The sequence below is a fragment of the Streptomyces sp. NPDC096012 genome (genome assembly GCF_040426375.1).
In the GTDB taxonomy this organism is placed as follows: Bacteria; Actinomycetota; Actinomycetes; order Streptomycetales; family Streptomycetaceae; genus Streptomyces.
In genome coordinates, this window is the sequence record NZ_JBEOTD010000053.1 from 1 (window position 1) to 45289 (window position 45289).

Annotated in this window: 42 protein-coding genes; 15 read left to right on the top strand and 27 right to left on the bottom strand. The window is 72.3% G+C overall.

The window, feature by feature from the left end; all coding sequences use genetic code 11:
* Positions 1 to 104 precede the first annotated feature (104 nt).
* Complete coding sequence (locus ABVB68_RS33340) at positions 105 to 623, top strand: DUF6314 family protein (protein WP_353604930.1); 519 nt, start codon at positions 105 to 107, stop codon at positions 621 to 623.
* Positions 624 to 872: 249 nt separating this feature from the next.
* Here the strand turns inward: ABVB68_RS33340 and ABVB68_RS33345 are convergent, their stop codons facing one another.
* Positions 873 to 1466 carry a histidine phosphatase family protein gene (locus ABVB68_RS33345; protein ID WP_353604931.1) on the bottom strand — a complete coding sequence of 198 codons (594 nt, stop codon included), beginning with the start codon at positions 1464 to 1466 and terminating at the stop codon, positions 873 to 875.
* 176 nt (positions 1467 to 1642) lie between these two features.
* Positions 1643 to 3076 (bottom strand): aminotransferase-like domain-containing protein, encoded by a 1434-nt coding sequence (locus ABVB68_RS33350; protein ID WP_353604932.1) that lies wholly within the window; start codon positions 3074 to 3076, stop codon positions 1643 to 1645.
* Here ABVB68_RS33350 and ABVB68_RS33355 point away from each other — a divergent pair.
* Positions 3075 to 3998 (top strand): DMT family transporter, encoded by a 924-nt coding sequence (locus tag ABVB68_RS33355; protein WP_353604933.1) that lies wholly within the window; start codon positions 3075 to 3077, stop codon positions 3996 to 3998. The two genes, ABVB68_RS33350 and ABVB68_RS33355, sit on opposite strands and share 2 nt — an antisense overlap.
* Before the next feature lie 19 nt (positions 3999 to 4017).
* A complete protein-coding gene (locus ABVB68_RS33360) occupies positions 4018 to 4218 on the top strand; it encodes a DUF1918 domain-containing protein (protein WP_353604934.1) in 201 nt (66 codons plus the stop codon).
* A gap of 4 nt (positions 4219 to 4222) precedes the next feature.
* On the opposite strand, the gene ABVB68_RS33365 is transcribed toward ABVB68_RS33360, so the two are convergent.
* Positions 4223 to 5473, bottom strand: a complete 1251-nt coding sequence (locus tag ABVB68_RS33365; RefSeq protein ID WP_353604935.1) for a glycoside hydrolase family 10-like protein — start codon at positions 5471 to 5473, stop codon at positions 4223 to 4225.
* A 189-nt stretch (positions 5474 to 5662) separates the two neighbouring features.
* Here ABVB68_RS33365 and ABVB68_RS33370 point away from each other — a divergent pair, with 189 nt between their 5' ends.
* The 6 genes from ABVB68_RS33370 (at position 5663) to ABVB68_RS33395 (ending at position 13474) form a co-directional block, all read left to right on the top strand.
* Complete coding sequence (locus ABVB68_RS33370) at positions 5663 to 6520, top strand: 3-hydroxybutyryl-CoA dehydrogenase (RefSeq protein WP_353604936.1); 858 nt, start codon at positions 5663 to 5665, stop codon at positions 6518 to 6520.
* A gap of 1453 nt (positions 6521 to 7973) precedes the next feature.
* Positions 7974 to 8906, top strand: coding sequence for a S8 family serine peptidase (locus tag ABVB68_RS33375; protein ID WP_353604937.1), 933 nt, complete (start codon positions 7974 to 7976; stop codon positions 8904 to 8906).
* A gap of 93 nt (positions 8907 to 8999) precedes the next feature.
* Positions 9000 to 9422: a hypothetical protein gene (locus ABVB68_RS33380; RefSeq protein ID WP_353604938.1), complete on the top strand. Its 423-nt coding sequence runs from the start codon at positions 9000 to 9002 to the stop codon at positions 9420 to 9422.
* A gap of 55 nt (positions 9423 to 9477) precedes the next feature.
* Entirely contained in the window at positions 9478 to 11802 is a 2325-nt protein-coding gene (locus ABVB68_RS33385; RefSeq protein ID WP_353604939.1) for a hypothetical protein, read from the top strand.
* A gap of 37 nt (positions 11803 to 11839) precedes the next feature.
* A complete protein-coding gene (locus ABVB68_RS33390) occupies positions 11840 to 12931 on the top strand; it encodes a hypothetical protein (RefSeq protein ID WP_353604940.1) in 1092 nt (363 codons plus the stop codon).
* A 33-nt stretch (positions 12932 to 12964) separates the two neighbouring features.
* Positions 12965 to 13474 (top strand): hypothetical protein, encoded by a 510-nt coding sequence (locus ABVB68_RS33395; protein ID WP_353604968.1) that lies wholly within the window; start codon positions 12965 to 12967, stop codon positions 13472 to 13474.
* Here ABVB68_RS33395 and ABVB68_RS33400 read toward each other — a convergent pair.
* The 4 genes from ABVB68_RS33400 to ABVB68_RS33415 form a co-directional block, all read right to left on the bottom strand.
* Entirely contained in the window at positions 13464 to 13604 is a 141-nt protein-coding gene (locus ABVB68_RS33400; protein ID WP_353604941.1) for a hypothetical protein, read from the bottom strand. The genes ABVB68_RS33395 and ABVB68_RS33400 overlap by 11 nt on opposite strands.
* 36 nt (positions 13605 to 13640) lie before the next feature.
* Complete coding sequence (locus tag ABVB68_RS33405; protein ID WP_353604942.1) at positions 13641 to 13850, bottom strand: hypothetical protein; 210 nt, start codon at positions 13848 to 13850, stop codon at positions 13641 to 13643.
* 249 nt (positions 13851 to 14099) lie between these two features.
* On the bottom strand, positions 14100 to 14654 hold the full coding sequence (locus tag ABVB68_RS33410) for a DUF2563 family protein (RefSeq protein WP_353604943.1): 555 nt from the start codon (positions 14652 to 14654) through the stop codon (positions 14100 to 14102).
* A gap of 46 nt (positions 14655 to 14700) precedes the next feature.
* Positions 14701 to 15518 (bottom strand): IS5 family transposase gene (locus ABVB68_RS33415; protein WP_503006453.1). Its coding sequence is split into 2 segments (ribosomal slippage): positions 14701 to 15173 and positions 15173 to 15518, totalling 819 coding nucleotides; the frame shifts between segments, so codons are not numbered across the junction.
* 543 nt (positions 15519 to 16061) lie between these two features.
* Here ABVB68_RS33415 and ABVB68_RS33420 point away from each other — a divergent pair.
* Positions 16062 to 16322 carry a hypothetical protein gene (locus tag ABVB68_RS33420; RefSeq protein ID WP_353604946.1) on the top strand — a complete coding sequence of 87 codons (261 nt, stop codon included), beginning with the start codon at positions 16062 to 16064 and terminating at the stop codon, positions 16320 to 16322.
* On the opposite strand, the gene ABVB68_RS33425 is transcribed toward ABVB68_RS33420, so the two are convergent.
* The 10 genes from ABVB68_RS33425 to infC all read right to left on the bottom strand — a co-directional run bounded on the left by ABVB68_RS33425 (position 16319) and on the right by infC (position 27514).
* Positions 16319 to 16855: an NUDIX hydrolase gene (locus tag ABVB68_RS33425; RefSeq protein WP_353604947.1), complete on the bottom strand. Its 537-nt coding sequence runs from the start codon at positions 16853 to 16855 to the stop codon at positions 16319 to 16321. The genes ABVB68_RS33420 and ABVB68_RS33425 overlap by 4 nt on opposite strands.
* A gap of 66 nt (positions 16856 to 16921) precedes the next feature.
* The gene (locus tag ABVB68_RS33430; protein ID WP_353604948.1) at positions 16922 to 18262 is read right to left on the bottom strand and encodes an NsdA family TPR-like regulatory protein; all 1341 of its coding nucleotides are present in this window, start codon (positions 18260 to 18262) and stop codon (positions 16922 to 16924) included.
* A 404-nt stretch (positions 18263 to 18666) separates the two neighbouring features.
* A complete protein-coding gene (locus ABVB68_RS33435; RefSeq protein ID WP_353604949.1) occupies positions 18667 to 19764 on the bottom strand; it encodes a PP2C family protein-serine/threonine phosphatase in 1098 nt (365 codons plus the stop codon).
* 170 nt (positions 19765 to 19934) lie between these two features.
* Positions 19935 to 22448, bottom strand: coding sequence for a phenylalanine--tRNA ligase subunit beta (gene pheT / locus ABVB68_RS33440; protein WP_353604950.1), 2514 nt, complete (start codon positions 22446 to 22448; stop codon positions 19935 to 19937).
* Positions 22448 to 23569 (bottom strand): phenylalanine--tRNA ligase subunit alpha, encoded by a 1122-nt coding sequence (pheS, locus tag ABVB68_RS33445; protein WP_353604951.1) that lies wholly within the window; start codon positions 23567 to 23569, stop codon positions 22448 to 22450. Before pheS ends, pheT begins: the two co-directional genes overlap by 1 nt.
* Positions 23570 to 23698: 129 nt before the next feature.
* Entirely contained in the window at positions 23699 to 24844 is a 1146-nt protein-coding gene (locus tag ABVB68_RS33450) for a sensor histidine kinase (protein ID WP_353604952.1), read from the bottom strand.
* Positions 24845 to 24894: 50 nt separating this feature from the next.
* Positions 24895 to 25761: a TrmH family RNA methyltransferase gene (locus tag ABVB68_RS33455; protein ID WP_503006457.1), complete on the bottom strand. Its 867-nt coding sequence runs from the start codon at positions 25759 to 25761 to the stop codon at positions 24895 to 24897.
* Positions 25762 to 26058: 297 nt separating this feature from the next.
* Entirely contained in the window at positions 26059 to 26442 is a 384-nt protein-coding gene (gene rplT / locus ABVB68_RS33460; protein WP_006141703.1) for a 50S ribosomal protein L20, read from the bottom strand.
* 103 nt (positions 26443 to 26545) lie between these two features.
* Positions 26546 to 26740 carry a 50S ribosomal protein L35 gene (rpmI, locus tag ABVB68_RS33465; protein WP_353604953.1) on the bottom strand — a complete coding sequence of 65 codons (195 nt, stop codon included), beginning with the start codon at positions 26738 to 26740 and terminating at the stop codon, positions 26546 to 26548.
* A 111-nt stretch (positions 26741 to 26851) separates the two neighbouring features.
* On the bottom strand, positions 26852 to 27514 hold the full coding sequence (gene infC / locus ABVB68_RS33470; RefSeq protein WP_353604970.1) for a translation initiation factor IF-3: 663 nt from the start codon (positions 27512 to 27514) through the stop codon (positions 26852 to 26854).
* Between the two features lie 383 nt (positions 27515 to 27897).
* Between infC and ABVB68_RS33475 the strand changes: the two genes are divergently transcribed.
* The gene (locus tag ABVB68_RS33475; RefSeq protein ID WP_353604954.1) at positions 27898 to 28254 is read left to right on the top strand and encodes a DUF1844 domain-containing protein; all 357 of its coding nucleotides are present in this window, start codon (positions 27898 to 27900) and stop codon (positions 28252 to 28254) included.
* A 10-nt stretch (positions 28255 to 28264) separates the two neighbouring features.
* On the opposite strand, the gene ABVB68_RS33480 is transcribed toward ABVB68_RS33475, so the two are convergent.
* The 3 genes from ABVB68_RS33480 to ABVB68_RS33490 form a co-directional block, all read right to left on the bottom strand.
* Positions 28265 to 28996, bottom strand: coding sequence for an SseB family protein (locus ABVB68_RS33480; protein ID WP_353604971.1), 732 nt, complete (start codon positions 28994 to 28996; stop codon positions 28265 to 28267).
* 151 nt (positions 28997 to 29147) lie between these two features.
* Entirely contained in the window at positions 29148 to 30551 is a 1404-nt protein-coding gene (mycP, locus tag ABVB68_RS33485; RefSeq protein WP_353604955.1) for a type VII secretion-associated serine protease mycosin, read from the bottom strand.
* Positions 30548 to 31345, bottom strand: a complete 798-nt coding sequence (locus ABVB68_RS33490; protein WP_503006460.1) for a hypothetical protein — start codon at positions 31343 to 31345, stop codon at positions 30548 to 30550. The genes mycP and ABVB68_RS33490 overlap by 4 nt, the downstream gene beginning before the upstream one ends.
* 1732 nt (positions 31346 to 33077) lie before the next feature.
* Between ABVB68_RS33490 and ABVB68_RS33495 the strand changes: the two genes are divergently transcribed.
* The gene (locus ABVB68_RS33495) at positions 33078 to 34280 is read left to right on the top strand and encodes an amino acid deaminase/aldolase (protein ID WP_353604957.1); all 1203 of its coding nucleotides are present in this window, start codon (positions 33078 to 33080) and stop codon (positions 34278 to 34280) included.
* Between the two features lie 31 nt (positions 34281 to 34311).
* Here ABVB68_RS33495 and ABVB68_RS33500 read toward each other — a convergent pair whose 3' ends face one another.
* The 4 genes from ABVB68_RS33500 to ABVB68_RS33515 all read right to left on the bottom strand — a co-directional run bounded on the left by ABVB68_RS33500 (position 34312) and on the right by ABVB68_RS33515 (position 39384).
* Entirely contained in the window at positions 34312 to 35553 is a 1242-nt protein-coding gene (locus tag ABVB68_RS33500) for a haloacid dehalogenase-like hydrolase (RefSeq protein WP_353604958.1), read from the bottom strand.
* 25 nt (positions 35554 to 35578) lie between these two features.
* On the bottom strand, positions 35579 to 36361 hold the full coding sequence (locus tag ABVB68_RS33505; RefSeq protein ID WP_353604959.1) for a 3-oxoacyl-ACP reductase: 783 nt from the start codon (positions 36359 to 36361) through the stop codon (positions 35579 to 35581).
* Positions 36358 to 37731 carry an aldehyde dehydrogenase family protein gene (locus ABVB68_RS33510; protein WP_353604960.1) on the bottom strand — a complete coding sequence of 458 codons (1374 nt, stop codon included), beginning with the start codon at positions 37729 to 37731 and terminating at the stop codon, positions 36358 to 36360. Before ABVB68_RS33510 ends, ABVB68_RS33505 begins: the two co-directional genes overlap by 4 nt.
* Before the next feature lie 294 nt (positions 37732 to 38025).
* Entirely contained in the window at positions 38026 to 39384 is a 1359-nt protein-coding gene (locus tag ABVB68_RS33515) for a glutamine synthetase family protein (RefSeq protein WP_353604961.1), read from the bottom strand.
* A gap of 95 nt (positions 39385 to 39479) precedes the next feature.
* Here ABVB68_RS33515 and ABVB68_RS33520 point away from each other — a divergent pair, with 95 nt between their 5' ends.
* Both ABVB68_RS33520 and ABVB68_RS33525 read left to right on the top strand, forming a co-directional pair.
* A complete protein-coding gene (locus ABVB68_RS33520; protein WP_353604962.1) occupies positions 39480 to 40232 on the top strand; it encodes a FadR/GntR family transcriptional regulator in 753 nt (250 codons plus the stop codon).
* A 53-nt stretch (positions 40233 to 40285) separates the two neighbouring features.
* Entirely contained in the window at positions 40286 to 40972 is a 687-nt protein-coding gene (locus ABVB68_RS33525) for a gamma-glutamyl-gamma-aminobutyrate hydrolase family protein (protein WP_353604963.1), read from the top strand.
* 393 nt (positions 40973 to 41365) lie between these two features.
* On the opposite strand, the gene ABVB68_RS33530 is transcribed toward ABVB68_RS33525, so the two are convergent.
* A complete protein-coding gene (locus ABVB68_RS33530) occupies positions 41366 to 42289 on the bottom strand; it encodes a LysR family transcriptional regulator (protein ID WP_353604964.1) in 924 nt (307 codons plus the stop codon).
* Positions 42290 to 42359: 70 nt separating this feature from the next.
* Between ABVB68_RS33530 and ABVB68_RS33535 the strand changes: the two genes are divergently transcribed.
* The gene (locus tag ABVB68_RS33535; protein WP_353604965.1) at positions 42360 to 43526 is read left to right on the top strand and encodes a TDT family transporter; all 1167 of its coding nucleotides are present in this window, start codon (positions 42360 to 42362) and stop codon (positions 43524 to 43526) included.
* On the opposite strand, the gene ABVB68_RS33540 is transcribed toward ABVB68_RS33535, so the two are convergent.
* Complete coding sequence (locus tag ABVB68_RS33540; protein WP_353604966.1) at positions 43438 to 44157, bottom strand: helical backbone metal receptor; 720 nt, start codon at positions 44155 to 44157, stop codon at positions 43438 to 43440. The two genes, ABVB68_RS33535 and ABVB68_RS33540, sit on opposite strands and share 89 nt — an antisense overlap.
* A complete protein-coding gene (locus tag ABVB68_RS33545) occupies positions 44157 to 44729 on the bottom strand; it encodes a helix-turn-helix domain-containing protein (RefSeq protein ID WP_353604967.1) in 573 nt (190 codons plus the stop codon). The genes ABVB68_RS33540 and ABVB68_RS33545 overlap by 1 nt, the downstream gene beginning before the upstream one ends.
* Positions 44730 to 45289: the final 560 nt, after the last annotated feature.

Genomic DNA, 45289 nt, shown 5'->3' on the forward strand with positions numbered 1-45289 from the left:
CTACGAACGCAAAGCCGAACACTTCCTGGCCTTCACCGCCATCGCCTGCAGCCTCATCTGCTACCGCAGACTCACCAAATGAGACGACGTCTAAGCTCGGCGTCATGGATGCACTGCCGCCCTGCCCCGACCACGACCGGTTCGCCGGCCGTCGCGTGGAGGGCGGGTGGTGGCCCGTGGCCGACGTGCTGGCCCATCTGGCGGGGCGCTGGCGGGTGCGCCGCAGCGTGCGCGACCTGCCGAGCGGGGACGAGGGGCACTTCGAGGGGGTCACCGTCTTCGGCCCGCTGGAGGGCGGCGGGCTGCTGCACGAGGAGTCCGGCGTCTTCACGTGGCAGGGCGTGGCGCGGCCCGCGACGCGGACGCTGCGCTTCCTGCCGGGCCCGGTGCCGGGAACGGCTGACGTGCGGTTCGCGGACGGGCGGCACTTCCACGCGCTGGACCTGTCGACGGGGCACCATGTCGCCGACCATCCCTGCGCGGCCGACCTCTACCGGGGCGAGTTCACCGTCCGGGACGCCGGCCACTGGCGCTCGGTGTGGCGGGTCCGGGGCCCGGCGAAGGATCTGCTCCTCACCACCGACTACACGCGCGACGAGTCCGGCCGGGCGCACGAGGACTGAGAGCCGGGGGGACCGGGCGCGCGGGGACTGAGAGCGGGGGGACCGGGCGCGCGAGGACTGAGAGCGGGGGGACCGGGCGCGCGAGGACTGAGAGCGAGGGGACCGGGCGCGCGAGGACGGGACCTGCAAGGACCGGGCGCGCCAGGTCCGGGCCCGCAGGGACCGGGCCCGAGAGGACCGGGCCCGAGAGGACCGGTCCCGAGGGGCCCGGGCGCGCTGCTGGGCCGGCCGGGCCCACGGGGAGACCGGCTAGGCGCGTGAGGGCTGGGCGCAGACACCGTCGAGACGGAGGTTCCAGCGGCCCGAGCGGCCGGTCACGGTGGTCGTCGACAACGGGCGCACGTCGATGTTCCAGTAGCTGGCGGGCGGAGCCTTCAGGGCGTAGACGAGAGCGGCGCGGATCACGGACGGCTCCGCGACCGCCACGATCCGGCCGGCGTCGTCCACCGGCCGGGTGTCGAGCCAGCCGCCCACCCGGGAGATGAAGGCCAGCAGGGACTCACCGCCGTGCGGGGTGGCACGCGGGTCGGTGAGCCAGGCGTCCACCGCCTCCGGCTCGCGGGCCATCGCCTCGCCCAGCGTCAGCCCGCGCCAGCGGCCCATGTCGCAGTCCCGCAGGGCGAGCTGGACCAGCGGGGCGTACCCCAGCGCGTCACCGGTGCCCCGGCTGCGCGGGGTCGGCGAGCAGTAGCGCAGTTCGGCCGCCGCCAGCGGGATCAGTTCCCCGGCGGCGCGCTGCACCTCGTCCCAGTCGGCCTGGTCCAGCGGCCGGTCGTCCTCGAACCGCTCGGCGAGCAGCGAGGAGCTGCGCGCGGCGGCGACGAACGTCACCCTCAGTGGCATGCGGTGATGGTGAGCCGCGACGGTACGCAGGTCAAGAGCCGCCGCCGGTGCGTCACCAACGGTGACCGGACGCTCACCCAGGGGGTCGATCATCACTGGTCAACCCGCCTCCCCCTGGGCACCCCGGCCGGTCGTGTACACCACCGCGGCCGGCGGGGACACCCGGGGCGCCCCGGCTACAGCACCTCGTCACAGGCGGCCCGCAGCCGCCGTACCCCCTCCGCGATCTCGCCCGTGCCGGCGACCGCCGCGAAGCTGAGCCGGAGGTGGGCGGCCGGGGGTTCGGCGCTGAAGTAGGGGCGGCCGGGGGTGAGGGCGACGCCCGCGCGCAGGGCGGCGGCGGCCAGTGCGGACTCGTCCGTGCCGTCAGGGAGGCGCAGCCAGAGGTGGTAGCCGCCGGAGGGGATGTGCGGGAGGGCGAGTTCCGGCAGCGATCCGGCGAGCGCGCCCGTCATGGCGTCGCGGCGCTCCTTCAGCCCGGCGGAGACCGCGCGCAGATGCCGGGGCCAGGCCGGTGAGCCGACGAGTTCCAGAGCGGCCTCCTGAAGCGGCCGGGGGACGAAGAAGCTGTCCACGACCTGGATGGCGCGCAGCCGTTCCAGCACCGGGCCGCGCGCTGCGAGGGCGCTCACCCGGAAGCTCGGCGAGGTCGCCTTGGTCAGCGAACCGACGTGGACGACCACGCCGTCCGGGTCGTCGGCGGCCAGCGGCCGGGGCAGCGGGCCGGCGTCGGCGTGCACCAGGCGCCGCACGAAGTCGTCCTCGACGACGAACGCGCCGGCCTCGCGCGCGATGCGCAGCACCTCGGCCCGCCGCCCGGGGGCGAGCACGGCGCCGGTCGGGTTCTGGAACAGGGGCTGGCAGACGAAGACCCGGGCGCCGCTGGCCCGGAAGGCGTCGGCGAGCAGGTCGGGGCGCACTCCGTCGGGGTCGACGGGCACCGGGACCGGGCGCACGCCGGCCGCGCGGGCGAGGGCCAGCATGCCCGGGTAGGTCGGCGACTCGACGAGGACCGGGGCGCCGGGCGGGGCGAGCGCGCGCAGGGCGGTGGCCAGCGCGGCCTGCCCGCCCGCCGCGATCAGCACCTCGGCCGCCGTGACGGCGCCGCCGATCCCGCGCGCGAACCACTCCCGCAGTTCCGCCAGCCCTTCCAGCGGAGGTCTCCCCCAGGCGCCCGGCCGCCGCCCGGCCCGGGCCAGGGCCGCCGCCATGGCCCGCTCCGGTTGCAGGGAGGGGTGCAGATAGCCGCCGTTGAACTCCAGCACTCCGGGCGGCGGCGCGGCGAGCGAGACCGTGACACCGGCGGCGTCCACGGTGCGGGGTACGAGTTCGGCGGCGGCGTCGGCGCTCAGTGCGACCTCCTGCCAGGAGGTGTCCCCGACGGGGACCTGAGCCGCGTACGGCCGGGCCCGGAACGCGCCCGCGCCGGGCCGGGTGACCACCAGCCCCTCGGCGGACAGCTGGGCGAGGGCCCGCGAGACGGTCACCGGGCTCACCCGGTACCGCTCGACCAGCGCCCGACTGGACGGCAGCTTTCCACCAGGTGAGTAGCGGTCCAGTTCCCGTCGGAGCTGTTCTGCCAATTCGCCCACGCTGCTACTCTGGTTCATGAGGACTGAGAGTAGCGCTACTGCCACAACCGCGATAGCGGTGACCGCTCCGGGGGAGCCTCCCCGGGAGCACCGGGCCCTCGGCACCGGGCTGGCCGCCCTCGGGGTCGCCTCCTTCTCGCTGACCTTCCCGGCCACGGCCTGGGGGCTGGAGAGCTTCGGGCCCTGGTCCCTGGTGGCCGTGCGCAGTGTCCTGGCCGCGCTGGTCGCCGGGGGCTGTCTGCTGGTGCTGCGCGTGCGGCCGCCGGAGCGGCGCCATCTGCCGGGGCTGGCGGTCGTCGCACTCGGCGTGGTGCTGGGCTTCCCGCTGCTGACCACGCTCGCCCTGCAGACCTCCACCACCGCGCACGCCGCCGTGGTGGTGGGTCTGCTGCCGCTGACCACGGCAGCCTGCTCCGCCCTGCGCACCGGCAGCCGGCCCTCCCGCCGGTTCTGGCTGGCGGCCGTGACCGGCGCGGTGGCCGTGCTCGGCTTCACGATCGCCCAGAGCGGCGGCGCCCTCACCGCCGCCGACGGCTTTCTCTTCGCGGCCCTGCTGGTGTGCGCGGCCGGGTACACCGAGGGCGGCCGGCTGGCCCGGGTCATGCCGGGCTGGCAGGTCATCGGCTGGGCGCTGGTGCTGTGCCTGCCGCTCAGCGTGCCGGCCGCCGCGGTGGCGCTGGCGTACGAGCCCGTGCATCCGACCGGACACGGCATCGCGGGTGTGCTGTGGGTGGCGCTGGGCTCGCAGTTCCTCGGCCTGGTCGTCTGGTACCGGGGAATGGCCGCCATCGGCGTCCCCCGGGCCAGCCAGTTGCAGTTGGCGCAGCCGCTGCTCACACTGGTGTGGTCGGCGCTGCTGCTGGGCGAGCACTTCACGGCCGCCGCTCCCCTGACGGCCGTGGCCGTACTCGTGTGTATCGCCGTCACCCAGCGGTCGTGATCGTGAGGAGGGCCCGCAGATGCGCGCAATCAAGGGCGACCGGCTAGTCCAGCACGGCAGAGTGGTCGGTCAGCACGACCAGGTCTCGGAAGTGGTCGAAGTACTGGGGCAGGAGGGCAACCCGCCCTACCGCGTGCGGTTCCAGGACGGACACGAGAGGATCATGTGCCCCGGGCCCGACTGCCAGGTGAAGCACCACCAGGAGGAGCGAGGGCGGTAGGGGGTCAGCGCGGCGGTTTCGCCGGTCGTCCGTAGTGATCGGCGACCACGCGCCCCATCGCCCCGATCGGGTCGGCCGCCACGTCCTTGGCGGCGAAGAAGACATGCCCCCGCACCTGCGGGTGGCGGGCGGCCAGGGTGAGGTGCCGGGACAGCTCGACCGGGTCCTGCCATGCGGAGGGCTGCCCGGCGGCACCCGCCTTGTACAGGGCCTCGCCGAGGTACAGGTGTGTCCTGGTGCCCTCGGCGACCCCTGCCCACCAGGCGGCCAGTTCCGCGTAGTCGGCGGCGGCATTGCCGATGTGCCAGTACAGCTGCGGGGCCACGTAGTCGATCCAGTGGTTCCTGACCCACTTGCGGGTGTCCGCGTACAGGTCGTCGTACGTCTGGATGCCCGCCCGCGTGTCCGAGCCGCGGGAGTCCGTCGAGGCGTTGCGCCACACCCCGAAGGGGCTGATGCCGAACCGGGTGCCGGGCCGGACCCGCTGGACGCCGGTGGCCGTCTCCCGCACCAGCCTGTCGATGTTGTCCCGCCGCCAGGCGGCCCGGCCCGTGAAGGCGCCACCGTAGCGGTCGTAGGCGTCGTCGTCGTCGAAGGTCTGTCCGGCGACCGGGTAGGGGTAGAAGTAGTCGTCGAAGTGGACGGCGTCGACCGGGTAGCGGGCGACCGCGTCGAGCATCGCCCGCTGGACGAAGGAGCGGACCTCGGGCAGACCGGGGTTGTAGAAGAGCCGCCCGCCGTAGCGCACCACCCAGCCGGGGTGTCTGCGCGCGGGGTGCCAGGCGGCCAGCCGGTCCGGATCGGTGTGGTTGGCGATCCGGTACGGATTGAACCAGGCGTGCAGCTCAAGCCCGCGGGCGTGCGCCTCTTCCACGGCGGTGCCGAGCGGGTCCCAGCCGGGATCCCGGCCCTGGGTTCCGGTGAGATACTCGGACCACGGCTCGTACGGCGACGGCCACAGGGCGTCCGCGGTGGGCCGGACCTGGAAGATCACCGTGTTCAGCCGGTCGCGCACCGCCTTGTCGAGATGGGCGATCAGCTCCTTGCGCTGGGCGGCCGCCGTGAGGCCGGGCCGGGAGGGCCAGTCCCGGTTGACGACGGTCGCCAGCCACATGCCCCGCATCTCGGTGCCCGCACGGGGTGCGGCCCCGGCCGCCGCCACGTCGGCACGGGAAGCGGTGCCGGCCGCCGCCGCGCCCCCGACCGCCGTGACCGGCACCGACAGGGCAGCCAGCGTGAAGGCCCGCCGAGACATCCGTACCGTACGCGCCACCGCAGGCCCCCATACGCTCCGGATCCGCTCCATCACGGATCGTTTCGCGCCCAAGGATGCCCCGACCCGGGCGATCGATCATCGATACTTGGCGGTAACGTGCACGATCGGAGCAGGCGCCCCAACCCGGAGGTCTGCCAGCGAGCCGGAGAACCCAGCGAAGGGAACGATGTGACCGACATCGAACGCGTCGGAGTCGTGGGCTGCGGCCAGATGGGCGCGGGCATCGCCGAGGTGTGCGCCCGCGCGGGACTGGACGTGAAGGTCGCCGAGACCACCGGCGAGGCCCTGGAGATCGGCCGTACCCGGCTGTTCAGCTCCCTGGCCAAGGCCGCGGAGCGCGGCAAGATCACGGAGGAGGAGCGGGAGGCCACCCAGGCGCGCCTGAGCTTCACCACCGACCTGGGCGAGTTCGCCGACCGTGACCTCGTGATCGAGGCCGTCGTGGAGAACGAGCAGGTCAAGACGGAGATCTTCCAGGTGCTGGACCAGGTGGTGACCCGCCCGGACGCGATCCTCGCCTCCAACACCTCCTCCATCCCGCTGGTGAAGCTGGCCGTCACCACCTCCCGCCCGGACCACGTGGTCGGCATCCACTTCTTCAACCCCGCTCCGGTGCAGCAGCTGGTCGAGCTGATCCCGGCGCTCACCACCTCCGAGGGCACCCTCAGCCGCGCCCAGGTCTTCGCCGAGAAGGTGCTCGGCAAGCACGCCATCCGCGCCCAGGACCGCTCCGGATTCGTCGTCAACGCGCTGCTGGTGCCCTACCTGCTGTCCGCGATCCGGATGTTCGAGTCGGGCATCGCGAGCCGCGAGGACATCGACAACGGCATGGAGATGGGCTGCGCCCACCCGATGGGCCCGCTCAAGCTCTCCGACCTGATCGGTCTGGACACCATCGTCTCCATCGCCAACTCGATGTACGCCGAGTACAAGGAGCCGCTGTACGCCGCTCCCCCGCTGCTGCAGCGCATGGTGGAGGCGGGCCGGCTGGGGCGGAAGACCTCTTCCGGCTTCTACACGTACTAGCGAGTGCGGCGACGCCGCCGAGTGGCGCTGTTCCAGGACGAGTTCACCCGGGCCGGCGCCCATGGCGGCGTTGCCGTGGACTGCCTCTCGCGGCACCCGCCCCGCCCTCGTCCGCGCCTCCTCGCCCCGCCCGTGTGGACGGCACGGGGATACGGCCTGGTGAGCGGCATCGACCGACAGCGAACCAGCCCTGACCTGAGGATTTGCGCCTTTCGAAGCTGCCAGAGCCTTTCCCGCTCACTCAGCGGAAAATCCCCTGGAAAGTCCCTGGTTCGGAGCGGCCCACCCAACGCTACAGAGGTCCTCCTCGCCATCTGGCCGGACCTCCACCCAGATGAATCCTGGAGGTCAACCCGTCGCGGGACCGCCGCTCCCCGGCACACGTGACACCCACAGCGCGCGGGCGAACCTGGACGCGGCGACGGCGGCGCACAACGACCCGGAGGCCGCCACCGTCAGCGCCAAGTCCAAGGCCGAGTTGGAGGCACTGGCCGTAAGCAAGGAGAGGGCGCGTCTGGAAGCCGCGGCGCAGATGCGGAAGCTGGGCCAGTCGTACTCGCATTCGGCCACGCAGATGGATGCGCTGGAGAGGCCCAAGTTTCCACCGCCGCCGAAGGCGCTTCAACCGAAGGCACGGACAGTCGATGAAAACGAAATCGTCGCGAGCGGGGGAAGCGGGGCTGGGACGTCCTCATCTGGAGGTCCAGCACCCACGCTGACGGGAGTGGGAGGAAGGCACCAGACGGTTCCCGGAGTCCATGAGGTCGGAGCTGTCGCAGCCAGTGCTTCCGATACGCGGGACGGTACCGGCCGTGAGACGGTCCACCAGCCCTTGCCTGAGGTCCCAGACCACGTAGGCACGAAAATCGACGATACGGTGGTTTCGCCACCGCACCCGACCACACCGACGGCTCCGGGCCCGGTCGACGGGCCGTCAGGGGGCCGGGCTGGAGGCGGAACGCCGCCGCCTGTAGGGCCTCCTCCGCTGCCGTCAGGCCGCGCTTTCGACCCGTCAGTGAGCCCTGGAGGCACGGGGCGTGCGGTGACGGGCGGCCGTCCGATGCCCATGCCACGACAGGAGATCTCGAAACCAACGCCGACACGTGCACCAGCCACTGGCGGCACGACCAGAGGCCCCGTGGGCCCGGCGCAGCCGGTGACGGGAGGCCGTACAACTGCGATGCCCGGGCGAGCGTTCCCTGGTGAGGCGCCCGGACGTGCGCCCGTCAGCAAGGGCATCGTCGGTGGTCGCCCGACTGCACCCACCACGGGGCAGCCGGCCGGCAGGTTGCCGCGGGGTGCCGTCGTGGGCGGCGAGACACCCGTATCCGGCACGACCGGGCGTGGGTCCGCCGGTCGGACTATGGGCGCAGCTCCCAGAGGGGCGAACCCCGCCCAGGGGCCAGTCTCGGCCGAGCGGCGAGGTGGGTTCCCGCCTGCCGAGAAGGGCATCGTGGGAGGTCGCCCGCAACAGCAGGCGCCTTCGACCGGCCGGCCGGGCACCGGCAAGGCGAACGGCGGTAACGGCACCTTCGGTCTCGCACCTGGCGCCAAGATCCTTCCGATCCGCGTGCCGGACCGAGGCTTGGACTCCGACAGGTACACCGATGAGTTCAGCAACGTAGTGAGCCGGGGGATCCGGTACGCCGTCGACTCCGGCGCCCAGGTCATCAACATCTCCATGAGGGCGTACAAAGGCTCTGCCGAACTCACTGCTGCCGTGAAGTACGCCCTGAACAAGGGAGCACTGATCTTCGCCGGATCCGGTAATGACGGCACCTCGGAAGTCGAATTCCCCGCAGGGACTCCCGGGATGGTGGCGGTGGGCGCCGTAGGCCGTGACCTCCGCAGGACGAAGGAATCCCAGTACGGTCCACAGACCGACATCGCCGCCCCCGGTGACGAGATGTACCACGCGTGCCCGAACGGCAAGGGCCTCTGCCGCTCCCGTGGCACCAGCGACGCCACCGCCCTCGCGTCTGCCAGCGCCGCCCTCATCTGGTCCAAGCACCCGACCTGGACCAACAACCAGGTCCTCCGCGTCATGCTCAACACAGCTGGCGCCCCCACAGACGGCGCCAAGCGCAACGACTCCATCGGCTACGGCATCGTGCGGCCGCGCATCGCCCTGGAGAACCCCGGTGATCCCGGACCGGCCGATACCTACCCGCTGCCGGACATCTCAGCCGCATCCTCCGCGTCGCCCTCTCCCGGCACTGCCGGTCCCAAGGACTCCGCCTCGCAGGGGAAGGATGGCAAAGCGGCGGCCGAAGCTTCCTCCGACAAGGGCGGGAGCCACACGCTGTGGATCGCACTGGGCATCGGAACTGCGGTACTCATCGGCGGATTTGTCGCGGCTGTTGTCACAAGGAAGCGTCGCCCCTGAGAAGCACGAGTGCGGCGGTTAGCCTGGCAGGCGCACGCCAACCGAGGTGTAACGGGGAGAGAGTTTATGTCCGAGTCGGCAGGAGATCGGCACATGGCGCACGGTCATGCCACGCACCCAGTGGGTATGCGGCTCAATCACCTGCAGGACATCCCGGGTGGCGGTGGGCCCGACCTCGCGCACTCTCCGGACGAGAAGAAGGCCGCAGCGGACACTCTCCGCAAGGACATCGAACCGGATGCCAGAAAGGCCGGGCAGCAGGCGGACGACGAGACGGGTGCCGTGGTGAAGGCGTTCGACGCCAAGGACGGACACGGCTGGCTCACGTCCACTGCCGTGCGCAAGGCGCACAAGACCTGGGGCGAACAGGTCCAGAACTTCCTGAACCGGCTGGCAGGGGATGAATCAGCCCTCCGGAACAACAACACCGTGTTGACCGGAACGGACACAGGAGTGGCCGGTACCGCGCGCAAGGTATCCGTGCTCGACACGTACTCACCGCCGCCGAAGCACTGACAGACAGCCGAGCTGTCTCGCACGCCACCGAATTCACTGCTTCCAACGGGGACCCATGCCGACCTACCACGAGATCCTGACGACCGACCTGTCCACGCTCGCCACGGCCGCCGAACGCTGGGACGGCATGGCAAATGACTTCAACAAGCAGGAGACCGCGTACCGGCGGGACGTCCACGGCATCACCCTGCTCCCGACGTTCGCGGGCGAGAGCCGGCAGGCCGCCAACGCGCGCTTCGGCGTCAGGCTCACGGAGTTCCAGAGCGCCCAGACCGAGGCCAAGGCGATCGCCTCGCTCCTCCGTGAAGCGCACACCCAGTTCGTGGACCTGCGCAAGAAGCTGGAGTCGGCCCGCGACGATGCGATCGCCAAGGGCATGAAGGTGTCGGACCAGGGCGTGGTCTCGTACGACACCGGGAAGCTCAGCGCGGGGGAACGGCAGGAGATGGCGCACGACCCCGACTCTCAGGAAAGCGTCCGCAAGTCCGTCGCCTCCTGGCAAGCCCGCATCGAGCAGTGCGTGAAGGCCGTGGACGACGCCGACAAGGGAGTCGAGGTCGCTTTCACCGCCGTCGTGAAAGGCCCCGACATGGGCGACGGCACGGTCCCCGGCTTCAACGGCAAGGCCCAGGGCGACATCGACACGTACGAGGCCCAGGAGGCAGACGACATCGCCCGACGGGTCGCCAAGGGCGAGAAGGTTTCCGCCGCCGACCTCGCCGAACTGCGCCGCACTTTCCGGGACAACAAAGGCGACAAGACATTCAGCCAGACCTTCCTGGACGGGCTGGGGCCGGACGGAACGCTCAAGTTCACGAACAATCTAGAAGACCTTGCGTACTTTGACGACACCAGGAACAGGAACACCTACCTCGAAATCAATGGCGGCCTTGCGGACTCCCTGGCGGTCGCCACACGGGTGCCGGACTTCAAGGACGCCGAGGGCAGACACCTCCGCTTCGGGACCGCCGCGTACAACGAGGCGGTCCAGGCCTGGACGAAGACCGATAACGCTCGGTTCTACAACAAGTGGCGTGCGGCGCTACGTGAACACGGCGACGACAAATACGCCCTCGAAGTAGCGGGAGAGAAGATCCCCGTCGGGTACGGGCAGGGCCAGAAGATACGCGGCTACCAAAGCCTCGCCACGCTCATGCAGCAGGGGCACGGCTACTCGTCCCAGTTTGTCGCGGACGTCGCTGACGACATGATCGCCACGGAGAAGAAGGACCCCAATATTTGGGATCTCTACGGCAAGTTCAGCACCAAGGACGGCGACGGCTGGTTCGCGAACGACCCCGTCGACGGCGCCCTTGAGGTCATGTCGCGCAATCCGGAAGGGGCGACCGGCTATCTCGACCCCGGCACCGCCGCCGGCAAGGAACGCTTGGACTACCTCCTCGGCCACCGGAACTGGAACATCATCCACACCACGCACGAGGGCGCCAAGACCGACTATGTGGGGCCCGACGTGGAGGACAGTGACGCCCGCAAGGGCTTCGGCGATGCCTTGGAGGCCGCGACGACCGGCCAGGCGCCGGGCGGCTGTCATCCGGTCGGTCGGCACACCGAGCCGCAGGCCCGCATCCTGCAACACACCATCGACACACTGAACTCGGCGAACCAGGCGAAGAAACTCCCGACGAACCTTACGCTTCCGCTGGCGCACATCCTGACGGCATACACGCCGGACACCCATGAGATCAACGCGCAGTCGGATTCCCGTTTTGAGCTTCCTCCGGGCAACACAGGCTCGGCCTGGAGCGACAAGAACGGAGCACACATCACTGTTGCGCGGGACTCCCTTACCAAGCTCATGCGCGGAATAGCCAATGATCCCACGGCGTTCGGACATGTCTACGCCGCGGAGCAGCACCACGCTCACGATCTATTGGCCGTTCTTCCACAGGATGCCAGCAAGACGGTGATCAGTAATCGCATCACCGACTGTTCGCGGGCCATGGGCACGTATGACGGCGTCCGCGCCGACATCATCTTCGGTGAACGCTTCAACAAGACGCAGTGGGCTGCCGACTTCAACCACGGCCTCAGCAGCTCGCTCAGTACCGCACTGATGTTCAAGCCGAAGAACGCCGAATTCCTCGGGCCGGCCGGGGATGTGGCTTCAAGGGCTCTCGATCTGTACACGTACGAATCGAACAAGGAACACGTGGCCGAAGCGAACCTCAAGGCCACGGAAGACAACGTCAAACTCTACGCAGCTGGACAGCACGACGTGGAGAACATGGTCAGGATGTGGGCCCAGAGCCGCGGCAACGACATCAACAGCGACTGGACGAAGCAATACGTCCACGTTGGCCAGCAGGACTACAACTACGGCCGTGACCGGGCGCTCGACGTTCTCCGAGCCGACCGGTGACGCCGAAGGGTGACACCGCCCGAACGGGAAGAGCACGATGAAGATCTTTACAAACCGCAGGCAGCGCCGGGTCGGCTGGTCCGTGGGCGGCATCCTGCTGACGCTGTACATCGTGGCGCAGACGCTCTACAGCACTGGCGTCTACGCGTCCTGGCGGGATCAACAGTCCCTGGACTCGGCATGCGACGGCACCCTGGCTCAGGGCGGCCTCGGCGACGCGCTGAATTCCTCGCATGTGCGTGCCAGAGCCTCCGACGACTCGGAGTACCTAGCGGCCTGCCTGCTCAACAGGCCCGACACGGGTCGGCATGGCGGCGCTCTCCAGCTCATGCTCCGCTGGAGCGACCAGTCGGCCACATCCGAGGCCCTCGCACCGTTCAGCAAGCACGCCAACGGACTCCAGGGGCAGGCGGCGCCACTCGGCAACGGCTGGCCGGGCTACGTCCGGTACGACGGGGCAGCGCAAGTCATGGTCGCCCTGGACTGTCAGAACAACAAGAACAGGGCTCTCGTGGCATACGGCGACCTCATCCAGTGGCCGGACGATGTCAAGACGACGGGACCCGTGCTCACCGGGCTGGGCAGAGTGACGACGGAAACCGCACAGAAGGCGGCTGCCAAGTACGGGTGCCGGGCGCAGGGCGGCAGGCAGCTGACCCACGTCTCGCTCCCGTCCCCGAACGGGAAGACAACCCCTCGGCAACTTGCACAGGCCCAGGGCTCCTGCGTCGCGCTGCGCGGACTCGCCGGCCAGGCGTCCGACGCCGGGACGCCCGACTTCGTCGAGTACCCTACTGACGCACACACGCCGCAGGCCAACTGCTATCTGTACACCCCGGCAGGGAAGCCGGGTTACGGCCTGTATGCGTACTACGGTGCCGTCGCCAAGGACTTTGAATCGGTCAATGTGGCTAACCGTAGTGACGACTACGCCCTGGCCACCGCCAGGTGCCCTCAGTCGGATCAGGAGGCGGTATTCGCGCTCTACCATCTCTACGACCGGGACACCGACAGCTACCCCGTCCGCCATTACTCGGGGTCGTTCGCCAAATCCGCATTGAAGGCATTCGCCGAGCACGAGGCAGAGCAGCGCGGCTGTACCGACGTGAGGATGATGTCCCGATCATGAGGCGTTGCCAGGCCTTCATAGGTGGTTGATCTGATGGGCTTTTTCGATGTGTTCACCGGCACCCAGCACCCGAAAGGCGGCGTTGCACCGCGGTCAGCCGAGGAAGTCCAGGCGGCACTGCTCGAAGTCAACGGGCCGGACGTGCCCTATGTCGTGCGTAATGGTGCTGCTGAGGGTGCCGGACTGGTGGCGGAATGGCGTATCCGGGATCCGGCCTGGCACGCCTTCTTTGCCCGGACCCAGGTGAGCCGGACTCTTCAGATCAGGATGCGCCTGGTCCCGGAGAGCCGCGAAGTCCGCGCTCTCGACCGCGAGTGGGAAGTCACCTGGATCGGAAGTACGCCCCGGTTGGCGCTGCCGGCAGAGCAGTCCCGCGGGCAGGTGAAGACGGTCTCCCGGCGCTGGACGGTCGAGCGGGGGGCCGACGGCCGCCTCCAGAAGACAGAGGAGTTCCTCTTCGATTCCGCCGAGCTGAAGGCACCCCTGCAGGAGGCCGTCCTCGGCGCGGGGTGGACATGGCGCGGGGTCCTGTTCAAACTGTGATCGCCCCTGCCTGCAACTCGGCCTGTCCCCGCCAAGCCTGACCGGGCCGGAGCCCGGCCGCGGCCCATCGCGGGGCGAAGTCCGTCAGAACACCGAGCTTGACGGTGACCACGTCCTGATAGCTGAGCATGCCCATGCTTCTCCCCGTCCCCGTGTCCCCGTTTTCCTAGACCTCGTGCCCCTGGTGGGGCCCGGCTTTGATCTGCGCCGTCCGGCTGGCGACGCCGTAGTCGACGTACTGGAGATGCTCATGGCTCCCCTCCAGCGCCGCCCGGTCCTGCTCCAGGCGCGCCTTCAGGTTCTTGACCTGCAACTCCCATTCCGTATGGGCGTCCTTCAGCCCGGAACCGGTCTGCCAGCCGCTGAACTCCCGCACGGCTGCTCCTGAGGATCATCGGCGTGACTGCCTGCCTTGTCCGTTCCCTGCGGTATCTCACCCTGCAAGGCCTTGACTGCGGCGTCGTTCCCCGCCTTGTTCGTCTTCAGATCAGGGGTGCCCCCGGCGCCGCCTCCTCCCGCACCCGCGGCGCTGTCCAGCTGCATCCCGTTCTCCCGACGGGCCAGCGCATCGGCCTTCAACTGCTCCCACTCGTCCCACGCCATCTCAGGGCCTCCCCCCCGGGCATCACAGGCCACCCGTCTGCGAGTCCGACGTGGAACCGTGTCCGCCATGGCCGGACGCATCCGCCCCGCCGTGAGCGTGTCCCTTTGATCCCGGCCCGGCCCCATCGACAGCCAGTTTGTCGGCTTCCACACGGATGCGGTGCAGGCGATCGCGAACGTCGGCGTCGAGGTTGTGATAGTTACTCTTCGACGCGTCGACCGTGACCATCAGCCCCTCGATCTGCAGAGCCAGCACCTTGGAAAGGCGCTCCAGCTGGGAATGCACCTGGCTGTAGGCACCGTGGAGCGCGTCTGCTTCGTCGAAGCTACCCAACCGCCCTGCCGACAGCGTGCCGTCCGCAATCCTGTGCGGGGCAGCCTTCGACTTCTCCAGCCGAGTCAGAAGGTCGTTCACCCGGTCCTTGAAGGCCGTCAGCGTCTCGCCCTCGACCCTAAGTTGCCGGGCCATGACGGCACCGGCACCTGCGATCGGCGCGACACCCGACGCGGCCAGCGCGCCGGCCGCCGATTCCAGCGCAGCCGCAGCTGCCTGCGGATCCCCCGTGTCGTCCGCCATCGAGTCCTCCCCGTGCTGCCAGCCCCTCAGCAGTCCCTTAGAGGTCCTAACAAAGGCGTTGAATGTGTCGGTGAGTGATCAGGCAGGTGGCGAGGCCGAGGAAGGCCTCGTGGATGTCGTCGCGCCGCTCCCAGCGGATCCGCAGGCGACGGAATCCGTGCAGCCACGCGATAGTGCGCTCGACGACCCAGCGGAAAACGCCCAGACCAGAGCCGTGTTCTATGCCTCGCTCCGCGATGACCGGGCGGATACCCCGCTGCCACAGCAGGCGCCGGTATTTGTCGTGGTCGTAGCCGCGGTCGGCAAGCAGGGCGTCAGGTCGATGTCTGGGCCGGCCGACGACGCCGGCAACCGCCGGAATCTTGTCGAGCAGGGGCAGCAACTGAGTGACGTCGTTGCGGTTTCCGCCGGTCAGCGACACCGCGAGCGGGATGCCCTGGCCGTCGGTGAGGACGTGGTGCTTGCTACCCGGCCGTGCGCGGTCGACCGGGCTGGGACCGCTTTTGGGCCCCGTCGAGCAGCCCGGACGTGGGAGGAGTCGATCACCGCCCGCGACCAGTCCAGCTTCTTCGCCGCCCGCAGCTTCTTCAGGAGCACCAGGTGCAGTTCGTCCCACACGCCGGCCTCGTTCCACGCGGCCAGCCGCCGCCAGCAGGTCATGCCAGAGCCAAAGCCCAGCTCCTGCGGCAGGTACTCCCACTGGATGCCCGTGTGCAGGACGAACAGGATCCCGCACAGCGCCTGCCGGTCCGGGACTCGCGGTCTACCCTCGACCAGCTTCGGACCTGGCACGGGCAGCAACGGCTCGATGAGCGACCACAGTTCGTCCGAAACGATCCAGGGCCGCGACTGACGTTTCCCCACGATCGAACCAACGACCAGCCACGCCGAACGTCACATGATCAACGGCTTCTGTTAGGACCTCTTAGCCACTCGCTCGCGGCGCCCCTGCCATCACCATCCGTAACACAGGCAACCCAGGCACGATAGTCGTGATCTTGCCTGGTCACGGAATTTTGACGCCGCCCACGGCCCGCGACTGACCGGAAAGTGACCATGCCGTACGTCACGGGCCACATCGCTGAATCCGTCTGACTCCTCGTTGCATCCAGAACCGGGGCAGGGGCGGCGTCCGCCGTCAGACGCGGGGGCGTCTCGCGAATGGCTGGAAGGGAAGGAGCCCCGGTCGCACTCATCTCTACACCTACGGCTGATTACGAAGTGCGACGCTTCGAGGGCCCGGCACCGGTTTCGGTGCCGGGCCCGTCTGTTTCACACACCGTGTGCGCGCCGGGCACGCATATGCCCATCGCACACGCTCCCCACGCGCCCACCAGGCGAGTTGACTCTTCATGCGCATGCAAGGGATGCGGAACCACACCTACCATCACCGAAGGGAGCGGACACGTGACCGCCGATCCGGAGCATCCCGTGATCCGAGGAGAACTCGCAGAGTTACGGCGCCGCCTCGACGTGGCCTACGCCCGCGTCGAGGGAGGGCTGGCCCTGCTCAGCCACCGCACCGAGGAGACCGCGAAGGAACTGGACGAGCTGAACAGCCGCATGCTCTCCCTCGAACACGCCCGCTGGCCGCTGCGCTCACTCGCCGCGCTCACGGCGCTGGGCGCGCTCGTCGTCACGGTCTGGCAGGCGCTGGCGGCCCACTAGCCCTCCGCGAGCCTGAGATGGTGCAGCAGGAGTAACGCGGCCGCCATGTTGGCGGCCGGGACCTCCCCGCGGGCGATCAGGTCGGGGACGAGTTTGAGCGGGACCCATTCCCGGCGGTCCGACTCGAAGTCGTCCACGGGATGCCCGGTGTACTCGCCCCGGTCGGACCAGTAGATGTGGTGCCGGGCGTCCGTGAGGCCGTTGGACGGCTCCACGCTCATGAGGTGGTGCAGGGGTCCCGGCCGCCAGCCGGTCTCCTCCTCCAGTTCCCTGGCGGCCGCACTCGCGATGTCCTCGCCGTCCTCGACGACGCCCGCGGCCAGCTCCCATCCCCAGCTGTCGGTGATGAAGCGGTGCCGCCACAGGAGCAGGACCTCGTTGGCCTCGTTGACGACCGTGGCCACGGCCACCGGCCGCAGCCGGATCAGGAAGTGGTCGAGGTGCCGGCCGTCCGGCAACTCGACATCCGCGAGATTGACGCTGAACCAGCGGTTCGCATACACAGTTTGTTCGTTCTGTTTCGTCCACTGCACGGTTCTGCCACCTTCCGCCGAGTAAGTGGCAATATCGCAGCAGAGACGGTCCTCCCTACAGTGGGCCTACAGCGGTACGCGCAGCGCACCGTCGATGAGTTCCGCGGCCTCGGCGGTGCCGGCCGAGCCGCAGCGCACCAGATGCTCGCGTACCGCGCGCAGTCTGTCGCGCAGCCGCTGGGACTCCATCCCGCGCGCCTGCTCGGCCATCTGCACGGCGGTGACCACTGCCTTCTCGGCATTGCCCTGGCGCAGTTCGATGGTGCTGAGCATGGCGAGCCGGTGCACCCGCCCCCGGTCGTGCGCCGGATTGTCCACGGCGGCGGCCGCGTGGTCCCGGGCGGCCGCCAGTTCCCCGAGACTGAGCAGCGCCTCGGCCACCTGGACGTTGACCAGCCCGGGCTGCACATATCCCGTCTCGTCGGGCTCGTGTCCGCGCCGGATGCGGTCGGCGGCGGTCTCGGCGCGCCGTATGCAGGACAGGGCGCCGGCCGAATCGCCGAGGTGGGCGTACGCCTTGGCCTGCATCGCGTAGAGGTCGGAGGCGAGCGCCGGTGTGATGTGCTTGCCGGCGGCGCGCAGCGCGGCCTCGGCGAAGGCGACGGCCTGCCGGTACTCCCGCATGAACAGCGCCTGGTTGACCAGCAGCGCTATCACGTACGCGCCGAGTCCGCGGTCGCCGCTGGCCTTTGCCAGTCTGAGCGCCTGGTGGAAGTAGCGCTGGGCGAGTCCGTGCGCGTCGGAGTCGTAGGCGCAGATGCCGGCGATCGCCACCAATCCGCCCGTGGCGCGGTGCAGTTGGCGTCCCGTGGCGTCGGTGTAGCTGCCGCGCAGCAGCGGTGCGGCCTCGGCGTTGAGGAAACCGACGATCCGCGTCCGGGTCGCGACGCCGCCCGCCTTGCGGTACATCTGCTCGTAGTGCGCACGGGCGGCGCGCAGCATCTCGAGGTCGGCCGTGGTCACCCGGTGTCTGCCGCCGCGCGAGACGTCGACGTCCTCGGGTGGGTTCTCCCACTCCCAGACGGGCATGACGGCTGGGGTCCCGGTGACGGCCGGGGCCCCGAGCACGTGAGGCCGCTGCTGTTCGTCGGAGCGCCACAGGGCGGTGGCCCGCTCCACGAATCCGCCGAGGGATCCGGAGGGCGCGGTAGCCGGCTCGCCCGGCACTCCGAGACCGATGTCGTCCAGGGTCACCGGCCGGTGCAGCCGCCCGGCCAGCACCTCGCAGATCAGGTCGGGCACCTGGCCGCGGGGGCGCTGGCCCTTCAGCCAGCGTGCCACGGCGGTGTGTTCGTAGCGGAGCGCGAGGCCCCGTCGGCGGCCCGCCTGATTGACGTGGGCGGCGAGACCGGCGTGAGAGATCCCCGCCTCGTCCAGGATGGCGTCGAGAAGAGTGTTGGGCTGCATGGGATGCCCTCGAGTGGCCTGGGTGCGATCAGCGTAGTGCGTCCGCTTTCACACGGGGTGTGAACGGAACACGCGCATCCGGTGGGTACGCGTGCTGTCGCGGTACGTGTCCGGTTCGGTTGACTGAGGTGCCTCGCAAGAGGCCGGCCGGGCCGCCGGTTCCCCCTCGAATCGCGGCGGCCCGGCTGGAGGTTCGGGCCTCGGCGCCGGTCCGGGGGCGGCAGCGAGTCGGGCGTCGGCACCGGCCCGGGAAGCAGCAGCAAGCCGGGCCTCGACACCGCCCCGGGAAGCAGCAGCAAGCCAGGCCTCGACACCGCCCCGGGAAGCAGCAGCAAGCCAGGCCTCGACACCGCCCCGGGAAGCAGCGGCGAGTCGGCGTCGGCGGGGCGTGCGGACATCCGCTGTCAGAGGTGTGTGCTCCGCCTCCGGTTCACGGTGGCCGGTCTCGCCCGTGCCGCGGAGCCGCAGGTGTCGCCGTCCCGCGTCCCGGTGCGGGACCGCCCGGCCCGTCCCCGGTCGTTGCGCACGACCAGTACCGCCACGTCGTCCGACGGCCGGTCGGCGGTGTGGCGCAGGAGGGCCGTGAAGACCGTGCCCAGCACCGCCTGGGCGGAGGTCGGCTGCTCGCCCGTCGCCTTGCGCAGCACTTCCCGCAGCGGGAAGAACCGGCCCCCGGCGTCCCGGGCGTCCTCGGCGCCGTCCGTGAAGAGGACCAGCGAGTCGCCGGGGAGCAGCCGGCCGCAGGACCGTGCCTCCGGTTCCGGCGGCAGCGGGAAAGGGCCGAGCGGCGGGAGCGGCTCGGCACGGGACAGCGGCACGACGGCCGTACCGCGCAGGCGGTACGGCCAGGGATGGCCGCAGTTGAGGGTGCGCAGCTCGCCCTCCCTGCCGATCTCCAGAAGCAGCAGGGTGACGAACTCCTCCGAGACCGGGTGGTCGGGGGCCCGGCCGCCGTGCGCGGGGTGTTCCGCGCGGGCCTGTTCGCGCAAGTGCCGGGACAGAGCGCGTTCCAGTCTGCCGAGGACCCGGCCGAGTTCCGGCTCGTCGTGGGCCGCCTCCCGGAAGCTGCCCAGGACGGCGGCGGCGGTCCCCAGCGCGGACAGGCCGTGCCCTCGTACGTCGCCCATCACCACCCGCACCCCGTGCTCGGTGGCGATCGCCTCGTACAGATCGCCGCCGACGCTGGCGCCCTGGTCCGCGGAGAGCTGGGCGGCGGCCACGTTCAGCCCGTCGAGGCGGGGCGGCAGCGGGCGCAGGACGACGCTCTGTGCGGCGCGGGCCGCCCGGCGGGCGAGCCGCAGTTCGCGCAGGAGAGTGCGGCGGACCTGGCATATCAGGCCGGTGCCGACGGCGAAGAACACGGCGCTGGTGACGATCCGGGCGCCGAGCCCGTTCTGCTGGGCGAGCGGGCAGCCGAGTTTGTAGCCGACGGCGACGGCTCCCCAGACCGTGGGCAGGACGATTGCCCGCGCGGTGGGCGCCCGCGCCTTGATGCGGATCATGCCTCTGGTCCCCCATGTGGGTCCCGACAGCGGACGGACCGGCCTCGGAAGGCCGGTCCGATTCTGTCGACGGCATGACCCGGAAGAGCCAGTTCGCCTGCGATTCCCACCCGAACGAGTGAGCACGCCCCGGCCCGGCCCGCATTGCAGGCCGGGCCGGGAATCGGCGCTCAGCCGCGGAGCACGGCCCCGGTCCGCTCGCCGGCGAGGGCGACGGCCGCGTCCCGGGCCGCGGAGGCCTCGTCCACGGTCAGCGTCCGGTCGGCCGCGCGGAAGCGCAGCGCGTACGCCAGCGACTTGCGGCCTTCGCCGAGCTGCTCGGCGTTCTCGTACACGTCGAACAGCCGGATGGACTCCAGCAGCTCACCCGCGCCCGCCCGCAGCGCGGCCTCGACCTCCGCGGCCGGGACCGGCTTGTCCACGACGAGGGCGACGTCCTGCGTGGCCACCGGGAACGTGGAGATGCTCGGCGCCTGCGGCACGCCGCCGCCCGCCGCCTCCAGGGCGTCCAGGTTCAGCTCCATCGCGCTGGTGCGCTCGGGCAGGCCCAGGGCCTTGAGGACCCGCGGGTGCAGTTCTCCCGCATGGCCCACGACCTGCTCCGTGCCGTCGGCGGTGACCACCAGCTCGGCACAGCGGCCCGGATGCCACGGGCCGTACTGCCCCTTGCGGACGACCAGATCCGCACCGGCCTCCCGGGCGACGGTGCGCGCCGCATCGACGGCGTCGGCCCAGTCCGACGGGCGGCCCTTGCCCCACCAGCCGGCCTGTTCGCGGGAGCCGGTGAGGACGACGGCGATGTGCCGGGGCTGCTCGGGCAGTACGGCGTCCAGCCCGGCCAGCTCCTCGTCGGTGGGGCGCCGGTCGGCGGGCAGGTGCGCGGCGGCGCGGCGCTCCGCGCGAGGATGGAAGACCAGACCCGTCTCGAACAGCGCCAGGTCGTGCGAGCCCCGGCCGTCGTTGCGCCGCAGGGCACCCAGCAGGCCGGGCAGCAGCGTCGTACGGAGTGCGGGCTCCTCGTCGCTCAGCGGGTTGGCCAGCTTCACGACCCGGCGGGCCGGGTCGCCCGCGTCCAGACCGAGCTGGTCGAAGACCTGCTCGGCGACGAACGGGTAGTTCGGCGCCTCGACGTAGCCCGCGCCGGCCAGTGCCCTGCCGACCCGGCGGTGCAGCCGCTGGCGGTGGGTCAGGCCGTGGCCCGAGACCGGCCTGGGCAGCGTGGAGGGCAGGTTCTCGTAGCCCTCCAGGCGGATGACCTCTTCGGCCAGGTCGTTCGCCTCGAGCAGGTCGGGCCGCCACGACGGGACGGTGACGAGCAGTTCGTCCTGCCCGTAGACGTCGCAGCCGATCTGCTGCAGGCGGCGGACGACGGTCTCGCGGCCGTACTCGACGCCCGCGACCCTGTCCGGGTGGTCGGCCGGGACGGTGATCGTGTGCGGCCCGGAGGGCGCGACGATCTCCGTGACGCCGGCCTCGGCCGTGCCGCCCGCGAGCAGGACCAGCAGGTCCACGGTCCGCTGCGCGGCGGCCGCGGCCGCCTGCGGGTCGACGCCCCGCTCGAAACGGCGGGACGCCTCGGAGGACAGCTTGTGACGGCGGGCCGTGCGCGCGACCGAGACGGCGTCGAAGTGGGCCGCCTCGATGACCACGTCGCTCGTGGCGTTCTCCACGTCGTCGTGGTCGGCGATCTCGGTGTCGGCGCCGCCCATGACGCCGGCCAGGCCGATCGGGCCGCGCTCGTCGGTGATGACCAGGTCCTCGGCGTGCAGCTTCCGCTCGACGCCGTCGAGGGTGACGAGCTTCTCGCCCTCCTCCGCCCGGCGCACGCCGATGGTGCCCTGGACCCGCGTGCGGTCGTAGGCGTGCAGGGGCTGGCCCAGCTCCATCATCACGTAGTTGGTGACGTCGACGGCGAGGGAGATCGGGCGCATGCCGACCTTCTGCAGCCGGCGCTGCAGCCAGATCGGGGAGCGCGCCTCGGGGCTCAGGCCGGTCACCGTGCGGGCGGTGAAGCGGTCGCAGCCCGCGGGGTCGGTGACCTGGACGGGGTAGCCGTAGGCGTTCGGCGCGGGCACGTCCAGCAGGGCCGGGTCGCGCAGCGGCAGGCCGTAGGCGATGGCGGTCTCGCGGGCGACGCCGCGGATGGACAGGCAGTCGCCGCGGTTGGCGGTGACGGCGATGTCCAGGACCTCGTCGACCAGCTCCAGCAGCTCGACGGCGTCCTTGCCGACCTCGGTCTCCGGCGGCAGCACGATGATGCCGTGGCTGCCGTCGTCGCCCATGCCCAGCTCGTCGCCGGAGCAGATCATGCCGTGGGAGGTCTTGCCGTAGGTCTTGCGGGCGGCGATGGAGAAGCCGCCGGGCAGCGTGGCGCCCGGCAGGACCACGACGACCTTGTCGCCGACGGCGAAGTTGCGGGCGCCGCAGACGATCTCCTGGGGCTCACCGGTGCCGTTGGCCTGACCGACGTCGACGGTGCAGAAGCGGATCGGCTTCTTGAAGCCCTCCAGCTCCTCGATGGTCAGCACCTGGCCGACGACCAGCGGGCCCTTGAGGTCGGCGCCGAGCTGCTCGACGGTCTCGACCTCGAGGCCGGCCGAAATGAGCTTGGCCTGGACGTCACGGCCGGTCTCGGTCGCCGGCAGGTCGACGTACTCCCGCAGCCAAGAAAGCGGGACCCGCATCAGATCTCCATCCCGAACGGCCGGGTGAACCGGACGTCACCCTCGACCATGTCTCGCATGTCCTCGACGTTGTGGCGGAACATCAGCATCCGCTCGATGCCGAACCCGAAGGCGAAGCCGCTGTACTTCTCCGGGTCGACGCCGCAGGCCGCCAGCACCCGCGGGTTGACCATGCCGCAGCCGCCCAGCTCGATCCAGCCCTCGCTGGAGCAGGTGCGGCAGGGCCGGTCGGGGTTGCCGACGGACTCGCCGCGGCAGACGTAGCACACCATGTCCATCTCGGCGGACGGCTCGGTGAACGGGAAGAAGTTCGGCCGCAGCCGGGTCTTCATGCCCGCGCCGAACAGGGACTGGACCATGTGGTCCAGGGTGCCCTTGAGGTCGGCCATGGTCAGGCCCTCGTCCACGGCGAGCAGCTCGACCTGGTGGAAGACGGGCGTGTGCGTGGCGTCCAGCTCGTCCGTGCGGTACACGCGGCCGGGGCAGATCACGTAGACCGGCAGCTCGCGGCTGAGCAGGGAGCGGATCTGCACCGGCGAGGTGTGGGTGCGCAGCACGACACCGGACTCGCTGCCGCCGTCCTCCCCCTGCACGAAGAACGTGTCGGCCTCGCCGCGGGCCGGGTGGTCCGGGCCGATGTTGAGGGCGTCGAAGTTGAACCACTCGGCCTCGGCCTCGGGGCCCTCGGCCACCTCGTAGCCCATGGCCACGAAGACGTCCTCGATGCGCTCCGAGAGCGTGGTCAGCGGGTGCCGGGCACCGGCCGGGACACGGTCGTACGGCAGCGTGACGTCGACGTCCTCCTCGACCAGTACGCGCGCGTCGCGCTCGGCTTCCAGTTCTGCCTGGCGGGCGGCGAGGGCCTTGTTCACGGCGCCGCGGGCCATGCCGACGCGCTTGCCGGCCTCGGCCTTGGCGTGCGGGGGCAGGGCGCCGATCTCGCGGTTGGCGAGGGCCAGCGGGGAGGCCGGGCCGGTGTGGGCGACCTTCGCCTCGTGGAGCGCGTCGAGGGAGCCCGCGGCGGCGAAGGCGGCGAGCGCCTCGTCCCGCATGCGCTCGATCTCTTCCGGTTTCAAGGCCTCGACCTCTACAGGGTCGTACGACTTATTCGGTGCCGACATCTCTTCCCGTGCTTCCGGTTGGCTGGCGGATGGTCCCGTCACCGACTCGTGCGGGCCGTGTGAAGGACACAAAGGTGCCAAAGGCCGAGTCTAACGGGGTGAGGGAACGCGAATGCGCCCGCGGGGCGCTCAGGCCAGGTAGGCCGGGGCCGCCACGGGCAACGTAAATCGGAACTCGGCCCCGCCGCCGGCGGCGCGGCCGACCGTGATGGTGCCGCCGTGGGCCTCGACGATGCCTTTCACGATGTAGAGCCCGAGGCCGGTGCCGCCGCGCTTGCTGCCCCGCCAGAAGCGGGTGAAGACGCGGTTCATGGACTCCTCCGGGATGCCGGGCCCCTCGTCGCTCACGGTGACCGACGTGGCTGCGTGCTCACCGTCCTCGCCCTCGCGTGGGGACGCCGACGGCGTGATGTCGATGGTGACGGTTCCCTCGCCGTGCCGCACGGCATTTTCGATGAGGTTGCTGAGCACCTGGTCGACCTTGTCGGGGTCGGCCCACAGGGCGGGCAGCGGGTGCTCGATGCGGAGCAGGAAGCGCTCGGCGCGCTGACCTGCGGCGACGTAGGCCTGGATGTGCCGGGAGACGGCGGCACCGATGTCGACGGGCTGCCGGCGCACCTCCAGCCGCCCGCTGTCGATCCGGGAGATGTCCAGCAGCTCGGCGATCAGGCGGGTGACGCGGTCGGCGTCGGCGTCGACGGTCTCCAGCATCAGCCGCTTCTGGTCGTCGGTGAAGCGTTCCCACTTCGCGAGGAGCGTGGCGGTGAAACCCTTCACGGAGGTCAGCGGGGAGCGCAGCTCATGGGCGACGGTGGCGATCAGCTCGGCGTGGCTGCGTTCGGTGCGGCGGCGGGCCTCGGTGTCCCGCAGGCAGACGACCACCTGCCGGACGGGCCCGAGCGGCTCGTCGCGCACGTAGCGGGCGGAGACCAGCACCTCCCGGCCGCCGGGCAGAAGCAGGTTGCGCTCGGGCTGCCGGACCCGGATCGCGAGCCCGCCGTAGGGATCGGTGAGCTGCCACCAGCGCCGCCCCTCCAGGTCCTCCAGGGGGAGCGCCTTGTCCAGGGACCGGCCGAGGGCGTCGGCGGCCGGTACGGCGGTGATGCGCGCGGCGGCCGCGTTGAAGCCGACGACCCGGCCGTGCTCGTCGGCGACGACGAGTCCGTCGGGCAGCTGGTCGGGATCGACACCCGGTCCGGCCTCGCGGTCCCGGGGCGCGGCCGTCCGCCGCCCGTCCCGGCCCTCCGGCGCGGTGCTGGTGCCGGCCACACTCATCCCCGTACCCCACCTCTCAGACGGCGCAGGGCCCCGAGCTGGTCACCTTACTAGCTCTGGGTTACGGAGCGGCACCCTCCGGAGGCGCGCTGTGCCCGGGCCGACGCGTAGAGACATACGGCGGCGGCGGTGGCGAGGTTCAGGCTCTCGGCTCGTCCGTGGATGGGGACGCTCACGACGGCGTCGGCGAGCGAGCGGGTCTCCTCGGGGAGCCCCCAGGCCTCGTTGCCGAAGATCCAGGCGGTGGGTCCGCCCATGGCGCCCTTGTCCAGTTCCTCGTCGAGGTCGCGGTCGCCGGCGCCGTCGGCGGCGAGGATGCGCACACCAGCCGCCTGCAGCCCCGCCACGGCCCGCTCGACGGGCACGCCGACGGCGACGGGCAGGTGGAAGTGCGAGCCGACGGAGGCCCGTACGGCCTTGGGGTTGTACAGGTCGACGGAGGCGTCCGTGAGGATCACGGCCTCGGCTCCGGCGGCGTCGGCGCAGCGCAGCACGGTGCCGGCGTTCCCGGGGTCGCGGACGTGGGCGAGGACGGCGACGAGCCGGGGGCGGGCGGCGAGGATGTCCTCGAAGGGGGTGTCCAGGAACCGGCAGACGCCGACCAGGCCCTGCGGGGTGACGGTGGTGGAGATGTCGGCGATGACCTCTTCGGAGGCGAGGTGCACCCGGGCGCCGGCGCCGCGGGCCGCGCCGATGATGTCGGCGTACCGCTCGGCGGCCTCGACGGTGGCGAACAGCTCCACCAGCGTGGCCGCCCCGTCCGCGCCCCGGTGCCCGGCGGCCTCCCGCACGGCCTGCGGCCCCTCCGCGAGGAACAGCCGGTCCTTGCCCCGGAAGTTCCGCTTGGCGAGCCGGCGCGCGGCGACGACACGCGCGGACCGGGGGGAGATCAGCTCGGGGGCGGAGGTCATCCTCATCTTCACTTTCGGGAAGGTCTTCTGTGTGTGGCTCCGACCGGCGGGCCCGCCGGTCGGAGCCCTCCCCGCACGAGCGGCGGGAGGAGCCGGGGCGGCAGGCACCGTGCGGCGCCCTGCGGCAGCGCGGGCAGTGCGTGTGGCGCAGCCGGCGTGCAGTGCCCCGAAGGGGCGCGGGAGCCGCGCGAGCACCCCTCGCGGGCCCCGCGGCCGGACCACCCGCCGCAGCCCCCAACAACAAGACCCGCAAGCCGTGAAGCCTGCGGGTCCCGGTGAGCGTCGGCTAGAGCCAGCGCGGCGTCACGCGGCCTTCGGCGCGTTGACGTCCGACGGCAGCGCCTTCTGCGCCACCTCGACGAGCGCCGCGAAGGCGTTCGCGTCGTTCACGGCCAGCTCGGCCAGGATCTTGCGGTCGACCTCGACGTTGGCGGCCTTCAGACCCTGGATGAAGCGGTTGTAGGTGATGCCGTTGGCGCGGGCGGCGGCGTTGATGCGCTGGATCCACAGCTGACGGAAGTCGCCCTTGCGCTTCTTACGGTCGTTGTAGTTGTAGACCAGCGAGTGGGTGACCTGCTCCTTGGCCTTGCGGTACAGGCGCGAACGCTGACCGCGGTAGCCGGAGGCCTGCTCGAGGATCGCCCGGCGCTTCTTGTGGGCGTTGACTGCCCGCTTGACGCGTGCCACTTTTTAACTCCTTGTAGCGGGGTCGTGGGGGTGCTCACACGACCCGGAAACGATTCGGTCCCGGTCCTGGCGTACGGCGCTCAGCGGTTGGAGCGCCGGTACGTCACTTGCCGAGAAGCTTCTTGATCTTCGCGGCGTCGCCCGGGGCCATCTCGGCGTTGCCGGTGAGGCGACGCGTGACGCGGGACGACTTGTGCTCGAGCAGGTGGCGCTTGCCGGCGCGCTGGCGGAGCACCTTGCCGGAGCCGGTGATCTTGAAGCGCTTGCTGGCACCGCTGTGCGTCTTGTTCTTCGGCATAGCGCCGTTCTCTCCTCGTCAGTGGCGCTCCGATGCCCGGTCGTGAAACCGGGCACCGCGGAGCGTCGCTCTTGTATCGGTTACATCCTCGGGGACGGTCGTCCCCCGGGATCACGCCTCGGCAGGCTCCTCGAAGGGGGCCTCGACAGGCTCCTCCGACGATCCCTCAGCCTCGGCAGGGTTCTGCGACTTGCCGGGGTTCGCCTTCGCCTCGGCCTTGCGGGCCTCCTGCGCCTGACGGGCCTCGGCCATCGCCTCGGTCTTCTTCTTGTGCGGACCGAGAACCATGATCATGTTTCGGCCGTCCTGCTTCGGGTTCGACTCCACGAAACCGAGGTCCTGGACGTCCTCCGCGAGGCGCTGCAGCAGTCGGTAGCCCAGCTCGGGCCGGGACTGCTCGCGACCACGGAACATGATCGTGATCTTGACCTTGTCGCCCTGCTTGAGGAACCGGACGACGTGACCCTTCTTGGTGTCATAGTCGTGCGGGTCGATCTTCGGCCGGAGCTTCATCTCCTTGATGACCGTGTGCGCCTGGTTCTTGCGCGCCTCACGGGCCTTCATGGCCGACTCGTACTTGAACTTCCCGTAGTCCATGAGCTTGCACACGGGCGGACGGGCGTTCGCCGCGACCTCGACCAGGTCCAGGTCGTACTCCTGCGCAAGCTCCAGTGCCTTAGCGAGCGGGACAATGCCCACCTGCTCGCCACTGGGACCGACAAGTCGCACCTCGGGAACGCGAATCCGGTCGTTGATGCGGGGCTCGGCGCTGATGGATCCTCCTCGGTAGCACCACGCGGCGGTCTGGCGGACAGCCGCGTAACGTCTCTGTTCGTTAGACCTAACCGCGCCGAAGCACAAAAAATGCCCCGGACGATCACAGGTGGGCGGGCTCCAATGGGTACCGGAGCACCGCCGCGGTGACCGCGGGGCGCACATTCGGGCGACTCCATCGTCCGTACGGAACGATGGTGGCCGCCTGACCGGAGACCCGCCGTCCCGGGGGACGGTCAGGTGGGAGATCGGAGCCTCCACTTGTGGGCCGGTCGTCCTGTTTTCACACACGACGTGACCGGCCGGTCGTCCACCAGGTTAGCAGGATCGCTTGACAAGGGCTAATTGAGGGCCGCCCGGCCGGACCGCCTATCGTGTGGGGCATGAGTGACACCCCTCCCGACTCCCCCGACTTCGACGCGATGACCCGCGACATCGCCGAGGTCCCCGCCGTCGAGGTGATCGTGACGGTCGCCGTCAACCTGATGAGCGCCTCCGCCGTGAAGCTCGGGCTCAGCGAGGAGGGCGAGAAGTACAAGGACCTCGACGAGGCCCGCAAGCTGATCACCGCTCTCGCCGGTCTGCTGGACGCGAGCGCGACCGAGGTCAGCTCCTTCCACGCCGCCCCGCTGCGCGACGGTCTGAAGTCGCTGCAGCTGGCGTTCCGTGAGGCGTCGATCGTCCCGGACGAGCCTGGCCAGGGCCCCGGTGAGAAGTACACCGGGCCGGTCTACGGCTAGTCCGTCCCGCTCATCCCCGCACGTACAAGGGCTCGCCCGGAGGCGTGGTCCCGGCCGGCAGCAGTGCCAGGTCGAGGCCGCGCACCAGGCGGGCCCGCAGCGTCTCGTCGGCCGCGAGGCGCTCGGCGACCGCCCGGGCGGCCCCGGCGGCCTCGGCGGCCGGGTCGAGGACGAGCGCGAGGGTGCCGTCCGCCCGCCCCGGCCCGAGGTGGGCGCGGAGCACGGCGGGCTCGGCCGCGACGGCCGTGCGGACGGCCTCGACGACGGCCGGGTCCGTGAGCGGATCGGTGCTGGTGCGGCCCTCGGCGAGGGCGAGCAGCGCCGGGCCGGTCAGCTCGAACGGCACGGGCCCGGCGAGATCCAGCACGACCGTGTCGGCCTTCTCGTGCGCGGCGGCCTCGAGGGCCTGGTGCAGCGGTACGGCGACCGGGCGGGCCGCGGCGTCCCAGCGGGCGAGCGACGCGGTGGAGGTGAAGGCGGGCAGGGCGGTGCGGTGGCCGGCCTTGAGCGTGGGGACGGCCATGTCGCTGGTCTTCTCGCGGCGCAGCCCGTTCTCGTCCTCCTCGACCTCGCCGAGCACGGCGACGACGGGAACCAGCAGACGGGCGCCCTTGAGCGCGTCCAGGACGGCCCCGAGGGCGCCGCGATCCTCGGACCAGGCGGCGAGCGCGGCACTCAGCCGGGGGTCGGCGGAGCCGTCGTCGTCGGAGAAGCCGGGGTCGGGAATGTTCTTGTTCGCCACGGTCACCGAGCCTATAGCGGGGTGACCGACGCGCTCGTGCGGGGCCGCGGGCCCGGTCGGCGGCTGGCTGACGGCGGCCTGGCGGGCGTACGCCACGACGCTGATCCGGGACAGCGACGACGCGTCCGCGACGGACGAGCCCCGTGGACCGTCAGGGGGTTTCCCTGCGGTTTCTCCAGAGGATCACCCCGGCCACCAGCAGGACTCCGCCGGCGCCGCCCGCCAGGGGTGCCGCCCAGTCGGACGCGCCGCCGCCGGACTCCGCCGCGTCCGGGCCGGAGCCGAAGTACTTCTCGCCGTAGGACGCCGAACGCAGGCCGCGGGGTTTCAGGGCCGCCGCGGATCTCAGTGCGGCCGCCGGGTCGATCATGCCGAAGCCCCGGGAGTCGTCACGGCCGCCCGCCGGGGCGTCCCGGGCGGTGTCCTCCAGGAGCTTCTTGACCTGGGCCGGGGACAGCCGGGGGTGGGCGGCCTTGATCAGGGCGGCCGCGCCGGAGACGAAGGCGGAGGCCGCGCTCGTGCCCCAGCCTTCGTAGTACTTGTGGTCGGGGTCGGCGATCACGATGTTCACGCCGGGCGCGCTGACCGCGGCGTACCAGCGGCGGGTGGAGAAGGAGGCGCGGGTGCCGTACCTGTCCACGGCGGTGGCGGCGATGACGCCCGGGTAGGCGGCCGGATAGGAGACGTGGTCACCCTTGTCGCCGCCGTTGCCCGCCGAGGCCACGACGACCACGCCCTTCTTCAGGGCGTACTGCACGGCCTCGTCCTCGCTCGGCTCGGGGTGGGCGGAGTCGGAGTCGTCGCCGAGGGAGAGGTTGATGACGTCGGCGCCGTGGTCGGCGGCCCAGCGGATGCCGTCGGCGAGGGCGTTGCCGCGGGTGGTGCGGGCCTTGGAGCGTGCGGGGTCGCCGTCCTCCAGGATCACGCGGACCGGCAGGATCTTCGCTTCCGGGGCGACGCCCAGTACGCCGTCGCCGCCCCCGGGGCCGTGGCCGTGACCGGCGATGATGCCGGCCATGGCGGTGCCGTGCCGGGCCCAGGTGCGGTCGCCCGGCCCGGAGCCGAAACCGATCATGTCCTTGGTGGGCAGGACGTTGCCGGTGAGGTCGGGGTGGTCGGCCTCGACGCCGGTGTCCAGGACGGCGACGGTGACGCCGGCACCCTTGGTGGTCTGCCAGGCCTGGGACAGGTGCAGCGCGGACAGGCCCCACTGCTGGCCGCGGAGGCCGTCGGCGTGGGCGGCGGCGGACGGCAGCAGGACGAGGGAGCCGGCGAGCAGGAGGCTCGCCGCGGCCGCGGTGGGGCGCGGGTGGCGGCCGCCGGGGATCGAGGGCTTCGCGGACAGGCGACTGGTCCCGCGGATCGACGGCCTCACGAACAGGCTGCGCGGGCCGGGGAGCGATGCCCCCACGAACAGGCTGCGCAGGCCCGGGAACGATGCCCCCACGAACAGGCTGCGCAGCCCGCGGAGCGACATCCGCACGCGCGGGCGGCGGTGGCCGCGGAGCGACGGCCTCACGAGCGGACGGCGGTGGCCGCGGGCCGAAAGCCTCATGAAGGGTTCTCCGTGGCCGAGCCGATGGTCTGGCGCAGGCGCCGTTCGACGCGGTCGGCCAGGCCCTGGGCCTCGTTGCCGAGGCCGGCCTGGGCCGTGGCCGTGGTGGCGCCGGAGCGGACGGCGTCCGCGGCGGGCTGGGGCGAGTCGACGGTACGGCCGTCGGCCCAGCCGGAGACGGCGTAGGCGACGACGGGGGCGTCGGTGAGGACGGACACGGTCCAGGTGGCGCGCTGCGCGTCGCCGAAGCGCTCCGCCGCGGTGCCCTTGGCCGCGAACGGCCGCGGCAGCAGGTCGCCGCGCCGGTCCAGTCGCTCGTCGCGGAAGCGCCGGGCCAACGCGGACATGGCGGCCGGGTCGGCCTTGGTGAACAGCAGGCCGACGGTGGTGACATGGCTCTGGGTGGCGTCGGTGTAGGTGGCGCGCAGGAGCCGTCGGCAGCCGACCGGGGCGAGTGCCTTGCGGAGCAGCGGGTCGAAGGCGTCGGCGCAACCGCTGTCCGGGGCCACGGCGATCCGGGTCCAGGTGCGGTCGGCTCCGCCGGGTCCCGCTCCGGTGCCCTCGACGGTGGGCGGGAACAACTGGTCGACGGGCGTGCTGTGCCAGAGCGCGGCGGCGGCGGTGTACTGGCCGGCGGCAGGGCGCCCTTCGCCCTCTCCGGTGAGCCAGCTCCCGGTCACCGCGCCGCCGATGAGGCCGAGGCCGAGTACGAGACACGCGGCGGCGGCCGCGGTGCGTGGTGGGACCCCGGTGTGCCGGCGCGTACCGAAAGCCTCGGGCTCCCCGAACGACACCACCGGCCGAGTGGCACTCCAGGACAGGGCCGGGTCCGGCGCGGCCGCGGCGCTCGCCGGGTGCCGGGCACCAGCCTCCGATCTCCAGCCGCCCGCTCCCCGCGCCGTCTCCGCAGGGGCAGCGGACACGGGGGCCGTCGGGCCGGCGACGGGACCCGCGGCAGCGCGCAGGGAACCGGCACCCTGAGGCGCCGGTGCGCCGAACACGCCGGACGTGGAACCGGCACCACGACCGGCCGACGCCCCCGAAACGCCGGACGCGGGGAGGGCACCGGCACCATGACCGGCCGGCGCCCCCGAAACGCCAGGCGCGGGGAGGGAACCGGCGAGACGACCGGCCGGCGCACCGGATGCGTCGGCCGCGGGCACGGAAGCGGCCCGGGAGTCGTCCCCGGACCGAGCGAACGCGCGCGAGTCGCCGGCGGACGGCACGGCGGCACCCGGAGAACCCGAGGATGCGCGGCGGGCACCGCCCGGCGGCATCGAGGAGGCACGCGAGGCGCCGGTGGCCGTCGAGGGCGCGGTGAACCCGGTGGCCGTCGAGGGCGCGTTGAACCCGGTCCCCGTGGGCGCGTTGAACCCGGACGGCGCGGTCGGCCCGGTGGACGTGGTCGGCCCAGCGGGAGCGGCCGGCCCGGTGGGCGCAGTGAACCCGGACGGCCCGCTCAGCCCGGTGGACGTGGTCGGCCCAGCGGGAGCGGCCGGCCCGGTGGGCGCAGTGAACCCGGACGGCCCGCTCAGCCCGGTCGACGTGGTCGGCCCGGCGGGAGCGGCCGGTCCGGTGGGCCCGGCGGGAGGGGACGCGGGGCCGGGGTGCCGGGGACCGCCGGGCGGGGGAATCGGGCGGAGGCGGGTCGTCGTCTCCTGGGGGGTCTCCGGCGGGGCGTCCGGAAAGCGGGCGGACGCGGGCGGCGGGGGCGGGCTCACCGGGTCGGAGACCTCGGGCACGGCGGAGGTGCGGAAGGCCGGCCCACGTCGCTGACGGCCGTCGGTCACCGGCCCGGAGCCGGCGGCACGGGCCCGTTCGCCGGGCTCGGCGGCTCCGGTGGGCGGCCGGGAGGCACGCGGGGTGAAGACGGAAGGCTCGTCGTCGGGATCGTCGTCCGTCGGTGCTCCGCCCGGACGCCCGGTACCCGGCCGAGCCGACCGGGAGTCCGCACGTGGCCCCCAGGCCGCCGCCGGTGCGCGCGAAACGGTTCCCCGCTCGGGCAGTTGCGAGCCACCCGTTGCCGGACCCTGCTCGGAGGCCCGGGAGCCACCCGTTGCCGGACCCTGCTCGGAGATCCGGGAGGCAACCGGTGCCGCACCCTGCCCGGGCACCCCGGAGACGCCCCTGGTCGGCACTTGCGGGGCGGCGGTGGGCGGGGTCGAGGGGCGTGGTGGGGCGGCGGTGGGCGGGGTCGAGGGGCGTGGTGGGACGGGGGCGTGGCGCGCTTCCGAGCTCATGCACCCCCCGTTTCCTCGTGCCCGGGCCGTCCTGCCTGGCGGGCCGTGCTCCTCCCCGGCCGCGCCCGGTGCGGAAGCTCCCTCCCGGGCACGCATACCCGTACGGCCGGACGGGCATCCCGGTTCAGCCGGCGCGCCGAGCGCGTCCCGGCCGGGCGTGTTCCGCCGTACGTGCGCGTCACTCTACGGGTTGTCGGCGGGTGACCGGGAACCAGTCCGCGGCACCGGGGCATCTGCCCGGTACGTCCCCCTACCCTGCGGTAATCCGGTCTGGCAGGCTTCCGTCATGACTGCGCTCGCCGCCGACAGGGCCCGTTACGACCGGGCCACCGCCCATCTCGACGCCCCTCTGGCGATCGTGGACCTGGACGCCTTCGACGCCAACGCGGACGATCTCGTGCGCCGGGCCGGCGGCAAGCCGGTCCGGGTCGCCAGCAAGTCGGTCCGCTGCCGCGCGCTGCTGGAGCGCGTCCTGGCCCGGGACGGATTCCAGGGCGTCATGTCGTTCACCCTGGCCGAGTCGCTGTGGCTCGCGCGTTCGGGGTTCGGCGACATCCTGCTCGCCTACCCGTCGGCCGACCGCGCCGGGTTCGCGGAGCTGGCCGCCGATCCCAAACTCGCCGGTGCCGTCACCGTCATGGTGGACGACCCGGCCCAGCTCGACCTGATCGACGCGGCGCGTGCCGGCGGGCGTGAAGTGGTGCGGGTCTGCCTGGAGATGGACACCTCGCTGCGGCTGCTGGGTGGACGGGTGCGGGTGGGGGCGCGCCGTTCACCGCTGCGCTCCCCCGCTCAACTCGCCGAGCTGGCACGGTCGGTGGCGCGGCGCCCCGGGTTCCGGCTGGTGGGCGTCATGGCGTACGAAGGGCACATCGCCGGGGTCGGGGACGCGGTGGCCGGCCGGCGGCTGCGTTCACGGGCGATCCGGCTGATGCAGGCCGCGGCCCGGCGCGAGCTGGCCGAGCGGCGGGCCGCCGTGGTGCACGCCGTGCGCGCGGTCGTCCCCGGCCTGGAGTTCGTCAACGGCGGTGGCACCGGCAGTGTGCAGCACACGGCCGCCGAGGACGCGGTGACGGAGATAGCGGCCGGTTCGGGCCTGTACGTGCCGCGGCTCTTCGACAACTACACGTCCTTCACGGGCCGTCCGGCCGCCCTCTTCGCCCTGCCGGTGGTGCGGCGGCCCGGTGTCGGTGTCGTCACCGTGCTCGGCGGAGGCTACCCGGCCTCCGGGGCCGCCGGACCCGACCGGCTGCCGGTGCCGTATCTGCCGGAGGGGCTGGCGTACGACCCGCAGGAAGGGCCGGGCGAGGTGCAGACCCCCCTGCTGGGCGCGCCCGCCGACGACCTGCTCGTCGGCGACAAGGTGTGGTTCCGGCACGCCAAGGCGGGCGAGCTGTGCGAGCGGTTCGACGCGCTGCGCCTGATCGAGGGCGACACGGTCACGGCGACCGTGCCCACCTACCGGGGTGAGGGCCACACGTTCCTCTGAGGGAGCGCCCGGCGGCCGGCCCGCGCTCCCGTCAGTGCACGGTGTCCGCCTGGTCCGGCACCGGCGAGCCGTCGGCGCGGCGGACCGGCTGGTGGGTGCCGTCGGGGGCCGTGCGGGCCGTGGTGGAGCAGGGGTAGGGCTCCGGCCTGCGCGGCAGCGGTTCGATGAACATGGGGTTGATCAGCCAGCGACCGTCGGCGTCGTCGTAGGCCCGGCACATCAGCTCGGGTTTGTTGCGGTTGATCACGACGTGGGCGCCGGTGGCGTCGCCCACGAAGGTGACGTCGGTGTCGGCGTCGCCGCCCGCGACGGCGGGCCGCCGCTTCCAGGGCTGCTTGTGCCAGGCCCGGGCGCCGTGGACGCCGTAGATCTCCTGGTTGATCCAGCAGCGTTTGCCGTCGATGTACGGGATGGCGGCGCCCCTGCTCGCGGGCACGTCTCCGCAGCCCTCGTTGCGGGTGGTGATGCGTCCTCGCCGGTCGAGGACCGAGCGGATGGCGATGGTGTGGGCCGCGTCGACGCCGATGGCCCGGGACCAGACCTCGGTGACGGGTTCGGAGCCGGCGGAGACGATGTAGACGCGGAACCCGGCCCGTTGCAGGGTGCGGACGAGGTCGCGCTGCTGGTCGTAGTAGCGGATGTACGCGGGGACGGTGTGGGTGCCGAGGGTGCGGGTGGCGCCGATCGGCGCGGCGAGGGCCTCGCTGCGGGCGGCGCGGGCGTAGGCGGCGACCTCGGCGGGGGTGCGGCCGGCGAAGAGCTGGGGCACCCAGGCGTACTGGGGCACGGTGCGCCGGTGGTTCCACCGTCCCGCGAAGGCGGCGGCCCCGCTCATGGTCGTGCCGTTCTCGCGGATCTCGACGATCTCGTCGGTGCAGTGCGGGCGGTCGGACGTGCGCAGTCGCGCCCCGGCGCCGGAGCCGCAGGCGGCGGTCAGGGCCCGGTCGGCGCTGTCCGTCAGCCAGGCGCTGGTGTCCTTCCAGCGGGCGGGACGCGGCAGCCGGTCGTGCCGCAGGGCCCAGGAGAGGGTGGCGTCGGTGACGTCGTTCTTGGTGATCGTGTTGTCCCAGTCGAACGCCGCCACCGCTCCCCGGTGCCCGGAGCAGGTGCCACGGGCGTCGATCACCCGCTGCAGGCGTTCGCGGTTGCCGCCGTACCAATCACCGCGCAGGTGCGGGCAGTTGCGGGAGATGGTGTCGGCTTCGGCGGTTGCGGTGGGCGCGGCCGCCAGGACGGCGGCCGCTGCCAGGGTCCACGCGGAAAGCTGTCGCATACCACGGGGACCGTACACCTCGGGTCTACAGGGGCGTGACGTACGCGCCCGAGATCCCGCCGTCCACCAGGAAGTCGGTGGCGTTGACGAACGAGGAGTCGTCGCTGGCCAGGAAGGCGACGGCGGCGGCGATCTCGTCGGCCTCGGCGAACCGGCCGACCGGGATGTGGACCAGGCGGCGGGCGGCCCGCTCCGGGTCCTTCGCGAACAGCTCCCGCAGCAGCGGGGTGTTGACCGGGCCGGGGCACAGCGCGTTGACCCGGATGCCCTCGCGGGCGAACTGCACGCCCAGCTCGCGGGACATGGCGAGGACGCCGCCCTTGGACGCGGTGTAGGAGATCTGGGAGGTGGCCGCGCCCATCCGGGCGACGAAGGACGCGGTGTTGATGATGGAGCCCCTGCCCTGGCGGCGCATGTAGGGGATGGCGGCCTTGCAGCACAGGTAGACGGAGGTGAGGTTGACCTCCTGGACCCGCTTCCAGGCGTCCAGGCCGGTCTCCAGGATGGAGTCGTCGTCGGGCGGGGAGATGCCGGCGTTGTTGAAGGCGACGTCGACGCTGCCGTAGGTGTCGTACGCCGTCCTGAAGAGCGCCTCGACCTGCTCGGGGTCGGTGACGTCGACGCGGACGAACAGTCCGCCGACCTCGTCGGCGGCGGCCTTGCCCGCGGTCTCGTCGATGTCCGCGCAGACCACATGGGCGCCTTCGGCGGCGAGCCGGCGGGCGGTGGCGAGTCCGATGCCGCTGCCGGCTCCGGTGACGACGGCGGTACGGCCGACCAGGCGGCGGCAAACGTGGGTGTCGGTCACTGTGCGGGGCCCTCCGTGCTGATGAAGACGTTCTTGGTTTCGGTGAAGGCGGTCAGGGCGTCGGGGCCCAGTTCACGGCCGAGGCCGGACTGTTTGAAGCCGCCGAACGGGGTCCAGTAGCGGACGCTGGAGTGGGAGTTGACGGACAGGTTGCCGGCGCGGACGGCCTGGGAGACGCGCAGGGCGCGGCCGATGTCCCGGGTCCAGATGGAGCCGGAGAGGCCGTAGGGGGTGTCGTTGGCGAGGCGGACGGCGTCCTGCTCGTCGGTGAAGGGCAGGAGGACGGCGACGGGTCCGAAGATCTCCTCGCGGGCCGCCGGGCTGTCGTGCCGCTCCCCGGTGAGGACGGTCGGCGGGAACCAGAAGCCGGGTCCCTCGGGGGCGCTGCCGCGCAGGGCCGGGGCGTCCGCGGGGACGTACGACCGCACCCGCGCCAGCTGCCGGGCGGAGATCAGCGGGCCCATCCGGGTCTTCTCGTCGGCCGGGTCGCCCACGACGACGGCGGCGAGCGCCTCGGCGAGGAGGTCGCGGGCCTCGTCGTACACCGACTCCTGGACGAGGATGCGGGTGCGGGCGCAGCAGTCCTGGCCGGAGTTGTCCAGGAACGAGAACGGGTCGAGTGCGGTCTCGAGGTCGGCGTCGGCGAAGACGACGTTGGGGCTCTTGCCGCCGAGTTCGAGGGTGACGGGCTTGACCAGGCGGGCGCAGCGCTCCATGACCTCGCGGCCGGTGGTCGTGGAGCCGGTGAACACGATCTTGGCGACGCCGGGGTGGTCCACCAGGGCGCGCCCGGCGGTGTGGCCGTAGCCGGGCAGCACCTGGAAGAGGTGCTCGGGAAGGCCTGCCTCCAGGGCGAGTTCGGCGAGCCGGAGCGCGGTGAGCGGGGTGGTCTCGGCCGGCTTCAGGACGACCGCGTTGCCCGCCGCGAGCGCCGGGAAGGAGCCCCAGGCGGCGATCGGCATGGGGAAGTTCCAGGGGGCGATCACGCCGATGACGCCTAGGGGTTCGTGGAAGGTGACGTTCCAGCCGCCGGGGGCCGGGATCTGCCGTCCGACGACGCGTTCGGCGCCGCCGGCCGCGTACAGCAGCAGGTCGCGGGCGTTGCCGGCCTCCCAGCGGGCGTTGCCCACGGTGTGCCCGGCCTCGCGGACCTCCAGCCGGGCGAGTTCCTCGAGGTGGGCGTCCACGGTGTCGGCGTAGCGGCGCAGCAGGCGGGCCCGGTCGGCGGGCGCGAGGGCGGCCCAGCCGGCCTGGGCGCGTGCGGCGCGTACGACGGCGGCGTCCACGTCGTCGGCGCCCGCGGCGGGGACGGTGGCGACGACCTCCTCGGTGGCGGGGTTGAGGACCTTCAGCTCCTGGGGGTCGGACACGGGGGTGACCTTTCACAGGCGTCGGAACACGGTGTCGGAGGAGCGCCGGCGGCGGCGGGTCAGGAGGGTTCCGGCAACCACTCCCAGGCGCCGGGACGGGGGTGGTCCGGGAAGCACGCGCGGGGGTGGAGTCAGGGGCGTCCACGCAAGCGCCCGCCGGGGTCGGGTCAGGGGCGTCCGCGGAAGCGTCGCGGGGTGGGATCAGGGGAGTTCACGCAAGCCTCCGCCAGGGTCGCGTCGGGGGTGTTCGCGGGAGGACCCTCCTGGTCCGGTCAGGGGCGTTCGCGGGGGCTCTCACAGGCGTTCGAAGGAGCGGCGCAGTTCCCAGTCGGTGACCGCGGCGTCGTACGCCTCCAGCTCGACGCGGGCCATGTTCCGGTAGTGGGCCACCACTTCGTCGCCGAACGCGGCCCGGGCGATGGGGCTGTTCTCCCACAGCTCGGCGGCCTCGCGCAGGGTCGTCGGCACCTGGTCGTAGCCGGCGCTGTAGGCGTTGCCGGGGCATGGCTCGGGCAGTTCGAGCTTGTGCTCGACGCCGTGCAGGCCGGCCGCGATCAGCCCGGCCACGGCGAGGTAGGGGTTCACGTCGCCGCCGGGCAGGCGGTTCTCGAAGCGCATCGAGCGCCCGTGGCCGACCACGCGCAGGGCGCACGTGCGGTTGTCGTGGCCCCAGGCGACGGCGGTCGGGGCGAAGGAGCCGGGCTGGAACCGCTTGTAGCTGTTGATGTTCGGGGCGTAGAGCAGCGAGAAGTCGCGCAGGGCGGCGAGCTGCCCGGCGAGGAAGTACCGCATCACGTCGGACATCCCGTCGGGGCCCGCCATCGCGTTGGCGCCGTCGGCGTCCGTCAGCGAGAGGTGGATGTGGCAGGAGTTGCCCTCGCGCTCGTTGTACTTGGCCATGAAGGTGATCGAGACGCCTTCCTGGGCGGCGATCTCCTTGGCTCCGGTCTTGTACAGGGCGTGCTGGTCGCAGGTGCGCAGGGCCTCGTCGTACCGGAAGACGATCTCGTGCTGGCCGGGGTTGCACTCGCCCTTGGCGGACTCCACGGTGAGGCCGGCGCCGGCCATCTCGTTGCGCAGGCGGCGCAGCAGGGGTTCGATGCGGCCGGTGCCGAGGACGGAGTAGTCGATGTTGTACTGGTTGGCCGGGGTCAGGCCCCGGTAGCCGGCGTTCCAGGCCTGCTCGTAGGTGTCCTTGAAGACGATGAACTCCAGCTCGGTGCCGACCTGGGCGGTGTAGCCGAGTTCCGCGAGCCGCTCCAGCTGGCGGCGCAGGATCTGGCGGGGCGCGGCGACCACCGGGGAGTCGTCGTTCCAGGCGAGGTCGGCGACGAGCAGGGCGGTGCCGGGGTGCCAGGGGACGCGGCGCAGGGTCGTGAGGTCGGGATGCATGGCGAAGTCGCCGTAGCCGCGGTCCCAGGAGGACATCGCGTAGCCGTCGACCGTGTTCATCTCGGTGTCGACGGCCAGGAGGTAGTTGCAGCCCTCGGTGCCGTGGTGCAGGACCTCGTCGAGGAAGAAGCGGGCGGCGAACCGCTTGCCCTGGAGACGCCCTTGCATGTCGGGGAAGGCCAGGACGACAGTGTCGATCTCACCGCTCGCGACGAGGGCGTGCAGTTCCTCGACACTGAGCGGGGCGGTGCGGTGTGCCACGGGAGAGCCTCCTTGGGCGCCTTCGCGCTTCTTCGGCCGGGCCGGGAGTCATAAGGTATTGCTCAGAACCATTGCTTGGGAAGGGGGTAGGGCGGATGTCGCGGGAGACGGAGTGGCAGGGGGCGCGCGCCCGGGAGGCCGGCGACCGGCTCGCACCGGTGCTGCGGCCGGTGCGGGCGGGCAACGGCTTCGAGGAGGCGCTGGAGCAGATCCTGCAGGTGGTCCGGCTCGGCCTGGTGCCGGGCGGCGGGCGGCTGCCGGCCGAGCGGGAGCTGGCGGAGCGGCTCGGGATCAGCCGGGTGACGCTGCGCGAGGTGCTGAAGGTGCTGCAGGACCAGGGGCTGGTGGAGGCGCGGCGCGGGCGGTACGGCGGCACGTTCGTGCGGCCCCGCACGGACGCGGGCGGCGAGGACGAGCTGCGCCGGCGCATCGCCGAGGTCGACATCGAGGACGTGCTGCGCTTCCGCGAGGTACTGGAGGTCGGGGCGGCCGGGCTGTGTGCGGCGCACGGGCTGACCGAGGAGCAGTCCGGCCGGCTGCGGCAGGCGCTGGACCGCACCCACGAGGCCCCGCTGGCCGACTACCGGCGCCTGGACACGCTGCTGCACCTGACGATCGCCGAGCTGTGCGGTTCGCCGTCGCTGACCGCGCAGTACGCCGCCGTCCGGGCCACGGTCAACGACCTGCTCGACTGCATCCCGCTGCTGGTGCGCAACCTGGAGCACTCCCAGCGCCAGCACACCGCGCTGGTGGAGGCGGTGCTGGACGGTGACGCGGACGGGGCCCGGGAGATGATGCGCGAGCACTGCGCGGGCACGGCCGCCCTGCTGCGGGGCTTCCTGACGTAGCCCGGCTTCTGCAAAGGTACGCGGGTGCACCTTTGACTTCGAGGGAGGGCGGCATGACCGTACGACCGCTGATCGGTGTGAGCACGTATCTGGAGAGGGGTGCGCGCTGGGGCGTGTGGGAGCTGGCGGCGGCGCTGCTGCCGGCCGCGTACCCGCGCATGGTGCAGCGGGCCGGCGGCCTGGCCGCGATGCTGCCACCGGACGCGCCGGAGCACGCGCCGGCCGCGGTGGCCCGGCTCGACGGGCTGGTGATCGCGGGCGGCCCGGACGTCGATCCGGCGCGCTACGGCGCCGAGCGCTCCCCGCGTACGGGTCCTCCGGCACCGGAGCGGGACGCCTGGGAGCTGGCCCTGATCGACGCGGCACTGGCCGCCGGTGTGCCGTTGCTGGGGGTCTGCCGGGGCATGCAGCTGCTGAACGTGGCCCTCGGCGGCAGCCTCGTCCAGCACCTGGACGGGCACGCGGAGGTGGTCGGCGTGTTCGGCGGGCACCCGGTGAAGCCGGTGCCGGGCACGCTGTACGCCGGGATCGTCCCGGAGGAGCTGACGGTGCCGACGTACCACCACCAGTCGGTGGAGCGGCTCGGTGCGGGTCTCCTGCCGTCGGCCTACGCGGCGGACGGGACCGTGGAGGCCGTCGAACTGCCGCCGGACCGGGGCTGGGTGCTCGGGGTGCAGTGGCACCCGGAGATGGGCGAGGACCTGCGGGTGATGCGCGCCCTGATCACCGCCGCGTCCTGAGCCGGGCCGCGGCCGCCGCAGGGTCCTCGGCTCGTACGCCGGCCCACCGCGAGGGCGTCCCGAGCCGGGCCCCGGCTGCCCCGGGATCCTCGGCTCGTACACCGGCACACCCGCGAGCGCGTCCCGAACCGGGCCGGGGCGGCCCCGGGATCCTCGGCTCGTACACCGGCACACCCCGTGTGGCCTCTTGAGCCGGGCCCCGGCTGCCCGGGGATCCTCGGCTCGTACACCGGCACACCGCGAGGGCGTCCCGAGCCGGGCCCGGCGGCCCCGGGATCCTCGGCTCGCACACCGGCACACCCGCGACGGCCTCCCGAGCCGGGCCACCCCGTGCGGCCTCCTGAGCCGGGCCGCGGCCGCCCCGGAGTCCTCTGCCCGGACAGCGGCCCCGTCTCACCCGCGCGTCAGCGACAGCAGCTCCCGGGCCGGGCCGGTCGGCCGGTGCCCCGTCGGCCACACCGCCCGCAGGTCCCGGCGCAGCGGGACAGCCTCCACCGGAATGCCGACCAGGCGCCGCAGGGCCAGCTCCTCCCCCACCGCCAGTTCGCTCAGCACGGACGGGCCCGCGCCGCTGACCGCGGACGCCTTGACCGCCGTGGTCGAGGACAGCTCGATCAGCGGCCGGGCCAGGCCGCCGAGGGCCGCGTCCAGGACCTGGCGGGTACCGGAGCCGCGCTCGCGCAGGATGAGCGGGGTCGCCGCGAGTTCCTCCGCCGTCACGGGCCGCCCGCGCCGGGCCCACGGATGGCCGGGGGCGGTGACGACGATCAGCCGGTCGTGGGCGATCACCGTGGAGTCCAGGCCGGTCGGCACCGACAGGCCCTCCACGAACCCGAGGTCCGCCTCGCCGGACAGCACGAGCTCCGCCACCTTCGCCGAGTTGCCCGCGAGCAGGGACACGGCGGTGTCCGGACGCTCGGCGTGCAACGCGAGCAGCCAGCCAGGCAGCAGGTACTCGGCGATGGTCATGCTCGCCGCCACCCGCAGGCGCGAGTCCCGGTGGTCGCGCAGCGCCCGCGCGCCCGCGTCGAAGGACGCCGCCGCCTCCACCACCCGGCGGGCCCAGTCCGTCACCAGGGCGCCCGCGTCGGTCAGCCGGGAACCCCGCGGCGAGCGGTCCACCAGGGCCACCCCCAGCTGCCGTTCCATGGAGCGCACCCGGCTGCTGGCGGCCGGCTGGGTGATGCCGACCTCCCGGGCCGCCGCGCCCAGACTGCCCAGCCGCGCCACCGCGAGCAACAGCTCCAGTGCGGCCAGATCCGGCACCCGGTAGGCCAGTGACTCCGCGCGCTCTCGCTTCCCCTCCGCCTCACTCATAAGACCAGCTTATGCCCTGATAGAGGGGAACCCCCTGGTCAGCGGCGGGCAACCGGGAGACGGTGGAGCCATGGTCACCGCAGCCCCGCCCCTGCCCGCCCCCGCCCTGTCCCGCGCCGCCCGGGTCCGGCACCTCGGCCCCAACTGGTACGCCTCCGTCATGGGCACCGCCGTCCTCGGCTCGGCCGGCACCACGCTGACCGGGCACCCGAGCGGGCTGCGCGGCGTCCTCGCCGGGTTCTGGGTGCTGTCGCTGCTCATGCTGGTGGTCCTGCTGACGGCTCGGGCGCTGCACTGGACCCGCCACGGCGACCAGGCCCGCGCCCATCTCCTCGACCCGGCCATGGCCCCCTTCTACGGCTGTCTGGCCATGGCCCTGCTGGCGGTGGGCGGCGGCGCCATGACGGCCGGACGCCCCCTGCTCGGCACCGGACCGGCCGTGGCCCTGGACGCCGTGCTGTTCACCGCCGGTACGGCCGTCGGGCTCGCGGCCGCCGTCACCGTCCCCTACCTGATGGCCGTACGGCACCGCGTCGAGCCCTCCCAGGCCACCCCGGTGTGGCTGCTGCCGCTGGTCGCGCCCATGGTGTCGGCCGCGCTCGGCCCGCTGCTCGTGCCGCACCTGCCGCCCGGCCAGCCCCGCGAGAGCCTGCTGCTCGGCTGCTTCGCGCTGTTCGGGCTGAGCCTGTTCGCCACGCTGCTGACGCTGCCGCTGCTCTTCGGCCGGCTGCTCACCTCGGGCCCGCTGCCGCTCGCGCTCACCCCGACCCTGTTCCTGGTCCTCGGCCCGCTCGGGCAGTCCACCACCGCGGTGGGGCTGATCGCGGACGCCGCTCCCGGTGTCGTGCCGGCCCCGTACGACCGCGGCCTCGGGGTGTTCGCCGTGCTGTACGGGGTGCCGGTCATGGGGTTCGCGCTGCTGTGGCTGGGACTGGCGACCGCGCACGTGGTGCGGGCCCGGCGGCAGGGCATGGGGTTCGCGATGACCTGGTGGGCGTTCACCTTCCCGGTCGGCACCTGTGTCACCGGCGCCGCGACGCTCGCCCGGCACACCGGACTCGCCGGGTACGAGGCCCTCGCCGTCGGCCTGTACGCCGTTCTCGTCGCCGCCTGGCTCGCGGCCACCGGCGGGACGCTGCGCGGCCTGTTCACCGGCGAGCTGCTGCGAGGGCCCCGGCCAGCACGCGCGGCGCCCGCGCCAGTGACGGGCCGTACCAGGTCAGGTGCCGTCCGCTGACCAGCGCGCAGGGCAGGCCGGGGAAGGCCTCCGGGCCGTCTTCGGCGGTGAAGCGGTAGGGCTCGTCGGGCAGGACCACCAGGTCCGGGGCCGCCGCGCGCAGTTCCTCCAGGGGCACCCGGGGGTACCGCTCGGGGTGCGCCGCGTAGAGGTGGTCGACGCCCAGGCGGGCCAGCAGGTCACCGGCGAAGGTGTCCCGGCCGAGGACCATCCAGGGGCGGCGCCAGACCGGTACGACCGCCGTCCTGCGCACGGCCGGCTCCGGCAGCGCGGTCCAGGCCTCCTCCGCCTCGTCCAGCCAGCGCGGGCGGCCCGGCGCCTCGCACGCGGTCAGCACCCGGTCCAGCTCCGCGCAGGCCTGCGGCACGGTGCGCACCTCGGTGACCAGCACGTCCACGCCGGCCGCGCGCAGCGCGTCGAGGTCGGGGGCCCGGTTCTCCTCCTCGTTGGCGATCACCAGGTCGGGCGCGAGCGCGATGATCCGGTCCACCCGGGGGTTCTTGGTGCCGCCGATCCGGGTGACGTCCAGGCCCGCCGGGCGTTCGCACCAGTCCGTGGCGCCGACGAGGACCCCGGGCACGGTCGCCGCCACGGCCTCCGTCAGCGACGGGACCAGCGAGACGACCCGCACTACCGGGTCCGGTCCTGCACCGCCTCGATGTGTTCGGCGACCGCGACCACCACGACCCGGGTGTCCGGGACCGTGGCCCGCCAGCGGTGCCGGACGCCGCCGGTCAGGTACAGGGTGTCACCACGACCGAGACGGTAGGCGCGGCCCTCCGCCTCGATCTCCACGGCACCGTCGGCGACGTACATCAGCTCGTCGTTGCGGTGCTGGAACTCGCGGCCCGCATCGTGGTCGCCGGTGAACTCGGAGGCGTGCAGCTGATGGTGGCCGCGCACCAGGGAACGGGTGCGCGGGTCGAAGTCCCCGTCGGCGAGGGGCTCCGCGCGGACGACGTCCACGCTGGCGGCGGGGTCGGCGGCGGCGAGGAGCTCGACAGCCGTGGTACGCAGGGCGTCGGCCAGCTTCTCCAGGGAGCTGCTACTGGGGCGCGCCCGGTCGTTCTCGACCTGGCTGAGGAAGGGCACCGACAGGCCGGTGCGCTCCGCCACGACCGCGAGGGTCAGCTCCAGCGCACGGCGGCGTCGCCGGACGGCCGCGCCCACCCGCACGGGCTGCTGCTCTTTGTGGTCGCCCATCGCTCCGGCTCCCTCCCTCGCTCGTCGTGCAGCTGTCCGGGTGCCCACTGTGGAGCACACCTCTTCCGATGACTTGTCTGCACCCTACGCATGTTCGGCAAACCGTTTCACGCGGCTGTCGCATCCCCGACGTGGTCACGGGCCCGCACCCTCACGGTTCACGCCAGTCCGCCGGGGGTGCGGACTCCCGGCGAGAAGCGTCCACCCGGAGGATGAACATGCCGACCAGCTGGGCCTGGAGCCCTACCGCGGGCCAACCGTCATCACCCACCGTGATTGGCCGGATTGCCCCCGTGTCCGGCACGGCACGAGGAGGGACCGCTCCCGGGGACCGCGGCACATGGGGGGCTCCCGGGGTCCGCACGGCACATGGGGGTCCGCTCCCAGGGTCCGCACGCCGCAGGGGGCGTACCGGTGAGGCCCGCGCTACAGAGGGCGCACCGCTCCCGGGGCCGCACACCACAAGGGGGCGGACGGCACCGTACGTCGTACGGGGCCCCCCCCGCCCCCGGCGGCCCGGAGGCCGGCGCGCCCCCGGCCCAGTGCCGAGGGCGCGCCGC

Excerpts from the sequence above, each read along its gene's own strand:
- ABVB68_RS33450 (WP_353604952.1), bottom strand. The coding sequence starts at position 24,844 with ATGAGTGTGGCCGGCACCAGCACCGCGCCGGAGGGCCGGGACGGGCGG.
- ABVB68_RS33340 (WP_353604930.1), top strand. The coding sequence starts at position 105 with ATGGATGCACTGCCGCCCTGCCCCGACCACGACCGGTTCGCCGGCCGT.
- ABVB68_RS33355 (WP_353604933.1), top strand. The coding sequence starts at position 3,075 with ATGAGGACTGAGAGTAGCGCTACTGCCACAACCGCGATAGCGGTGACC.
- ABVB68_RS33390 (WP_353604940.1), top strand. The coding sequence starts at position 11,840 with ATGAAGATCTTTACAAACCGCAGGCAGCGCCGGGTCGGCTGGTCCGTG.
- ABVB68_RS33410 (WP_353604943.1), bottom strand. The coding sequence starts at position 14,654 with ATGGCGGACGACACGGGGGATCCGCAGGCAGCTGCGGCTGCGCTGGAA.
- ABVB68_RS33530 (WP_353604964.1), bottom strand. The coding sequence starts at position 42,289 with ATGAGTGAGGCGGAGGGGAAGCGAGAGCGCGCGGAGTCACTGGCCTAC.
- ABVB68_RS33535 (WP_353604965.1), top strand. The coding sequence starts at position 42,360 with ATGGTCACCGCAGCCCCGCCCCTGCCCGCCCCCGCCCTGTCCCGCGCC.
- ABVB68_RS33345 (WP_353604931.1), bottom strand. The coding sequence starts at position 1,466 with ATGCCACTGAGGGTGACGTTCGTCGCCGCCGCGCGCAGCTCCTCGCTG.
- ABVB68_RS33525 (WP_353604963.1), top strand. The coding sequence starts at position 40,286 with ATGACCGTACGACCGCTGATCGGTGTGAGCACGTATCTGGAGAGGGGT.
- ABVB68_RS33500 (WP_353604958.1), bottom strand. The coding sequence starts at position 35,553 with ATGCGACAGCTTTCCGCGTGGACCCTGGCAGCGGCCGCCGTCCTGGCG.
- ABVB68_RS33395 (WP_353604968.1), top strand. The coding sequence starts at position 12,965 with ATGGGCTTTTTCGATGTGTTCACCGGCACCCAGCACCCGAAAGGCGGC.
- ABVB68_RS33495 (WP_353604957.1), top strand. The coding sequence starts at position 33,078 with ATGACTGCGCTCGCCGCCGACAGGGCCCGTTACGACCGGGCCACCGCC.
- pheS (WP_353604951.1), bottom strand. The coding sequence starts at position 23,569 with ATGTCGGCACCGAATAAGTCGTACGACCCTGTAGAGGTCGAGGCCTTG.
- ABVB68_RS33520 (WP_353604962.1), top strand. The coding sequence starts at position 39,480 with ATGTCGCGGGAGACGGAGTGGCAGGGGGCGCGCGCCCGGGAGGCCGGC.
- pheT (WP_353604950.1), bottom strand. The coding sequence starts at position 22,448 with ATGCGGGTCCCGCTTTCTTGGCTGCGGGAGTACGTCGACCTGCCGGCG.
- ABVB68_RS33545 (WP_353604967.1), bottom strand. The coding sequence starts at position 44,729 with ATGGGCGACCACAAAGAGCAGCAGCCCGTGCGGGTGGGCGCGGCCGTC.
- ABVB68_RS33400 (WP_353604941.1), bottom strand. The coding sequence starts at position 13,604 with ATGCTCAGCTATCAGGACGTGGTCACCGTCAAGCTCGGTGTTCTGACG.
- ABVB68_RS33385 (WP_353604939.1), top strand. The coding sequence starts at position 9,478 with ATGCCGACCTACCACGAGATCCTGACGACCGACCTGTCCACGCTCGCC.
- ABVB68_RS33350 (WP_353604932.1), bottom strand. The coding sequence starts at position 3,076 with ATGAACCAGAGTAGCAGCGTGGGCGAATTGGCAGAACAGCTCCGACGG.
- ABVB68_RS33430 (WP_353604948.1), bottom strand. The coding sequence starts at position 18,262 with ATGCAGCCCAACACTCTTCTCGACGCCATCCTGGACGAGGCGGGGATC.
- ABVB68_RS33380 (WP_353604938.1), top strand. The coding sequence starts at position 9,000 with ATGGCGCACGGTCATGCCACGCACCCAGTGGGTATGCGGCTCAATCAC.
- mycP (WP_353604955.1), bottom strand. The coding sequence starts at position 30,551 with ATGAGGCTTTCGGCCCGCGGCCACCGCCGTCCGCTCGTGAGGCCGTCG.
- ABVB68_RS33435 (WP_353604949.1), bottom strand. The coding sequence starts at position 19,764 with ATGATCCGCATCAAGGCGCGGGCGCCCACCGCGCGGGCAATCGTCCTG.
- rpmI (WP_353604953.1), bottom strand. The coding sequence starts at position 26,740 with ATGCCGAAGAACAAGACGCACAGCGGTGCCAGCAAGCGCTTCAAGATC.
- ABVB68_RS33360 (WP_353604934.1), top strand. The coding sequence starts at position 4,018 with ATGCGCGCAATCAAGGGCGACCGGCTAGTCCAGCACGGCAGAGTGGTC.
- ABVB68_RS33365 (WP_353604935.1), bottom strand. The coding sequence starts at position 5,473 with ATGTCTCGGCGGGCCTTCACGCTGGCTGCCCTGTCGGTGCCGGTCACG.
- ABVB68_RS33455 (WP_503006457.1), bottom strand. The coding sequence starts at position 25,761 with ATGAGGATGACCTCCGCCCCCGAGCTGATCTCCCCCCGGTCCGCGCGT.
- ABVB68_RS33475 (WP_353604954.1), top strand. The coding sequence starts at position 27,898 with ATGAGTGACACCCCTCCCGACTCCCCCGACTTCGACGCGATGACCCGC.